At 36.8% G+C, this 57,671-nt stretch carries 62 protein-coding genes and 2 pseudogenes (1 of these 64 running past the window's edge); 29 read left to right on the top strand and 35 right to left on the bottom strand.

The annotated features are described in order from the left end of the window. Positions 1-321, bottom strand: the 5' portion of a protein-coding gene (locus ACE198_RS14810) for a competence protein ComK (protein WP_375376066.1). It extends 282 nt beyond the left edge of the window; only the first 321 of its 603 coding nucleotides appear in the window; its start codon is at positions 319-321; the stop codon falls past the left edge of the window. 160 nt (positions 322-481) lie between these two features. On the opposite strand from ACE198_RS14810, the gene ACE198_RS14805 reads away from it, so the two are divergent. Next, positions 482-718, top strand: coding sequence for an IDEAL domain-containing protein (locus ACE198_RS14805; protein WP_251456531.1), 237 nt, complete (start codon positions 482-484; stop codon positions 716-718). Positions 719-883: 165 nt separating this feature from the next. Here ACE198_RS14805 and ACE198_RS14800 read toward each other — a convergent pair whose 3' ends face one another. The 10 genes from ACE198_RS14800 to hemE all read right to left on the bottom strand — a co-directional run bounded on the left by ACE198_RS14800 (position 884) and on the right by hemE (position 11,371). Continuing rightward, positions 884-2,155, bottom strand: coding sequence for a M48 family metallopeptidase (locus ACE198_RS14800; protein WP_375376065.1), 1,272 nt, complete (start codon positions 2,153-2,155; stop codon positions 884-886). A gap of 130 nt (positions 2,156-2,285) precedes the next feature. Next, positions 2,286-2,594, bottom strand: a complete 309-nt coding sequence (locus tag ACE198_RS14795; protein WP_098572189.1) for an AzlD domain-containing protein — start codon at positions 2,592-2,594, stop codon at positions 2,286-2,288. Next, a complete protein-coding gene (locus ACE198_RS14790; protein ID WP_098572205.1) occupies positions 2,584-3,312 on the bottom strand; it encodes an AzlC family ABC transporter permease in 729 nt (242 codons plus the stop codon). The genes ACE198_RS14795 and ACE198_RS14790 overlap by 11 nt, the downstream gene beginning before the upstream one ends. 102 nt (positions 3,313-3,414) lie before the next feature. Further along, on the bottom strand, positions 3,415-4,191 hold the full coding sequence (locus ACE198_RS14785; protein ID WP_251456538.1) for an enoyl-CoA hydratase-related protein: 777 nt from the start codon (positions 4,189-4,191) through the stop codon (positions 3,415-3,417). Positions 4,192-4,244: 53 nt separating this feature from the next. Further along, positions 4,245-5,804 carry a fatty acid--CoA ligase family protein gene (locus tag ACE198_RS14780; RefSeq protein WP_375376064.1) on the bottom strand — a complete coding sequence of 520 codons (1,560 nt, stop codon included), beginning with the start codon at positions 5,802-5,804 and terminating at the stop codon, positions 4,245-4,247. A gap of 151 nt (positions 5,805-5,955) precedes the next feature. Next, on the bottom strand, positions 5,956-6,945 hold the full coding sequence (lplA, locus tag ACE198_RS14775; protein ID WP_375376063.1) for a lipoate--protein ligase: 990 nt from the start codon (positions 6,943-6,945) through the stop codon (positions 5,956-5,958). Between the two features lie 19 nt (positions 6,946-6,964). Further along, a complete protein-coding gene (locus ACE198_RS14770) occupies positions 6,965-7,699 on the bottom strand; it encodes an MBL fold metallo-hydrolase (RefSeq protein WP_251456544.1) in 735 nt (244 codons plus the stop codon). A 72-nt stretch (positions 7,700-7,771) separates the two neighbouring features. Beyond that, positions 7,772-9,196, bottom strand: coding sequence for a protoporphyrinogen oxidase (hemY, locus tag ACE198_RS14765; protein ID WP_375376062.1), 1,425 nt, complete (start codon positions 9,194-9,196; stop codon positions 7,772-7,774). A gap of 34 nt (positions 9,197-9,230) precedes the next feature. Continuing rightward, entirely contained in the window at positions 9,231-10,166 is a 936-nt protein-coding gene (gene hemH, locus ACE198_RS14760) for a ferrochelatase (protein ID WP_375376061.1), read from the bottom strand. Positions 10,167-10,324: 158 nt separating this feature from the next. After that, entirely contained in the window at positions 10,325-11,371 is a 1,047-nt protein-coding gene (hemE, locus tag ACE198_RS14755; RefSeq protein WP_375376060.1) for a uroporphyrinogen decarboxylase, read from the bottom strand. Between the two features lie 300 nt (positions 11,372-11,671). On the opposite strand from hemE, the pseudogene ACE198_RS14750 reads away from it, so the two are divergent. Together ACE198_RS14750 and ACE198_RS14745 are read left to right on the top strand one after the other, a co-directional pair. Next, a pseudogene (locus tag ACE198_RS14750) lies at positions 11,672-12,163 on the top strand (hypothetical protein); the annotation flags it as partial. A gap of 53 nt (positions 12,164-12,216) precedes the next feature. After that, positions 12,217-13,737, top strand: a complete 1,521-nt coding sequence (locus ACE198_RS14745) for a recombinase family protein (protein ID WP_375376059.1) — start codon at positions 12,217-12,219, stop codon at positions 13,735-13,737. Here the strand turns inward: ACE198_RS14745 and ACE198_RS14740 are convergent. The 4 genes from ACE198_RS14740 to ACE198_RS14725 all read right to left on the bottom strand — a co-directional run bounded on the left by ACE198_RS14740 (position 13,734) and on the right by ACE198_RS14725 (position 17,496). Beyond that, positions 13,734-13,859, bottom strand: coding sequence for a hypothetical protein (locus ACE198_RS14740; protein WP_375376058.1), 126 nt, complete (start codon positions 13,857-13,859; stop codon positions 13,734-13,736). The two genes, ACE198_RS14745 and ACE198_RS14740, sit on opposite strands and share 4 nt — an antisense overlap. Positions 13,860-14,483: 624 nt before the next feature. Beyond that, positions 14,484-15,050 carry a recombinase family protein gene (locus ACE198_RS14735; protein WP_375376057.1) on the bottom strand — a complete coding sequence of 189 codons (567 nt, stop codon included), beginning with the start codon at positions 15,048-15,050 and terminating at the stop codon, positions 14,484-14,486. Positions 15,051-15,944: 894 nt separating this feature from the next. Next, positions 15,945-16,991, bottom strand: a complete 1,047-nt coding sequence (locus ACE198_RS14730; RefSeq protein ID WP_375376056.1) for a DUF4030 domain-containing protein — start codon at positions 16,989-16,991, stop codon at positions 15,945-15,947. Beyond that, positions 16,981-17,496, bottom strand: a complete 516-nt coding sequence (locus tag ACE198_RS14725) for a sigma-70 family RNA polymerase sigma factor (RefSeq protein ID WP_375376055.1) — start codon at positions 17,494-17,496, stop codon at positions 16,981-16,983. Before ACE198_RS14725 ends, ACE198_RS14730 begins: the two co-directional genes overlap by 11 nt. Before the next feature lie 909 nt (positions 17,497-18,405). Here ACE198_RS14725 and ACE198_RS14720 point away from each other — a divergent pair. From ACE198_RS14720 to ACE198_RS14680, 9 genes are all read left to right on the top strand, one after another. Continuing rightward, on the top strand, positions 18,406-18,960 hold the full coding sequence (locus tag ACE198_RS14720; protein ID WP_375376054.1) for a recombinase family protein: 555 nt from the start codon (positions 18,406-18,408) through the stop codon (positions 18,958-18,960). Positions 18,961-18,981: 21 nt separating this feature from the next. Continuing rightward, positions 18,982-20,385: a Mu transposase C-terminal domain-containing protein gene (locus tag ACE198_RS14715; RefSeq protein WP_375376053.1), complete on the top strand. Its 1,404-nt coding sequence runs from the start codon at positions 18,982-18,984 to the stop codon at positions 20,383-20,385. Further along, on the top strand, positions 20,378-21,175 hold the full coding sequence (locus ACE198_RS14710; RefSeq protein ID WP_375376052.1) for an AAA family ATPase: 798 nt from the start codon (positions 20,378-20,380) through the stop codon (positions 21,173-21,175). Before ACE198_RS14715 ends, ACE198_RS14710 begins: the two co-directional genes overlap by 8 nt. 465 nt (positions 21,176-21,640) lie before the next feature. Continuing rightward, positions 21,641-22,645: a DUF3231 family protein gene (locus tag ACE198_RS14705; protein WP_375376051.1), complete on the top strand. Its 1,005-nt coding sequence runs from the start codon at positions 21,641-21,643 to the stop codon at positions 22,643-22,645. Between the two features lie 1,047 nt (positions 22,646-23,692). Beyond that, complete coding sequence (locus ACE198_RS14700; protein WP_375376050.1) at positions 23,693-23,974, top strand: hypothetical protein; 282 nt, start codon at positions 23,693-23,695, stop codon at positions 23,972-23,974. Further along, positions 23,971-24,393 carry a hypothetical protein gene (locus ACE198_RS14695; RefSeq protein ID WP_375376049.1) on the top strand — a complete coding sequence of 141 codons (423 nt, stop codon included), beginning with the start codon at positions 23,971-23,973 and terminating at the stop codon, positions 24,391-24,393. Before ACE198_RS14700 ends, ACE198_RS14695 begins: the two co-directional genes overlap by 4 nt. Further along, on the top strand, positions 24,386-24,631 hold the full coding sequence (locus tag ACE198_RS14690) for a hypothetical protein (RefSeq protein WP_375376048.1): 246 nt from the start codon (positions 24,386-24,388) through the stop codon (positions 24,629-24,631). The genes ACE198_RS14695 and ACE198_RS14690 overlap by 8 nt, the downstream gene beginning before the upstream one ends. Before the next feature lies 1 nt (position 24,632). Further along, entirely contained in the window at positions 24,633-24,803 is a 171-nt protein-coding gene (locus ACE198_RS14685; RefSeq protein ID WP_375376047.1) for a hypothetical protein, read from the top strand. After that, positions 24,797-25,288: a hypothetical protein gene (locus ACE198_RS14680; protein WP_375376046.1), complete on the top strand. Its 492-nt coding sequence runs from the start codon at positions 24,797-24,799 to the stop codon at positions 25,286-25,288. Before ACE198_RS14685 ends, ACE198_RS14680 begins: the two co-directional genes overlap by 7 nt. Before the next feature lie 187 nt (positions 25,289-25,475). On the opposite strand, the gene ACE198_RS14675 is transcribed toward ACE198_RS14680, so the two are convergent. Further along, the gene (locus tag ACE198_RS14675) at positions 25,476-25,706 is read right to left on the bottom strand and encodes a hypothetical protein (protein WP_375376045.1); all 231 of its coding nucleotides are present in this window, start codon (positions 25,704-25,706) and stop codon (positions 25,476-25,478) included. 71 nt (positions 25,707-25,777) lie between these two features. Between ACE198_RS14675 and ACE198_RS14670 the strand changes: the two are divergent. Then, positions 25,778-26,698: pseudogene (locus tag ACE198_RS14670) on the top strand (hypothetical protein); the annotation flags it as partial. A 37-nt stretch (positions 26,699-26,735) separates the two neighbouring features. Here ACE198_RS14670 and ACE198_RS14665 read toward each other — a convergent pair. Continuing rightward, a complete protein-coding gene (locus ACE198_RS14665) occupies positions 26,736-27,371 on the bottom strand; it encodes a phosphatase PAP2 family protein (RefSeq protein WP_251456554.1) in 636 nt (211 codons plus the stop codon). A gap of 147 nt (positions 27,372-27,518) precedes the next feature. On the opposite strand from ACE198_RS14665, the gene ACE198_RS14660 reads away from it, so the two are divergent. Beyond that, a complete protein-coding gene (locus tag ACE198_RS14660) occupies positions 27,519-28,697 on the top strand; it encodes a M20 family metallopeptidase (protein ID WP_375376044.1) in 1,179 nt (392 codons plus the stop codon). Positions 28,698-28,712: 15 nt separating this feature from the next. Here the strand turns inward: ACE198_RS14660 and ACE198_RS14655 are convergent, their stop codons facing one another. The 3 genes from ACE198_RS14655 to ACE198_RS14645 form a co-directional block, all read right to left on the bottom strand. Beyond that, positions 28,713-29,438: an EcsC family protein gene (locus tag ACE198_RS14655; RefSeq protein ID WP_098572204.1), complete on the bottom strand. Its 726-nt coding sequence runs from the start codon at positions 29,436-29,438 to the stop codon at positions 28,713-28,715. 97 nt (positions 29,439-29,535) lie between these two features. Further along, on the bottom strand, positions 29,536-30,747 hold the full coding sequence (locus ACE198_RS14650) for an ABC transporter permease (protein WP_375376043.1): 1,212 nt from the start codon (positions 30,745-30,747) through the stop codon (positions 29,536-29,538). Continuing rightward, positions 30,740-31,480 carry an ABC transporter ATP-binding protein gene (locus tag ACE198_RS14645; RefSeq protein ID WP_375376042.1) on the bottom strand — a complete coding sequence of 247 codons (741 nt, stop codon included), beginning with the start codon at positions 31,478-31,480 and terminating at the stop codon, positions 30,740-30,742. The genes ACE198_RS14650 and ACE198_RS14645 overlap by 8 nt, the downstream gene beginning before the upstream one ends. Positions 31,481-32,073: 593 nt before the next feature. On the opposite strand from ACE198_RS14645, the gene ACE198_RS14640 reads away from it, so the two are divergent. Beyond that, a complete protein-coding gene (locus tag ACE198_RS14640) occupies positions 32,074-32,493 on the top strand; it encodes an HIT family protein (RefSeq protein ID WP_375376040.1) in 420 nt (139 codons plus the stop codon). A gap of 148 nt (positions 32,494-32,641) precedes the next feature. Next, a complete protein-coding gene (locus tag ACE198_RS14635) occupies positions 32,642-33,169 on the top strand; it encodes a tryptophan transporter (RefSeq protein WP_098572175.1) in 528 nt (175 codons plus the stop codon). Positions 33,170-33,225: 56 nt separating this feature from the next. Here the strand turns inward: ACE198_RS14635 and yhzF are convergent, their stop codons facing one another. Further along, positions 33,226-33,417, bottom strand: coding sequence for a membrane protein YhzF (gene yhzF / locus ACE198_RS14630; protein WP_098572174.1), 192 nt, complete (start codon positions 33,415-33,417; stop codon positions 33,226-33,228). Between the two features lie 286 nt (positions 33,418-33,703). Here yhzF and ACE198_RS14625 point away from each other — a divergent pair, with 286 nt between their 5' ends. Next, entirely contained in the window at positions 33,704-34,285 is a 582-nt protein-coding gene (locus tag ACE198_RS14625; RefSeq protein WP_251456564.1) for an HTH-type transcriptional regulator Hpr, read from the top strand. A gap of 6 nt (positions 34,286-34,291) precedes the next feature. Here ACE198_RS14625 and ACE198_RS14620 read toward each other — a convergent pair whose 3' ends face one another. Next, the gene (locus ACE198_RS14620; protein WP_251456566.1) at positions 34,292-34,627 is read right to left on the bottom strand and encodes a DUF1878 family protein; all 336 of its coding nucleotides are present in this window, start codon (positions 34,625-34,627) and stop codon (positions 34,292-34,294) included. A gap of 236 nt (positions 34,628-34,863) precedes the next feature. On the opposite strand from ACE198_RS14620, the gene ACE198_RS14615 reads away from it, so the two are divergent. Then, entirely contained in the window at positions 34,864-35,043 is a 180-nt protein-coding gene (locus ACE198_RS14615) for a hypothetical protein (protein ID WP_251456567.1), read from the top strand. Positions 35,044-35,127: 84 nt separating this feature from the next. Here ACE198_RS14615 and ACE198_RS14610 read toward each other — a convergent pair whose 3' ends face one another. Both ACE198_RS14610 and ACE198_RS14605 read right to left on the bottom strand, forming a co-directional pair. After that, positions 35,128-35,220, bottom strand: a complete 93-nt coding sequence (locus tag ACE198_RS14610; protein WP_066251949.1) for a YjcZ family sporulation protein — start codon at positions 35,218-35,220, stop codon at positions 35,128-35,130. 37 nt (positions 35,221-35,257) lie between these two features. Further along, on the bottom strand, positions 35,258-35,341 hold the full coding sequence (locus ACE198_RS14605; RefSeq protein WP_142332969.1) for a YjcZ family sporulation protein: 84 nt from the start codon (positions 35,339-35,341) through the stop codon (positions 35,258-35,260). Positions 35,342-35,550: 209 nt separating this feature from the next. On the opposite strand from ACE198_RS14605, the gene ACE198_RS14600 reads away from it, so the two are divergent. Continuing rightward, positions 35,551-36,423, top strand: a complete 873-nt coding sequence (locus ACE198_RS14600) for a peptidylprolyl isomerase (RefSeq protein WP_251456568.1) — start codon at positions 35,551-35,553, stop codon at positions 36,421-36,423. Positions 36,424-36,465: 42 nt separating this feature from the next. On the opposite strand, the gene ACE198_RS14595 is transcribed toward ACE198_RS14600, so the two are convergent. From ACE198_RS14595 to ACE198_RS14570, 6 genes are all read right to left on the bottom strand, one after another. After that, on the bottom strand, positions 36,466-36,654 hold the full coding sequence (locus tag ACE198_RS14595) for a sporulation YhaL family protein (protein ID WP_098572168.1): 189 nt from the start codon (positions 36,652-36,654) through the stop codon (positions 36,466-36,468). A 106-nt stretch (positions 36,655-36,760) separates the two neighbouring features. Further along, positions 36,761-37,705 (bottom strand): 3'-5' exoribonuclease YhaM, encoded by a 945-nt coding sequence (gene yhaM / locus ACE198_RS14590; RefSeq protein ID WP_098572167.1) that lies wholly within the window; start codon positions 37,703-37,705, stop codon positions 36,761-36,763. A 51-nt stretch (positions 37,706-37,756) separates the two neighbouring features. Beyond that, positions 37,757-40,762 (bottom strand): AAA family ATPase, encoded by a 3,006-nt coding sequence (locus ACE198_RS14585; RefSeq protein ID WP_375376039.1) that lies wholly within the window; start codon positions 40,760-40,762, stop codon positions 37,757-37,759. A gap of 18 nt (positions 40,763-40,780) precedes the next feature. Beyond that, on the bottom strand, positions 40,781-42,001 hold the full coding sequence (locus ACE198_RS14580; protein WP_375376038.1) for a metallophosphoesterase family protein: 1,221 nt from the start codon (positions 41,999-42,001) through the stop codon (positions 40,781-40,783). A 377-nt stretch (positions 42,002-42,378) separates the two neighbouring features. Continuing rightward, on the bottom strand, positions 42,379-43,632 hold the full coding sequence (locus ACE198_RS14575) for an ABC transporter permease (protein ID WP_375376037.1): 1,254 nt from the start codon (positions 43,630-43,632) through the stop codon (positions 42,379-42,381). Next, a complete protein-coding gene (locus ACE198_RS14570) occupies positions 43,625-44,524 on the bottom strand; it encodes an ABC transporter ATP-binding protein (protein ID WP_251456572.1) in 900 nt (299 codons plus the stop codon). The genes ACE198_RS14575 and ACE198_RS14570 overlap by 8 nt, the downstream gene beginning before the upstream one ends. Before the next feature lie 124 nt (positions 44,525-44,648). On the opposite strand from ACE198_RS14570, the gene ACE198_RS14565 reads away from it, so the two are divergent. Continuing rightward, positions 44,649-44,834, top strand: a complete 186-nt coding sequence (locus tag ACE198_RS14565; RefSeq protein WP_251456573.1) for a YhzD family protein — start codon at positions 44,649-44,651, stop codon at positions 44,832-44,834. A 66-nt stretch (positions 44,835-44,900) separates the two neighbouring features. Here the strand turns inward: ACE198_RS14565 and ACE198_RS14560 are convergent, their stop codons facing one another. The 3 genes from ACE198_RS14560 to ACE198_RS14550 form a co-directional block, all read right to left on the bottom strand. Further along, the gene (locus ACE198_RS14560) at positions 44,901-45,692 is read right to left on the bottom strand and encodes an enoyl-CoA hydratase (RefSeq protein WP_251456575.1); all 792 of its coding nucleotides are present in this window, start codon (positions 45,690-45,692) and stop codon (positions 44,901-44,903) included. A 150-nt stretch (positions 45,693-45,842) separates the two neighbouring features. After that, on the bottom strand, positions 45,843-46,712 hold the full coding sequence (locus ACE198_RS14555; RefSeq protein ID WP_251456577.1) for a Cof-type HAD-IIB family hydrolase: 870 nt from the start codon (positions 46,710-46,712) through the stop codon (positions 45,843-45,845). A 122-nt stretch (positions 46,713-46,834) separates the two neighbouring features. Then, entirely contained in the window at positions 46,835-47,182 is a 348-nt protein-coding gene (locus ACE198_RS14550) for a YlbF/YmcA family competence regulator (protein ID WP_098572159.1), read from the bottom strand. A gap of 176 nt (positions 47,183-47,358) precedes the next feature. Between ACE198_RS14550 and ACE198_RS14545 the strand changes: the two genes are divergently transcribed. The 8 genes from ACE198_RS14545 to ACE198_RS14510 all read left to right on the top strand — a co-directional run bounded on the left by ACE198_RS14545 (position 47,359) and on the right by ACE198_RS14510 (position 55,030). Beyond that, complete coding sequence (locus tag ACE198_RS14545) at positions 47,359-48,741, top strand: YheC/YheD family endospore coat-associated protein (protein WP_375376036.1); 1,383 nt, start codon at positions 47,359-47,361, stop codon at positions 48,739-48,741. Position 48,742: 1 nt separating this feature from the next. Then, complete coding sequence (locus ACE198_RS14540) at positions 48,743-49,846, top strand: YheC/YheD family endospore coat-associated protein (RefSeq protein ID WP_251456581.1); 1,104 nt, start codon at positions 48,743-48,745, stop codon at positions 49,844-49,846. Beyond that, positions 49,824-51,188: a YheC/YheD family endospore coat-associated protein gene (locus tag ACE198_RS14535; protein WP_375376035.1), complete on the top strand. Its 1,365-nt coding sequence runs from the start codon at positions 49,824-49,826 to the stop codon at positions 51,186-51,188. The genes ACE198_RS14540 and ACE198_RS14535 overlap by 23 nt, the downstream gene beginning before the upstream one ends. Then, complete coding sequence (locus tag ACE198_RS14530; RefSeq protein ID WP_375376034.1) at positions 51,185-52,231, top strand: YheC/YheD family endospore coat-associated protein; 1,047 nt, start codon at positions 51,185-51,187, stop codon at positions 52,229-52,231. Before ACE198_RS14535 ends, ACE198_RS14530 begins: the two co-directional genes overlap by 4 nt. Positions 52,232-52,305: 74 nt before the next feature. Then, on the top strand, positions 52,306-52,515 hold the full coding sequence (locus tag ACE198_RS14525; protein WP_251456587.1) for a YheE family protein: 210 nt from the start codon (positions 52,306-52,308) through the stop codon (positions 52,513-52,515). Between the two features lie 82 nt (positions 52,516-52,597). After that, positions 52,598-52,789 (top strand): hypothetical protein, encoded by a 192-nt coding sequence (locus ACE198_RS14520; protein WP_098572153.1) that lies wholly within the window; start codon positions 52,598-52,600, stop codon positions 52,787-52,789. A gap of 124 nt (positions 52,790-52,913) precedes the next feature. Then, the gene (locus tag ACE198_RS14515; RefSeq protein WP_251456589.1) at positions 52,914-53,825 is read left to right on the top strand and encodes a helix-turn-helix domain-containing protein; all 912 of its coding nucleotides are present in this window, start codon (positions 52,914-52,916) and stop codon (positions 53,823-53,825) included. 104 nt (positions 53,826-53,929) lie between these two features. Further along, positions 53,930-55,030, top strand: coding sequence for an ABC transporter ATP-binding protein (locus ACE198_RS14510; protein ID WP_098572151.1), 1,101 nt, complete (start codon positions 53,930-53,932; stop codon positions 55,028-55,030). A gap of 80 nt (positions 55,031-55,110) precedes the next feature. On the opposite strand, the gene ACE198_RS14505 is transcribed toward ACE198_RS14510, so the two are convergent. Continuing rightward, positions 55,111-55,353 carry a hypothetical protein gene (locus ACE198_RS14505; RefSeq protein WP_026566045.1) on the bottom strand — a complete coding sequence of 81 codons (243 nt, stop codon included), beginning with the start codon at positions 55,351-55,353 and terminating at the stop codon, positions 55,111-55,113. 358 nt (positions 55,354-55,711) lie between these two features. On the opposite strand from ACE198_RS14505, the gene ACE198_RS14500 reads away from it, so the two are divergent. Further along, positions 55,712-55,915, top strand: a complete 204-nt coding sequence (locus ACE198_RS14500) for an alpha/beta-type small acid-soluble spore protein (RefSeq protein WP_026566044.1) — start codon at positions 55,712-55,714, stop codon at positions 55,913-55,915. Positions 55,916-55,987: 72 nt separating this feature from the next. Here the strand turns inward: ACE198_RS14500 and fumC are convergent, their stop codons facing one another. Next, positions 55,988-57,370, bottom strand: a complete 1,383-nt coding sequence (gene fumC, locus ACE198_RS14495; RefSeq protein WP_375376033.1) for a class II fumarate hydratase — start codon at positions 57,368-57,370, stop codon at positions 55,988-55,990. Positions 57,371-57,671 lie beyond the last annotated feature (301 nt).

Raw genomic sequence — 57,671 nt, 5'->3', positions numbered from 1 at the left:
TTTTAACGGCGAAACTGTAGGGAAAAAATAGATGTGGTAAGTTGGTTCAATGATAATTGAAAGTTTTCGGAAATAACCAATTAGCAGCCGTGTACCTCTTTTCCTGCTTTCGTAATCGACACCATAATAATTGCAACTTTTTTTAATCAGATCCAAGGGCTTAAGGGGTAACAAGAATTCATCTTCTACTTCAACTACACGTGAATAAATTTTACTTCCATAAACCACCGGTTCTACAAACATCGTACGTGAATTGATTTCATAATCTTCGATCTCGGTTTGCTTCAATTCATTCAACTCCCTTTTCATTTTATCCATCATTATCTTAACACTCCTTGTTTTTTATTCCCTTACTTTTCTGAACTGTTCCTAAATTATTCACAAAATTTAGGAGAAATAAATATTTAACTGAAAATTTTAAAATTAATGATATTCTTCAAAAAAAACCATATAATTTTAAAAAGCATCAGAGGTGATTTTCATGAATGAAAAATCATACACGGAATTAATGAAACTTGGTGCCATGAAACGCAATCGCTTGAAAGAGAATTTTGTCCAGGATTTATACATCGACATGCTGTTGTCCGAAATTCAGCTAACAGTCGAAAAAGAAAAATTACTGCAAAAAATCGACGCGGCCATTGATTCCCGAGACAAAAAATCATTTCTCCTGTTATCCATGCAACTAAAGGAAATTTACAAAAAGTTTGGAACGTAAAAACTTTAACTGCCGTCAGGACTGACGGCTTTTTTCGTTTCATCAAATGCTTGTCTAATGAAGGAACATACTATTTAAAAATATTTCCACTTCCTTTGAGTAATTTTATGTAACAAAAAAGGCTGTAGACATATATTGATGTCTCAGCCCTTTTTATGTTGGCACCTATTTATTCCTTTGGTTCACTTCATACTCTTCAAGCATCGATATCCGATCAAGCATGGAAGGATGAGTATACCTGAAGATTTTTACTAATAACGGCGGATTTACTTGACTTAAACCAGAACGAGTTAATTCCTGAAAAGAAGTAATCGCAGCCTCTGAATTTTTAGTCATTTCAATCGCATATTTATCGGCGCGTGTTTCCTGATAACGAGAAGTAAAATTAGTAAATGGACTGGCAGCAAACAGAAGCATCGAAAGGATCATAAAAAATAATGGAAGTGAACGAATATCTCTTACATCCGAGATTTTCAATTCGCTGCCCCATCGTTTGGTTGCCCAATTCATAATTCTATAGGTCAAATACAAACCAAGCAGTGATATCAAAAGGTACCCAGCTATTCCAAAATAAATATGTTTTTCTATATAATGGCACATTTCATGAGCCATTATGAATAAGATTTGATTATCAGATAGTTTATTTAAGGTAGTATCCCATAGGACAATCCGGGCATTAGAACCGATCCCCGTGACATAGGCATTTAAAGCATTGGTTTCTTCTGACTTATTCACTTCAAATACATGGGTAGCTGGAATTTGAGCCCTTTCGGCCAGTGTCAAGATTTTTGTTTCCAATGCTTTATCTTTTAAAGGATAAAAGTCATTATATAACGGGTCAATCACAACTGGCTGGAGAAACATCATAAATAATGTAAATGGAATAGATAAAAGCCACCCATACAGCCACCAGCGTTTTTGACTTTTCTTCATCAACCAGTATAATACCGGGACAATGATCAGCCAGGTCCCATAATTAAGCCAAAAATCTATTACCTCATCTTTCATCCAGGAAGCAAACGACTGGGTCGAAATATTATAGGTTTTTGATAAATTAAAACTAATATAGCTTAATGGAAATGTCGCCAAATAAGCGAAAACAGATAACCAAATCAAATATATAGCTGTTTGCAGCAGTTTATACTTAGTGGAGTTTTCAGCCCAATTCTTGATTGCTTTAGATAAACCGAATAATAATATTAAGAAGTAAATGAGCCATTCTAAGGGAGTAGATAAGAAAAATAATAAATTTCTTATTTTGGAGTACTCCTCACTCAACATAAGTTCCCTTCCATTCAAAAAGGTGGACGGGTCCGCCCTCGACCCTTCATATTCAAATGGAAGGCTCGAATCAGCAAAATAGAATAAATACCAATAAATAATCAATCCATATAGAATGTAGCCCACGACCGCATAGACTCCCATTTTTCTCGCCACGATTTATCCCCCTTTTTGTACAAACTCTCTATACTTAGTTTAGTTAAAAAAGGACAAATTAGAACAATTAAAATGCAAGTGTTTCGGCACTGGAGCCTAGATAATAAAAAAGCCGGTTTTAAATACCGACTTACATAAGATATGAATATATGGATAGAACAGCGATAGATCCAATGACTACTACGATGACATTAGCCCCTAATATTGCCGCAATAAAAGCAGCTACTGCCCCTATTACCCCATACCAGATATCTTCCTTCTGAATAAAAATAATCGCTGGGAAAATTAAAGCCCCTAGTGTAGCATAAGGAACATTTTTTAGAACTCCTTGAATAAAAGGAGGCAGTTCTTTCCCTTTAAATAAAACAAAAGGCATCATACGCGGTATATATGTAACCAAACCCATCCCAAGAATCATCCAAACGATTTCAGCTTTCATTTCTTACACTCCGATTCCTTTTAATTACTTCAACTGATTCGATAATGACGGCTGATAAAATGGTTGCGGTAACAATTGCCCAGCCTTGAGCCATGAGGTCTCCAATGGTAAAAATCGAATTAAATATCGCGCCTAGTACTGCTAGAAATACTACCTTTACGCTTTTTTTCATGGATGGGACTAGAAGTCCAATAAACATGGCATATAGCGCGACCCCCATGCTTTCCTGCAGGGTTTGAGGCAGGTTAGCTCCAATCAAATGACCCAGTCCAGAAAAAACTACCCAACTAGAATATGATACCGAGATAACACCAAATAAAAAGCCAGTTGCCGCCGGTCCCTCTTTTGTAGCAACCACTGAAAATGTTTCATCCGTTATCCCAAATGAATAAATTAACTTATTAATTAGATGGTCCTCTTCAACTTTTTCATTCAAGGATGTACTCATTAGGAAATGACGAATATTTACAATAAACGTTGTTAAAATAATTTCAAATATTCCTGTACCATAGGCGATCAGACTAAGTGATATGTATTGGGATGCACCTGCAAATACAATTAAACTCATTAACACCGTTTCGGATAGAGATAGTCCCGAAGTCTTAGCGAGAAGACCAAAGGTCAGTGCAATTGGAAAATAGCCAATTCCGATACTTATCCCGGCTTGAAGTCCTTTTTTAAATTCCGACGATTCTTTACTAAAAGCTAAATCCGCCAACTCTATTCCTCCCCTTGTTGCACTTACACATTTAAGAATAAATAATAGCAAATTTTCAGTCAAAATAAAATAAAAAAACATGGCGCCAAGCACCATGTTTCGTTATTTCCCTTTAAAGGCTGGCTTTCTTTTTTCAGCGAAAGCTTGCAATGCTTCGATTCGATCTTCTGTTGGGAGTGTTACTTCGTATGCTTTTCTTTCTATTTGTAATCCTGTGTTTAGATCCGTATTCATCCCATTTTTAATAGCAAACTTGGCTTGTTGCAATGCAATAGGCCCATTTGCCAGTAATTGCGAACAAAAGGCTGAACACGCTGTCATTAAATCTTTTCTCTCTACAACTTTTGTCAGCAGTCCAAAGGCATAAGCCTCATCAGCGGACAAGCGGCGTGCTGTCAAAATGAGTTCCAAGGCCTTCGCCTGACCTATTAAGCGTGGTAAACGTTGTGTCCCTCCTGCACCTGGAATGATAGCAAGACTCGTTTCCGTTAACCCCAATAGTGCTTCTCTTGCTGCAAAACGGAAATCACAAGCCAAAGCTAACTCCATTCCTCCACCAAAAGCAAATCCATTTATTGCGGCAATAGTCGGTTGGGGCAGACTATCAATTGCCGTAAAAACCTCATTAATTTTATATAGATTTCGCTTCACTTGTTCGTCAGTTAATGATTTTCGTTCCTTTAAATCAGCCCCCACGCTAAATGCCTTTTCACCGGCACCAATAAAAAGAACAGCCTGAACTTTTGGATTTATTCTAATTTCTTCAACCGTTTTCTGTAAATCAAGTAATGTCTCATAATTAAACGCATTTAAAGAATCGGCCCGATTAATTGTGACAACTGCCAAATGATTATTAAACTCCAGCAAAATTGGCTCCACCATGCTCCCCCTTATTAGGGCAGGTTAACACAACCTGTCCTCTGAAGTAAATTCTAGTTTCTGGTTTCGACTACCTGTGTCTTTAGTGCCCTTCTTAAGATTTTCCCAGTTGTATTCTTTGGAAGTTCATCAATGAATTCAATCAAAGAAGGAATTTTATATTTGGCTAAGTGCTCCTTGCAATAATCTAGTAATTGTTCTGTTGTTAGTTCAGGGTCCCTGCTGACAACAAAGGCTTTTACAGCCTCCCCGAGATCTAGGTCTGGAACGCCGAGAACAGCCACTTCGACAACATCTGGATGGTTATAAATAACCTCTTCCACTTCACGCGGATAGACATTATAGCCGCCTACTAGGATGAGATCCTTTTTTCGATCGACAATATAAAAGTACCCATCTTCATCCATTCTGGCAAGGTCCCCAGTATGAAGCCAGCCATTTCGAATAGTCGTTATGGTTTCTTCGGGCATTTTATAGTACCCTTTCATGACATTAGGACCTCTCACAACCAATTCTCCTACCTCGCCAATGGAGACTTCTTCACCAAGCTCATTAAAGACTTTATTTTCAACGTGGAGGATGGATGTCCCGATTGACCCTGGCTTTCGAGGGCGGTCAAGCGGATTAAAGCAAGTAACAGGAGAAGCCTCAGACAACCCATAGCCTTCAGAAATGACAACAGTAAACTTTTGTTCAAAATTCTTTAAAAGGGCTACGGGTAAGGAAGCCCCTCCTGAGATACATAGGCGTAAAGATTTTAAGTCTTCAGGATTTCCATCAGGATATTGAAGAAGGAAATTATACATGGTTGGGACACCTGCAAAAACAGTAGCTCTATTCTCTTTAACTAATCCAAAAATTTCCTTTGGACTGAATTTTGGAGTGATTAATAGCGTTGCTCCACTTAATAATGGTGCATTTAAGGCAACAGTCAAACAGAAAACATGGAACATAGGAAGGACAGTCACTACCTTATCATCGGAATTCATTTTCAAATATTCGCTCACATCTTTAGCATTACTATATAAATTTCTATGCGTTAACATTGCACCCTTAGGTTGACCTGTCGTACCTGATGTATAAAGAATGACAGCTGTATCATCGTCCTGGAGCTCAGGTCCCTTAAAGGTTAAGTCTCCAGCTGCAATTACCAATGAAAACGATTTCATTTTTAGAGAGCATGATAGATTCTCAATTTTCGATTCTACATTGCTATTTGGAGCTGTTTCACAAAAAATATAATGTTCTACTTTGGGAAGGGAGGTGTGAATTTTTTCAACTAATGGGATTGCCAAGTCAAGCCCGATAACTGCTTTAACGTCACCATTATTTAATATATAGCCAATCTCATCGGCAGTATAGATAGGATTTACTGGGATAACAGTTGCCCCCAATCGTAATGCACCATATAAGCTGATTACAAAGTGCGGCGAGTTCCCCAGCAATATGGCAATATGATCCCCTTTTTTCACCCCTAATTTTTCTAAACCGGATGCAAATTTAGTAATTGCACCATCTAATTCAGCATAAGTACAGATTTGGTTCATAAAATAATAGGCTGGTTTAGCAGCAAAGTTCTTCGCTGATTCTTCAAACTTTGATAAAAGATTCATATTCTCCCTCCTGTTGAATGAATGTTCATTCACAAAATTACAGCAATTTTCTAAACTTATTATATTAAAAGTACAGAACCTATACAAGTATAATACTTGAAAATTCAGATAAAAAGATAGCACAGCATTTGAAAATGCTGTGCCTCACTTCTTAATATAACAAATTTAAAAAATCTTTCTTGTCAATATTTCCAAAGTAATGGGTAGTGTCAACATCTGCAAGAGCCTTTTCAATTTCATTTTTTTCATATCGCGCGCCCGTTAACTTTGCCTCAATTTCACTTACATCCCCCACACCAAAAAAGTCGCCATAGATTTTACAATTTTCAATGACCCCCTTATTGACCTCTAAACGAACATCAATACTGCCTACAGGGAAGCGGTGCGAATGCTGTAAATTGAACTTAGGCGATCTTCCATAGTTCCAATCCCAGCTTTGGTAACGTTCTTTTGAAAGTTGGTGAATTTTTTCCCAATCTTCTTCCGTAAGAAGATATTCTGGCACTTCCTCTTGCCCCTCAAATATATTCTTTAACAGTAAGGATCTGAATTCACCAACTTCTATCTTTTCAGTAAGAAACTCAGAAATATTGGCAACCCGGCTGCGGACAGATTTAATTCCTTTGGACTCGATTTTATCCTTTTTAACTTTTAACGCTGAGACGACATTTTCTATTTCGGAATTCAGCATTAACGTCCCATGGCTAAACATTCTACCCTTGGTTGAAAATTGGGCATTTCCAGAAATTTTTCTGCCTCCGACCTCAATGTCATTTCTGCCGCTTAATTCGGCGTTTACTCCTAATTTTTTTAATGCCTTCACAACCGGTTCAGTAAATTTACGGAAATTATGAAAACTCTCCCCGTCATCCTTTGTGATAAAACTAAAGTTTAAATTACCAAGATCATGATAGACCGCACCGCCGCCGGACAGTCTCCGGACAACTTTAATGCCGTTACCTTCCACATACTCTGTATTAATTTCTTCAATGGTATTTTGGTTCTTACCGATTATGATAGAGGGTTCATTTATATAAAATAATAAATACGTTTCATTAATATCAAGATTTTTCAGCGCGTATTCCTCAATCGCCAAATTTATCCTTGGATCAGTGACTCCTTTATTATCAATAAATAACATAATAGTTGATGGCCCCTTTTTATAGTGAAATAGATTGAAATTCTTCTGCAAGCCTAATTATACCCGCAAACTGACTTGATGCTTCAGTAATTAACTGAGGTAAGGACCCATAGTGAGGCAAATGTGTTAAAACTAATTGCTTCACTTCTGCTTTATGTGCAAACTTTCCCGCGTCAATACTGTTCATGTGCCCTGCTGATTTTCCATTTTGATGTCCATAAAAGTTACATTCACAAAGTAGTAAATCAGCATTGCGACTGAACTCAATAAACTCCTCTTTATACGAACTATCACCTGTATAAACAATTGCTTTTCCATCTGCTTCTATTCTCATTGCGTAGCACGGGGCCGGGTGGTCTGTTCTAAGAAAAGAAACATGAAATGGACCTATGGTGAGAACCTCACTAGGATTATAAGAAACCCCTTTTGTTATATCTTTATAGGTTAATTTGTTAAATTCAGATTGATCCAAATCATGACCATATAGAGGCAATGTTTGAGTCTTCTTTCCTAAAAATCCTTGGATTAATCTTGCATGCTGTAAGACGCCAATATCTGCGATGTGGTCAGGATGGTAATGCGAAAGGATTACCGCATCTAGTTCCTCAGGCTGGGTAACATTTTGTATCTTAGAAAGTACCCCGCTTCCACAATCCATTAACAATTGAAAGCCATCATGTTCAAGCAGATAACCAGAACTAGCTTCATTCTGCTTCGGATATCCACCCCAATAACCAATAACCGTAAGTTTCAAAATAACGCCTCCACCTTCATAGTGTAAATTACAAGCAGAAGAAAGAAGCTGCCAGCAATGTACAGCTTCGTTTTAGAAATTTTCTTTTTTTAAATAATCTAATACATTTTGGACGGCTGCCTCGCCTTGATCAATACAATCAGGAAGTCCGACACCGCCATAAGAAGCACCTGCTAAAAATACCCCAGGCAGCTCGGCATTCATATGCTCTATGATGTCCGTTACACGTTGTTTATGTCCCACTGTATATTGAGGCATAGAATTTTTCCAGCGGGAAATAATTGAAAAATCAGGATTCGTCGTGATATCCATGATCTTTTTCAAGTCATCCAAGACAATCTTGATAATCCGGTCATCAGAGAGATCGACGATTGTTTCTTCTCCTGCTCGTCCCACATAACAACGTAAGAGTACTTTCCCTTTTGGTGCTGAATGAGCCCATTTTTTATGTGTCCACGTACAAGCAGTAATTGAATAATCGTTGTTTCTAGAAACGACGAAACCTGTTCCGTCAATATCATTTTTCACAGCTTCTTCAGGAAAAGCTAGAGCAACGGTGGCTACTGATGTAGAAGGGACTGTTTTAAAAGGATCAAAAAAGTGATAATCCGCAAACATTGACTGTGTTATCTTATGAGGAGTAGCTGCGATAATGCTATCCGCCACTAATGTTTCCCCATTATTGAGATATACATCATATTTATTACCGTGCTTAGTAATTTTATCAACTCGATGACCTTTTAAGATCGTTTTTGGATCTATTTTGGCTTCTATGGCCTCAGCAAACGATTGCAATCCAGTTTTAAAGGTTAAAAATGCACCTTTCGCTTTTTCCTTGCTAACAGGCGTTTTCGGTTGGGAAGGAGTGGATTTTTTCATACCAATGATCAGGCTTCTGTATTTCTGTTCTACTTCATAAAATTGTGGAAAAGTAGACATGAGGCTTAATTGATCAATATCTCCCGCATAAATCCCAGACAATAACGGTTCAATTAAGTTTTCAACCACTTCATCTCCAAGTCTTCTTCTGAAGAATTCACCTAAGGATTGGTCTTTTCCACTTTCTGATTTTGGTAGAATGAAATCCGCTGCAGCTCTTAATTTACCAGGAATGGAAAAAAGATCAGTTGTGAGAAAAGGTCCAACTTCGGTTGGTATTCCCATAATTGAACCACCGGGCATAGAGTGAAGTTTCTCATTAACTAAAACGTATGATTTACCTGTTGAATTATGGACTAATTGATCTTCCATTCCTACTTCCTTTGCAAGCCTGCTAATACTTAACTTCCGGGCTAAAAATGAATCCGGCCCTCTCTCAATTGTAAAACCGTCCCTTATAACAGTTTGCATTTTGCCGCCGAGACGATGTGATGCTTCGATAAGTTTCAACTCAATAGGGAGATTCTCTTCCTGAATTGCTTTTTGAAGATAAAAAGCTGAGGTAAGCCCAGCAATCCCTCCCCCGATAATGATAATTTTTTGTTTTTCTTCCGCCACGGTGGTCACCTTCCTTCAACACACATTCTAAAGCCTATTCTGCAGTCATTTTTAGGACGACGGTCGATAATGCATCAATAAATTCTTCCTTAGCATTAGGCATTTCCGGTCGATAATAATTAACACCTAATTCTTCCGTCACTTTTCTACATTCAAAATCATTATCATACAACACTTCAAGGTGTTCACATACAAACCCTACTGGTGCATATACAAATGCTTTATAATGATGGGCATGGTACAAATCTCTGGTTAAATCCTGAACATCAGGACCAAGCCATGGTTCTGGAGTTTGCCCAGCACTTTGCCATCCTACCACATAATTTTTTATTCCTGCCTGTTTTGCAATAAGGTCAGCAGTTTCTTGAAGCTGGCTTGGGTATGGATCCCCAAACTGTAGAATCTTTTCAGGCAGACTATGTGCGGAAACAATCAGAACAGATTGATCCTTCTCATCTTGAGGCATTCCTGCAAATACTTCCTTTACCTTGTCCACCCAATAATCAATAAACTTCGGTTCCTGATACCAACTGTCAATGGCTCTTATTTTAAGCTTTCCGCCTAATTTTTCTGCTTCTTCGCTGGCTCTTCCATTATAGGATTTAATACTGAAAGTAGAATAGTGAGGAGCAAGAACGATACTAATTGCTTCTTCGATTCCATCATCATGCATTTGTTTCACTGCATCTTCGATAAAGGGGGTAATGTGTTTTAACCCAAGATACATTTTGAATTCTATCTCCTGTTGAACACTATTTAAATGTTCTTCGAGCTTTTCTGCTTGCAGCAGGGTAATCTTTGCTAAAGGGGAAATCCCTCCAATAGCCTCATACCGGCTTCGAAGTTCTTCTATCATTTCTGGAGTGGGCTTCCGTCCATGCCTAATATGGGTATAGTATCCCTCTAAATCATCTAATGTATATGGGGTACCGTAAGCCATTACAAGTAAACCCATTTTCTTTTTTGTCATGTTCGCACCTCATTTATAAATCTGTTCGCTAGTTCCCATTCAAATGTTTGGGCTGGGTCACTAAAAGCTGTGATGCCCCTAATGACCCATTAGATCGGCCCATCTTATTGTGCCAAAAAATTGAACTCCTTACCAATTTTAAACCTTAAAATGGGATATTATCGATTTAATTTTGATGCTGAATACTCATGGACAAATGAAGTTAATCTTTTTAATGTTTCTGGATTAACAGAAGGGAATACCCCATGACCTAAATTAAAAATATAGCCATCGCGTTCCATTCCTTGGTCTAAAATCGCCTTTGCTCTTTCTTCAATAACATCCCATGGGGCTAACAAAATAGCTGGATCCAGGTTTCCTTGAACCGTTTTATCGATTCCCATTTCTCTTGCTTGGTGAATTGGTAAACGCCAATCTAAGCCTACCACATCAAGCGGAAGGTCATTCCATTCTAATGCAAGATGACTCGCACCCACACCGAACATAATTAAAGGAACATTTTCCTCTTTTAATGATGTAAAGATCCGGTTCATGATAGGTTTAATAAAGTAACGATAATCCTCCACATTTAATGCTCCTACCCATGAATCAAAAATCTGAATTGCCCTTGCACCGGCTTTGATTTGCGACTTTACGTATGTAATGATCATATCGCCAAGTTTGTCCATTAATGCAAACCATGCCTTCGGCTCCGTGTACATAAACGCCTTGGTCTTATTATAGTTTTTAGAAGGTCCGCCTTCGATCATATAACTTGCCAGTGTAAAAGGTGCACCGGAAAAACCGATTAGCGGCACGGATAACTGCTCTTGTGTTAATAATTTAATGGTGTCCAATACATAGGGAACGTCTTCCTCAGGATTAATTTCACCCAGTTTTTCCACATCCTCTAAAGAACGAATGGGATTGTCAATAACAGGTCCAATCCCTCCCTTTATTTCTACCTCCATGCCAATCGCAGGAAGGGGTGTCATAATATCTTTATAAAGTATCGCCGCATCAACGTTATATTGTTCAACAGGTAAGCGAGTTACATACGCACATAACTCAGGCTGGTGGGTGATTTCAAAAAGGGAGTACTTTTCTTTAATCGCTCTATACTCCGGCTGCGATCTGCCTGCCTGACGCATATACCAAACAGGAACATGATCAATCTTCTCTCCCCTTGCTGCTTTTAAAAATGTTTCATTAATTGTTCTTGCCATTACTATAGTCCACCTTTCAAAACACATGTCTGTTGTCCATTTTAATATATATAGCTTGAATTTAAAACTTACTGATTCTTAATAAACTGTATTTACTATATCTATTAATCCTATTTGTGTATAGCTAACGATATTAACTGTCAAAAAAGTGTCGTTTTTACGTTTTAAAATTTGTTAAATTCGACAGAATGCTTCGCAATATTTTTTCACTTTTTCCTCTCACCACTCAGGGCGATTTTCATATCCTGTATTACATCCAACAGGGCTATAGCCCCCTGGATGAAGAAAGGAGGGAATAGTATGATTGTCGAGCTTACTGCTCTTCATTGGATCTATGTGACGTTTATTGTCCTTATTATCGGATTTATGGTCATGAGAAGGGACACGTCGATTGTATGTATTGTAGGTATTTTCCTCATTGCTATTACCGCAACAGGTTCGTTAAGTCATTCAATCAGCAGCATTTTTAACAGTTTCAGTTATGCCATTACAGAATTATTATCTACCATTCTTGTTATTTCAATAATTGTTGCGATGAGCAACACATTAACCGTAACTGGAATAAATGATGTTATGATTTCACCTTTTCGAAAGTTAATCCGTAACCCAACTCTAGCGTATTGGACGATTGGGATATTAATGATGGTGATCTCCTGGTTTTTCTGGCCGTCCCCTGCTGTTGCACTTCTAGGTGCTGTTCTTCTTCCGGTTGCGATTCGGGCAGGACTTCCAGCACTTGGTGTTGCCATGGCAATGAACTTGTTTGGTCATGGAATCGCTTTATCCGGAGAAAAAGTGTGTTATTATAAGGTACATAAATATCTTATTAATTGGAGTGAAACACATTGTATAAACCATTCTCACAGGCTGACTATAAGCCTTCTGATAAGCCTAAAGCATTGTATTTAAGAAAGTCTAAGAAAAGTAGAGGAAAGACTGAAGTTGAAACAATAGAAAGCCATTTAAAGAGTTTGACTGGCTTCTGCGAGGAACAAGGCTGGAATGATTATGTTATCTATAATGATTATGTGGCAAAGTCTACAAACCTAAACAGAGTAGAATATAAAAAGATGCTACAAGCTTGTTTAGATGGAAAGCACGATTTAATCATTGTTGTAGAAGAGTCAAGATTATATCGTACAGTATATGAACAAACGAATGTATATGAGGAATTGAAAGGCACTGACATAGCTATCCTTTCAATACGTGAGGGCTATATCTTCCCTAACGATAGAAATCAGTTTTTAACTAATATTATTCGTGGGGCTATGAATCAGCAAGAACTTGAAAACTTTGCATATAGAATGAATGTGAAGGTTTTAGCTAGTGCTAAGGAAGGTGTATATGTCAATAAGACACCATTTGGCTACTTTAAAGACAAGGACAAGCTAGTACCTCACCCTATTGAAAGTAAGACGTTTAGGTTTATTGTGGAAAAGGTGCTAGAAGGCTATGTAATAGCTGATATCATTGGACAACTTAACCAACTAGGATATACTACAAAGTCTAATAAGAAATGGAAAGACGTAGGCACAATTACAAGGATGTTGAATAATCGTGTGTATCTAGGTGAAAGTCACTATTACAGTAAGATGTTCGATGAGGATGTAATTGCTAGAGATACACACCAGCCATTATTGACGATAGAGGAATTTCAAGAAGTACGTAACATGATTCAGTCACGCAGTAGGAATCCACAAGGAATACGATACACTAAAATTAATACGGTACTGGATAGATTAGTTGTTTGTGGTGTATGTGGAAATAGGCTACCCCTTCATAAATCATGGACCAATAAAGAAGGAGTAACATCTTATCAGGTAGGAAAGTGTCAGAAGGTTATAGGTGAATACAATGAAAAGAAATGCCCTAATAAATCAATCTCTTTAAATGAGTTACTACCTCACTTCTATACTGCTATTGAAAGCTACAAGGATGCGTTAAGAGAGGAAATAAACAGTGTGGAGATAGATACAACCAACGACAAGAAAATAAGTGTCATGAATCAATTAAAGGACATTAAAAACCGTATAGCTGGAATACAATCAGAAATACAAACCGCTAAAAGCTATCTAATCAAAAAAGTCTTATCTGAAGCTGATTATGTAGGATTAGTACCGCCACTGGAAAAGGATTTAAAGGAATTGAATGTGGCATTAGAGGATAGCGAAAGGCTACTGGCTAGTTTATCTGAATACGATAGAAGTACAGTTATTCAGAACGCTATTGACTTGCTAAATAACATCGAGAATGAAAGCATTGAAAATCAGAATAGGATATACAGGCTACTATTTGAAAGCCTTGAATTAGTAAATACAGTAGATGAATTTGAGATAAGGCTAAAAGAAAAAGACGTTTCCATTTAGGAAGCGTCCTTCTTTATTTCTGTATTAGATTGAGATAATTTCACGATAGCTTCCGCTACTTGTTTATAGTTAGGATTAGTGGCTTTGATTATGGTTATTTTAGGTGTACGTTTATTTTTCATAATCCCACCCCTTGTAACCATCATTTATATTCATGGAAGTGTTATTTGGTACATTGTCCAAAGTTGGAGTTTTTTTAGTCATTTTCATGCTGATTCATCCCTCTCACTTCAATACCGTGAAAGGAATCTAAATCAGACACAGTTAAGTTATCTGACAATTAGACAGTATATTTATTCTAAAAAAAAATTGTTGCCACCCTTTTTGCCGTGTTTACCCCTACCGACTACCCCGTGGTACGGTCTGCCTGAAGCTGATGCTGGTTTTTGTTTATTAATAATCAATCTGATGTATGTGTTGGGAATAGCATTTTATCCGAATTTATCAAGGTTTTAATGACTGGTTTAAGCCTGTTTGATTGGATGTATTAAACACTGGTATGGAATGATTATATTTATGCAATATAAAAGCGTACCAGCTATAACACCAGTACGCTTAAATGCTTTATTAAATTACCTGTTAGGATTCGATATCTAGGAAGGATATAAATTCTTGCATCTGATAATCTTCAGTAACCATATCCCATCATCCTCTATTTCCACTACTTCACTTCATAGCCAGTACCAGTGAATACCTTCACCTTATCGCCTTCAGTTAGTTGGTATCTATCCATGTACTTAATCATCCTATTCACCTAATTCCTTCACTTTTGCGTATATGGTACTACGAGGTACGCTAGTCATTTTAGCGATATCATTTACAGATAGTCCGTTATTCTCTCTATCCTGATACAGTTTTATAGCCTTCCTAACGTCCTTCTCGTCCTTCCCTTTACGTCCTAGATGCTTTCCCTGTGCCTTAGCCCTTGCACGTCCTTCAGCCGTTCTATCGTTTATCAAGTCACGTTCAAATTCAGCTATAGCCCCTAGCATGGTAAACATTAGCTTTCCAGCTGGTGTAGTGAAGTCTATCTGTTCCTTAATGAATACTAATCCTATTCCACGGGCTTCCAGTTCCCTTGCAATCTTATGTAAATCAAAGGTACTTCTAGCCAGTCTATCCAGCTTATAGATAACCAGCTTATCGCCTTCCCTTAGATAATCCAGTGCTTTAGCTAGTTCTTTTCTATCTGACTTAGCCCCTGATTCCTTTTCCTGATAGATTCTTTCACATCCGTATTCCTGAAGCTTCTCTATCTGAAGTTCTAAATCTTGTCCTACTGATGATACCCGTGCATATCCGATAACAGTCATTGTGATGATTCCCCTTTGTCTAAAAGTCTAAATAACTTCTGTACATTATATTCTAGACTAACTTCTAGACTGTTTCAAGGGGTAATATCGGTGTATTTTGTTACTTTTCATTTGTTTTGTCGCCTTTTTGTCACAGGAAAGGACGCATGAAGGGGAGTACAAAAATTATGCTGTAATTAAAAAGCCGATTCCCTCAATTTTTAAGGAACCGGCTGATTTAAATTTTATTCTACAATCTGGCAGTTAAAGGAATAACTAAGATATGTATCATATCTTAAAATCACTGAATTGTACTTACACTAACGCACCCGTTTAAGAACATTTCTTCACAATCTTTCTTGTTATTTCCCCCAAAACTGCGCAAACCGAACCCCCGAATCAAACAATGAACTCATTACAAAAATTATTAACATAATAAAAACACAAACGCTTACAATAGCTGTCCCAATTTTTGTTTTACGATAATCCTCTCTATTCTGTTGTTTTGTCTTTCTATAAATGCTTTGAACCTTATGTTTCTTATGGTTATTATATTGACTGTCTTTCACATTGACTTCTCTCCCTTAGAAAAACACTAAATGATTTATTCACCTCTTGAATCGTTCTTGGATAAAATTATTAAAATTGATTTATTTAGTAAATACAATCCTCTAAAAAGACTACCGACAATAATTCCAAAGGCAATAACCCCACCTACCTGCGGGGGACCTATTATAAGTAATAACAACCCTAAAATTGCACTTAAAAGAATAGATATAAACAAATACATAATTATCCTCTGCTTTCACCACATTTATATTGGTTAATATTTCTGCTTCACTTACACAAACTCCAAAGTGGCATATCAATTCTTTACTCTTGAAACGGTTAGGTCAAGCTAGGCAGCATTTCTCTTCAATTTATCTTCTTATTGTCTTTACTATTTACAACAACTTCATAAGATTCATTATCTAATATTGGCGATATTTCCTCAGATTTTAGAAATTCAACAATCATTGATTCAATTTTAGTTCCAAGTGCTTTAGCAGTTGGATCAGAACTTAAGATAGAGGTACTTATTATAAAGCTCAAAGGTTTACTTTTATAACCTACCCCTGTAACTTTAAACTCTTTTTTTGACATAAGCCCTTCAGCAATCGTAGGTATAATTTGACCTCCTTTATCGGATTTCCTTATTTCCACTGTTACTCTAGTTACATTAATTTTATAACCTGTATATTTATTTCCGTCCGCAACTTCTAATGCCATTTTCTTCACATCATTTTGAACGGAATTATAATATTTCTTGGAGCCGACTATATTAATAAAAATCATTTTCTCCGTTGGATCAGTTTGTACCCTATCAAATTTAAAGTTTAGTTGTTTTAATTCTTTAGTGACCTCATTATCGATGATATTTTTTTCTTTATTTTCGACCTCATTAAGGACATAATCCTCTTTTCGCACTTTTTTGACTTCTACGGAATAGGCATCATAGCCTTTTGACTTTAAAATCTCACTTACAGTATGTTTAACTTCATCTTTGACCTCACTATAATACTTGTCTGTTCCTTCTAATGTTACATAGAATATTTTGTGTGGCGAGTAACTGGTTCCTATTCCACTAATTTTGTACCCTTTTTCCTCTAATTCATCATAAATTAGGCTACTTATTGGTTTTGATTGAAAAATTGAATTTAAAAATGGAATGGTTGAAATCACTTTTGCCATTGCAGGAGAAACAAAAGCAGAACTTATAAACAAACCAAATAATAATACAGAAACACTGCTTAAAAACATTATTTTTTTTCCAAGACTCCATTTGTTTCTATCACTCTTGCTTTCAGGAATAAGTTGCCTTTCATAATCTTTTTTTGCATTCTCCATTCCTAATATAACCCTATTATTTAATTCAATTGGGATCTCTATTTTATCAATCTCTTGTCTTAACTTATTGTCCATACATATCTGACCTCCTAGTTTTTTTGCGAAGGTTTTGTAATGCTCGATATAAAACTGATTTCACCGTACTTAATGGTGAATTTAAAATCTCTGAAATCTCACTAAAAGTATATCCTTGATAGTATTTTAGCAATAGAACAGTTTTTTCATCTTCATTTAGTGCTTCCAACAAATCTTGTAGGGTTAGTGACAAAGGTATATCTTTCGCACTTTTAGAAATAAATTCAACAGCATCTTTGTTTAAATGAATCACTTTCTTCTTTTTCCTTAATAAATCAATTGCACAATTAATCGTAATTTTAATGATCCAAGTTTTAAATAGCTTCAAGTCATTCAAGGTATTAAATTTTAGGTAGGACTGGTAAGCTGTTTCCTGAACAATGTCTAGTGCATCATCTTTATTTTTCACGTAAACATACGCCATCCTGTAAATATCTTGTTCGTATTGCCGGAATAGCCCTAAAAAAGCTTTATCGTTATCCCCTGGACTTCTGTGATTAGACACAATTATGCTGTTCACCCTCTTTTGTTTTTTGCCCTTACCTATTAGACGAAAAACCTCCTATTTTAGCCGAAGTTTTTTTCAAAAAATTATTTAAAAGAAGAAAGTAGTTCTACTTATAAGACAAAATCTTATCAAAAATTGCAGCAATTTACATATAAGTGACTTTATTGGCAATAAAATAGAATCTCCGATTGGAAGATTCTTTTAAACTCCTTATTGAAAAAATGACAGTTAGTTGAAGAAAGGGGCTAAAATTATCATTATCACTGAACAAAAAATCAGAGAAATACCAACTTTTTTCGAGAGTTTTACCTTACCTGATCCTTTGTAAAATCCAGAAAATTGGAGTTTATTTCTATACAATACAAATAGTAAAATCAGGATTGATAATCCAACTAACCAAGCACCATTGGTATTATCTACATTTATTCCAAATCTCGCATATATTAACTTTACGAAAGCCCCTATTAAACCACCAAGAATGAGAAGTATTACAATAATTCGAATAAATTCCAAGATTACTCTCAATTGACTCCATTCCCTTCCGAAATACAAAAATGAATTCCCAAAAACAAAATTCATACACTAATCTTATTATACTAACTTACCATAAAAATCCATATCCTTATTCAACAAACCTGCCATTTAATCTAAGTGAAAATATTCACAATATCTTCACCATTACCAATTTACTTTCAACAATCTGTCCCAATAGCTGAATTTAAATTGCACTAGAGATGTTCCAAAACTCGTCCTTTTCTGAACACGATCATTCTAGTTCAAAAAAGCTGATTTTATATATTCTTTTATGTAACAAAACCCTGTTCATTATTCAATGTTCAATAACCTATTAATTTTCATCTTATGTTACAATAAAATTAGATAAAAAATTTGAAAGAGTGATAATTGGTGTTAATTGGATATGCACGTGTGTCGACAGGATTACAAAATTTGGATTTACAAACAGATGCGTTAACGCAACATGGTTGTACGAAAATTTTTCACGATAAAATAAGTGGGACAAAAAAACAACGTCCTGGTTTAGAGGAAGCAATTCAGTATGCACGTGAAGGAGATACAATTGTCGTTTGGCGATTGGATCGACTAGGACGCAATATGCAAGACTTGATTCAAATTGTGAACAACTTAAATCAACGTGGTATTGGCTTTCGTAGTCTGCAAGAAAACCTCACAATGGACAAAAGTAATGCAACAGGGCAATTGATGTTTCACTTATTCGCTGCGTTTGCGGAATTTGAACGTAATCTGATAGAGGAACGCTCGGCAGCGGGAAGAGCAGCTGCAAAAGTGCGCGGGCGTCTAGGTGGGCGTCCGGAGAAGTATGGACCAAAAGATATTGAAATGATGAAAGCTTTGATTGAAAGTGGTACACCGATTAAAGATGTTGCAGAAAGATGGGGAGTGTCTCGAACAACTATTTATCGCTATTTAGAAGGAAATTAACGATCAGAAAGGAGAATCGTGATGGCACACGGGCTAGGCAACTTAAACGAAAAAGAGAGACAGCAGGCTTGGTTACGTTATAAGATTTTAAAACCTTATATCGAGGATGGTGTTCCACTTCGTTCTATTTCAGAGGACTGCAAGGTTTCTTTGCGTACTTTACAACGATGGTATGCTCGGTACAAGAAAGATGGACTCGTTGGACTTGCTCGAAAGCCTGTAATGCGAAAACAAACAACTTCCGAAGAAATTGTTAAACAGGTGGAACAGCTGTTTTTACGTCATCCCCATGCAAGCATAAGCTTTATTTACCGAGAACTCCATGTAATTGCAGAGAAACAAAGCCAAACTATTCCCAGTTATTCCACTGTTTATCGTATAGTTCGTAAGATTCCCGAGCGCCTAAAATATCTTTCTTCACAAGGGACAAAAAAATATCGAGAAAAATATGATTCTTTATTGAGTATTTCAACGGATTACCCTAATGAAATCTGGCAAGCTGATCACACCCAACTAGATATAAGGGTAAAAAATTCTTCAGACAATTTGATTCGTCCTTGGTTAACTCTTGTAGTCGATGATTGTACAAGGATGGTTGCAGGTTATCTGATAAGTGAATTTCCTCCCAACAGTCTTCATACCTCCCTTGCATTTCATCAAGCTATTAATCGAAAAACCGAATTGAACTGGCCGATTTATGGAATTCCAGATCGCTTTTATGTAGATCATGGGTCCGATTTTACTTCCCTACATCTCGAACAGGTTTCTGCAGCAATCAAATGCCCGCTCCACTTCTCCGAAGTAGGGTTTCCAAGAGGTCGTGGAAAAATTGAACGGCTTTTCCGGACGTTTGATCAACTATTTTTTCAACACATGCCGGGTCATAAAACAGCTTCGAAAAAATCTAAACACCTATTCTTAGACGAATTGAAAATTCTTTTTCATTCTTTTCTCCTTAATACTTATCACGAACGAATTCACAGCTCGCTTAAACAGTCACCATTGAATGTTTGGAGGAAAGCTGACATCATTCCGCGCTTACCTGATAACCCCGAAGATCTTGATTTTTTACTTTTACTACTTGCAAAGCCTCGCATTGTTAGACAAGATGGCATTCATTTTAAAGGTAAACGCTATTTTTCTCCTGTATTACAGCCTTATATAGGAGAATCTGTTACCATTCGTTATCATCCCGACGAACTTACTACCATCCGTATTTTCTTTCAAGAGAGAGCTTTATGTTCAGCTATTTGCTTTGACGAGATGGAAAGCTCGGAACGAGAGGAACAAATAATAATTGCTCGAAATGCACAACGACAAAAAGATCAACAATTGCTAAAAGAATTGAAACAACCTGACAAAGCTCAAATTCCAAAGAATGGAGAGCAACCCATGCGTACATTAAAGAGGTATGAAAATGAATAATTTCATTGAAACTAAAGAACATCGCCGTTTTGTTGAATTTTGTGAAGCATGCAGGAAATATCGATATATTGGTATTTGTCACGGTGTTCCAGGTGTAGGGAAAACAATGTCAGCCAAAACAATAGCTTCTTGGTACGATGTAGAACCACTATTGGATTCGATCCGAGAAGAAATAAAAATTGAAACTGAAATTAATAAAAGTCAACTTCGTACGATTTATTACAACGCTCCCACCTTTGGAACAAGCCGAATAAAAAAGGACATCTATAATATTGGACTTCGGCTAAAATATTTAGAAGAAAAAATCATGATTCAATCAGGAGATGAGTCTTTTCAATTAAAAACAAGATTGAAAGAGATGGTTGACCTTATCATAATAGACGAAGTGGATCGCTTAAAATTGCCGGGGATTGAGGTGTTACGGGAACTATTCGACTATACGGAGATTGGGATGGTGATGATTGGTATGCCGGGAATTCAACGAAAGTTGTCTCGATATCCGCAACTTTATTCTCGAATTGGTTTTTCTCATGAGTACAAGACCCTAGGGGAAGATGAATTACAATTTATTTTAGAAAACCGATTGAGAGAGATTAGTAATTATAAGGGGATGGATCATTTTGAAAATTATGAGGCAATACGAGAGTTAATTCGTGTTACACGTGGGAACTTTCGAATACTAGATCGAATGCTTGCTCAAATTGAACGAATCATGAAAATTAATCATCTATCCAGTATTAATAAAGAGGTTATTGATACAGCAAAGAGTATTCTAGTAATTGGCAAGTAACAGATCTTACATCTGTCACTTGCCATTTTTATTGAAAAAACATACGACAAAACAAATGAAAAGTAACAGTATTTTCAGCTAATAATTCCAATGTCTTAAGGTTGTAAGTTTTAGACAGAATTTAATTCTGTAAAGAATTTGATGCTATCGAATAAATGCCAGTATATGCCCTTTTCCGTCAAGCAAAACACCTTTACACCAACACTTATGATTCAACTTGATAAAAATTTCATGCCCCACGGTAGGCTTCTTTTGGTATAAATGCACTTACATTTACTTCCTGATGGTAAATAAAAAAGATAGCTGGTATCAGCTATCCTTTGTAATGGCTTATTTAATAAAAGCCCCCATTTGTTTAAGATTAAATTTTAACTTTACATTTAATCTTAAAACTGGTCATCTTTTTATAAATCAGAGATTCATATCTCTTGATAAATTGGTAAATAATATCCAAGAGGTGACAGAATGGAAAAGGATAAATTAAAACTCACATCTTCCGAAATAGGAACTTTGTGGGGAGAGTATGTAAATGGAACTGCCGTCGATATTGTAAATAGATATATGGTTACTATTATTGAAGACGAGTCAATAAAAGCCATTTTTGAGGATGCTATCAAGACTTTCGAAAAGCAAAAGCAACAAATGGTTGCTTTTTTGGAGAATGAGAAATTTCCTATTCCCATTGGATTTACGGAATCCGACCTTTTTAAAGGTAAACCGAGATTGTTCACTGATATTTTTTGCTTAAATTATTTACACATTATGACTTTACACGGTTTGCTAGGACACTCCACTTCATTGGGCGTTTCTGTCAGAGAGGACTTAAGGTTTTTTTACGACTCGTGCGATAACGATGGGAAAAGGATGTATCATCAAACAATTGATTTATTGCTTGAAAAAGGAAGTTTTCAGAGAGACCCTTTATTTTATCCAGCTAAAAACCCTGAATATGTTTCCAGCCAAGATTTCACAGATGGATTTTTCGGAAAGGGTAGAACTTTAGCAGCTACAGAAATCATAAGCATTTCTTTCAACCTTAAAAAAAGTATTATGGCAAAAACTCTTTCAATCGCATTCAGTCAAGTCGCACAAACAAAAGAAGTAAGAAAATTTTTTGAGGATGCCGAAAAAACGGCTGATGGACAAATAAAATCATTTACAAAAATAATGCAAACGGATAATTTGCCAGTTCCGAAATCTTGGGAAACAGAAGTGACAACTTCAACAGACTCTCCTTTTTCTGATAAGTTAATGTTGTATCATACTGGTTTCTTATTCCAAGCTGCACAAGCGTATCATGGGGCAGGTTTAGCATCCGCAATGCGAATAGACCTTGTAGCCACTTACGAAAGCACCATTCTACAAAATCTTTTGCTTACTAAAAAGTGGTTTAATATTATGGTGCAAAATAAATGGTTAGAACAACCCCCACTCGCCCCTAACAGAAAAGAAACAGCAAAAGAAAAATAACTAAAAGTGCCCTTCCCAATCGGTCGGGCATTTTAATTTTAGAAAAATCATTCTTCCACTAAACACAAAAAAAATCCCACTAGCTGAAATTAATCAACCAGTGGGAATCGTATTTGTTAAACTCCACATCTACATTCTTCATCTTTGTGACTATTAATGTAAACGGTGGTTCTAACTAAATGCCATCAGTGAAGGAAATGATAGTAACCTAAGAAACTGATATATAAACTTTACTAATCTTATACGCTTCGCTAAGAGTATCATTCACTTCATTTATGATACAAATTTATCTAACACTAATATCTTTATCTATCACTGTTATAGTGATTTTAACAGATATGTATTTTTTAGTTATTTATTTATCTGTTTAGGTTCTGTACGAGTTTACGAGTACAGGTTCTAAACAGATTATCTTTTGAACTTGTTACGCTAATTACTTTAATACTAAACGAAGTATCTAAGATACTAATGAGTATTAGCGTTATTTACTACTACACCTATATAGACACTTGAACCCCCATTTGTTCTACGAACAGTATGCGAACACAATGTAAAGTTTTTGAAAACAGTTATGAAAACAAGTCATATCAAGGTTTCTAAGCCTTCATTTTTCTAAACTTTTTCCTTCAATCTGTAGTACTAATTTTAGGATTTTAGCCTATTTCCCATGAACTTCTTCCTAGTTCGGAATTTGGTACATCATACAGTGGTCAAGGTGAAGCTAAGGTACAAGCAATCGTTCACGGAATGTACATATTTTATTTGTAGTATTTTCACCCCTTCAACCGCCTTATACAGTAGAAGCGGTTAATACGTTAATCGTTTCTACACATCTTAGGACAATGTGAATCTTCTCTTTTGTGCCAATGTAACTGTTATTGCTGGTGGTGGTTTAATTCTCCTTCCTACCATCAGCTTTAACACTTACAGATATTCCTTCAAAAATTAATGTTAAAGATACTAGTTACCCCCAACAATCGAAATGACGACAGTTACCTGAAAAGGTAGCTGCTTTTTTTCGTACCCAAAAATAAGGACGTGAACCTATTGAACTACGATAACAATCAGATTATCCAGTATCTTGATTCCGCTACAATAAGTGCTTTATTCCGTGTCTATGGAATCAAATATGATGCTATTGGGATGCGGTTAAGATGCACCCGTCAGAATATCGTCTACAAGATGAAAACTGATAGCTGGAAAGATTACGAACGGCAGATGGTACTAGAACTGTTAAGACAACATGGTTTAGAAACCGTTGAACTGATACTCATAAACAGGATGGTAAACACATCTAAGAATCTAAAACAAGGACGTGAAATGAAGTGAATGAGATAAACACAATATGTCAGGAACTGATAGATTACTCGAAAGAATGGTATCAGGATGAAATCACTAAAGACGAATTGAATCTGAAGCTAGATTTACTTATCAGCCGTATTGAAAGGATAGAAATCAACTACCGTCAGCCTTTAGATATGGCATCAGATAAGGCTAAGGACACTTTTAATAGCCTATTAGCTAAGACAAGATACAAAGCTATCATCAGCTTAAATACGCTTAAAGCCACATCTAAGAAGCAATCCTATAAAGCTAAGGTAAATTTCATATTGAAGAATAAGATGTTTTACGGTAACTTACACCGCACTATGCGAAACAACATTCAAGGTTATTTACATCGGAATCAGCTTCAATACTGGAATCCGAATTTATCTATCTTTAAGTTAGGGGGAATGGAAAATGAGTAATAACATTAATCAGGATAGGCTTCATTATCTTCAGAACTACTTCGATAACCAGCTGGTAAAGGTGGAAGTACCCGTGTACAAGTCAGAAACAACTAAGGGAACTGTACACTACTACTTCAATGATTCACGCTATGGATACCAGTTTAATCACGGTATAGCGTGGGTAGAGAGAGAAGATTTATACAGGTTTAGGAATCAACCACAGTTTATCATTCACGATAAGGAAGGGGAAAAGTAAAATGTCAGTTAAGAATCAGGTGGAATCATTCATAGATGAATACAATCAGAAGCTACAGGAACTACAGGGAAGGCTTCAGGATGCTTCAGAACGGGCTGAATACCTACAGTTAGAGATACGCCCCTCCTTCAGGAAAAAGAAATCCCTGAAAGTCAAACCAATGAAGTGTTAAATGGCACTACGGGACGAACATCTAAACTACAAAAGCAATTACAAAGATACACCGATGAACTACAGACTAAAAAGGAATCAGAAATTATCCTTCTAAATGCTATCAAGCAATATCAGTATCAAGCTGGTGAGAAATTGGTGGATTTAGAGAGGTTGTATAAACAAGAAAAGTATCTTCAAGAATCGAAGCATTACTCAAAAATGATGTATTACAAACGAGAGTACGTAAATGCCATGATTGAAGAAGGTAAGGCTATAAAGGAATTAAATCAGCTGGATACTAAGGTACAAGAACTCTTGGTACAGGCTGGACGGAAGAATAATATTTACACTGATTCTAGCGTGAAATCCACTCCTACTAACAGTGGGAACGGGAACTACCTAGCATTATCCCATCAGGAAGTAAGTCGCTTTGTATCAGGCAATTACACATCCACGGACTACGATTATTTACGTAAGCACAGTAGCCTAAAGGATTTACGATAATGATGTACGGACTAGCCCTATTCATCAGCCTATTTCTAATCGTTAGGTATGAAGCTAATAAACCGTTAAGGAATCCATTTTCTAACTGAATACGTGTCTGTGAGAAGCCCTACAAGGAAATTAAATTGGATAGGATGCACTATCTATCACTAACTTCTTTGTAGGGCTGATTTTTGTTTATTAATAATCAATACTCTCCCCATACCACCGCATTAGTACATACATCATTCATTACCTTCATTACTTCCTTAGCTTCAATCCTAGCATCCTTAGAGTAACCAGCACTGGCTTCTATCACTTCTACAAGTAGCTTATCCCCTGTTAGCTTCCCGTCCTTATAAAGCACTTCCCGTGCCTTCTGATTATCTCTATCCTTCATGATTCCTCTCATACGAAAATGATGTATAGATTTATACACTGACATTCCCCCTTCTTAATCCATTTTAGCCATCATAAATAAAGAATTAAAATACTTTATATTAATAGGTTTTATCAGGTGACTTTGTCATTCAAGCTGCTCCTAAGTTAACCTCTGATGCAGCCGGTATACCCATTCAAGATGTCATTAATGCAAGCATTCCATTAGTGTTTATTATGGGGCTTGTTACAACTGTTACGGCCTTCTATTTCTTACGAAGGGATATGAAGCGCGGTATACTCACTACTTCAACCTCAGTCAGCGTGGATTCTCCTGCTGAAGGATCCACTGATCAATCTTCACTTTTATCACTTGCCCAAAAACGTTTCTTTGCTTTTTTAGTGCCATTATTGTTTGCTGCGGATGTTGCTGCTATGTCAATCCTTGATTTAGCCGGTGGGGATGCCACCGCATTAATCGGCGGTACCTCCATTCTCATTCTTTTGTTAATTACTCTAACCAGCCATAAAAATAAAGGTTTAGAAAAAACAACTCAATATCTAATCGAAGGATTCCAATTTGGATTTAAGGTTTTCGGACCTGTTATTCCAATCGCTGCGTTTTTCTACCTAGGTGATGCCGGATTTGGAAAAATTATTGGCGACTTTTTACCAAAGGCTTCGCAAGGTATTGTAAATGACTTAGGCGTATCCCTCGCTAATATCGTACCGTTAAGTAAGGAAGTTGGGGCGATTACCCTAACAACTGTGGGTGCAATCACTGGTTTGGATGGTTCCGGCTTTTCAGGAATTTCTCTTGCCGGCTCGGTAGCAAGCCTATTTGCAGTTGCCATCGGCAAAGGCGCAGCCACATTGACAGCCCTTGGGCAGATTGCTGCCATCTGGGTTGGCGGAGGTACGCTTGTACCATGGGCGTTAATCCCAGCAGCTGCCATCTGTAATGTGGACCCATTTGAACTGGCAAGACGAAACCTTCTGCCAGTTGTGATTGGTCTTGTTGTAACGACAATTGCGGCGATGTTCCTCATTTAATCCATGTAAAGAGGCTGATCTCTGACCAGCCTCTTTGTTATTTTATCCTTTTTTTAAAGTAGTTGTATAATAGAATCCAGATAACTACCCAGAGATAACCTAAAGCATAGCCGCCCAATACGTCCGATGGATAATGAACTTGTAAAATAATTCGGCTTGCACCAATCAATAAAAGTAAGATGGCAGTAATAACTGCAATGATTACTTTCCCTGCTTTGGATCTTGCTTCTTCCATTAATAGATACGCAATCATAAAATATACAATCATTCCAACCATAGCATGACCGCTAGGGTAACTATAACTTTTTACACTGACAAGATGTTCAAGGTCTGGTCTGGGACGCTCAAAAAAATCTTTAAATAACTTACTAACTTCATTTCCAATCGCCGTTGATAAGGCCAATGCAGCAGCACCGACATAATTTCTCTTTTTTATTAATAGCCAGGCAAGCGCTAGTATTGCTACAATTCCTATCCCTATTTTATCACCCATTGCCGTTATTTTAATAAAAAATGGAATGGCAAGTTCAGGCACATGTGCAGCTAGCCCGGCAACTTTTATATCAATCCAAAAATTACTGTTCATTGCAACCTTCATGCACGTAAATACTGCCCATAAAAATGCAAAAATAATAAATAAATAGGAAACACTTCTCTTGTTCTTTCGTTCCATCCTCCAAACCCTTTCTTCTTTCTCAGCTAATAAAAATTCTAGTAAAAGTATAATTAAAAAGAATATAAAAATCTACTTTATAATATAAAAGTGTTAAAATAGTTAGAAAATACTTTCTTCATTTCTGAAATGTTTGGGGGATTAGATATGTTAAACAAACTGTTTACTGCACTTGAAGGTTCCTATGACGAAATGGTTGCTATCCGCCGTTATTTACATCAGCATCCGGAATTATCTTTTCAGGAGTATAACACCGCAAAGTATATTCAATCATTTTATGAAGAACTCCAAATTGAAGTCAAAGGTAATGTTGGCGGAAATGGAGTGGTTGCGAAGGTTTATGGAAAAAAGCCCGGCAAAACGGTGGCATTACGAGCAGATTTTGATGCTCTTCCTATTCAGGACGAGAAGAATGTTCCCTATAAATCCGTAGTACCTGGAGTAATGCACGCTTGTGGCCATGATGGCCATACTGCGACACTTCTAGTCCTCGCAAAAACATTAAACGACTTTAAAGAGGAATTAGAAGGCACGTATGTCTTTATCCATCAGCATGCAGAGGAGTATGCCCCAGGTGGTGCGATTTCAATGATTGAAGATGGCTGCTTAGAGGGTGTAGATGTGATTTTTGGGACTCATTTATGGGCTAGTGAACCTACCGGTACGATACAATATCGGACCGGACCGATCATGGCGGCGGCAGATCGATTTGAAATTGATATTCAAGGTAAAGGCGGGCACGGTGCCCAGCCACATAAAACCCAGGACGCCATCGTTATAGCATCCCAGCTTGTCTTAAATCTCCAGCAGATTGTCAGTCGAAGGGTAAATCCGATTGATTCTGCTGTTGTCACTGTCGGCTCATTCACAGCTCAAAATGCATTTAACATTATTGCGGACAAAGCTCAACTCATCGGCACTGTTCGTACCTTTAATGATGACGTCCGCCAATTTATTGAAGATGAAATGGACAGAATTATCTCAGGTACATGTGCTATGACGGGAAGTTCTTTTCATTTTAATTATGAGCGGGGTTATCCAGCAGTAGTCAATCATGCAAATGAAACAGCATTTTTGGCGTCATGTGCAGAACAAGTATCTGAAGTCTTAAACATTGAAGAAACTGAGCCGCAAATGGGCGGAGAAGATTTTGCTTATTATTTGCAATATGTGCCTGGTACTTTCTTCTTTACCGGTGCGAAACCTACCAGTTCTGATATTGGCTACCCGCATCACCATCCTAAATTTGATATTGATGAAAAAGCAATGTTGATTGCTGCGAAAACATTAGGAGCAGCCGCTATAAACATCCATGGAAACAAATAAGAAAATCCCCTGCCCTCAAATTGGGTCAGGGGATTTTTGCAGTAACCTTAATCGATAGGCGTTCATGGCTGTTTCTCCTAGATGCTTGAGAAGGTTGTTATTGGCATAAGCACCGACAAACGCACCAATTCCTGGAACAAGCTGAAGCATTTTTGCAAGGTCGATATAGTCCCGGTACTCCTGCTGGAATTTGCGCCAATCCATTTCCACGAGGGTCTCTTTGCGTTTTTCCCAATTTTCAATTTCTGCTAATGTATTCTTACGAATATCTTCACTCGAAAACGCTAGTTGAAAAACATGAAGGATAAATAGTCTCTCGGCATACTCCTTTGTATTAAAACCATAGATGGAGGCTGCTTCAAATAGAAATTTCATCTTAATCGAAAGGAGAAGAGGAAAGTCAGCCAGCCCAAGCAAAATTCCACCTGCCCCTGTCCCTGCTCCTTCAATCATCGCTGTCTTTTGAAAAGCAGCAATCTTTTTGATGGCCAATTCATCTCTTTCTGCTAAATTTAACCCTAACGCCTGGTCCTTATTCGTTGTCATCTGTGATCCAAATAATGTGGCTTTGACCATGGCTTTGATACTTTCTGTCATTACCTCATGAACTTTATCAGGTATTAATTCATTAATTTTTCCTTGAGCTTTTTTCGATATACGGTTCATCATCCCTGAGCGTCTAGTTAATTTTCGCTTCCATTCTTCGATCTCTTCATACACCTTAACCTCATACTCGTTCATATGCCACCCCTCCACAATAATTTTATGCATATATACGAAATTTCCGCCCATTAGTTTCAAGAAAAATCCCCTTTCATGGAAAAGGGGATTTTAGAGTTTATGCATTTAATCGTTTTTTTGCGTAAATATAAACAAACATATAGGTAAATACAAGGCCTGCAAGTATATTCAGCATTGAATTTAATACCTCTCCTTTTACCAGAATAAGCAGAGTATAGACTACCGATTGGATCGTTAAGATAGTCATTAATAAAGAGGAAAAAGATGCTGTTTTAAATCTTTTTTCCACAGGATATAAATCCACCCAAAGTTTGTTTTGATGATGGTTCCAAAGCGGCAGGAGTTGAAACCCTGTTAAATATAAGAATAAAATTCCGAGCAAGATTTGGCCCATACCAAAAGAAATAAAATAAATCGCAAGAGCGCCAATGATAGTTAAACGCAGAAAAAGACCTAGATAATCAGATGAACGTAAAAAAGCTCTCGAAAACAAATAAAGGTATGTATTTTTTTGGGAAAATGCCATACGGTTAAGAAATAAATCCAGCCATTTTCTCCTTTTAACTGTATCCCTTAATTTAGGCACATCAGTAAACATATTAGCAAGTCGATAAAATGAAGCCATTCTTTTTTCTTCTTGATTAATTAGTCTATCCCATTTTAGCCCCATGTTCTTTGTCTGAACATAAAAAGTACGATAATAAAGTGCACAAACCACCGCAATGACTAACAACATATACAGACTAGCTTGTTTAAATAATAAAAAAGTAAAAGTTGCATTTATAAAATAGCGAACAATCATGTCCCACCGATGGACTGCTGCCTGGACAAAATAATCAATCCGCCAGCTTGCTGCTAAATTCCATGCTTTTAAAACGAGCAGAATTACAAAAAAGGGAAAAAATGAACGAAAACCATTACTGCTTATGTGTGCATACATTGGCATTAGTACAGCTAAAACCATGAGCAGCAAGTATCCCTGGAAAACAAGGCTGGCAATTCCAGAACGAAGGAAATACCCTTTTAATTTATCCTCAAGTGGTAGGATAAATATCTGATCTGCCTCAAGTAGAAAATTGTAAACAGGGCTGTAGGTAAGTATAAATCCAATTACAACTGCAATCACTATTTCAACAGGAAAGCCAGCAGGCAGATTTTCAATCCACTGTTGGTAATAAAATGAAGCTGTCCCAATTAAGAACAATAAGACAACAACAAGATGTCCATTAAAAATATAGCGCAAATACCTTCCTAAATCCTTAACACGACCGCTAGCTCGTTCCTTCCAAAGCTTTTTATCATCAAACATAATTTTCTTCCTTTGTTAATTGAATATACAGATCATCTAAAGAAGCAGCAGGCATCGAGAACTGCTCCCTCAACTCTTCTAATGTCCCTTTCGCTCGAATTTGCCCTTCATGCAAGATTACAAATCGATCACAATATTTCTCAGCCGTCGCAAGAATGTGAGTAGACATTAAGATGCCTGCACCGTTATCTTTCATTTTTTTCATCAAATCAAGCAATGATTGAATCCCTAATGGATCAAGACCAACAAAAGGTTCATCAACAATGTATAAGGATGGCTGAATTAAAAAGGCACACATAATCATTACTTTTTGTTTCATACCTTTAGAAAAATGGGCAGGAAACCACTTTAAACGTTTTTCCATTCGGAATTCTTTCAGTAAAGGATTAACACGCTCTTTATAGGTGGATTCGTCTAGGCCGTATGCCATCGCGGTAAGCCTTAAATGTTCTTCTAGTGTCAATTCTTCATACAAGACCGGGGTTTCCGGAACAAACGTAAACAATTTACGATAGGCTTCTTTATCTTCTGTAAAGGTTTGTCCTTTTATTTTTACTTCACCCTTGTGCGGCTCCATCAGGCCAATTATGTGTTTTATTGTGGTACTCTTGCCTGCCCCATTTAAACCAATGAGACCTACCAGTTCTTTTTCATTTACTTCAAAAGAAATATCTTTTAGGACAGGGTTTCTGGTATATCCCCCAACCAGATTTTCAATCAATAATAAAGACATTTGCAACGTCCTTCCTAAGCACGATTATTTTTTTATTTTAACAAATTGTGGTTGATAAAAATAGTTTTCAAATTTTTATCATTTTTTTTGTATATTACTTCTTACATTGGTTATCATAATATTCGAAGGGGAAAACAACTTACTTCAATGAAGCGATTCATTAAAACTTGAGATGAGGTGTCTGTCAAAGACAATTAACATTTCAAATAAGTGAGCTTCCAATTCGTTTCAGATAAGGGGATGGTTGTTTTGTACAACGTGCACAGTAACCATTTTGAGTTCTAGTAACACCAAGTAACTGTTTATCTTAAAAAAATAAACATTAAATGAGGTGTTTACCGCAGATCGCTACCTGTTTTTATAAGTTGGGAAAACATATAAAAACACCATAGGGGATGGTCAGCTTGAACAATAATGTTTCTTTATAAAAACACTCTACAAAAAATGAGGTGTTTATCAAAGAACACTCCTAATGAACGTACCTTTTGAAGCAATTCCCCTTCGAGAGGGCAGGATTCCATGCGGATCCTGCCTTTTTCTTTTTTTCGTTTGTATGGTAAAATAATACAAACAATATTGAAGGGACAGTGTATATGAGCGATTGTATTTTTTGTAAAATTGTTAATGGAGAAATTCCTTCTGCCAAGGTTTTCGAGAATGAACATGTTTTAGCTTTTCTAGATATTACCCAAGTAACAAAGGGACATACTTTGGTTATTCCAAAGGTACATAAGGAAAACATATTTGAATTAACACCAGAAATTGCAAGAAACATTTTTGAAGTGGTTCCTGCCATTGCTAATGCCTTAAAAAGAGAATTTAATCCAATTGGGTTAAATACTGTAAATAATAATGGTGAACATGCAGGACAATCTGTTTTTCATTATCATATGCATTTAATTCCGCGCTATGGCAAAGGAGATGGATTTGGAGCAGTATGGAAAAGTAATCAAAGTGAATATTCTTTTGACTTATTACAAGAAATGGCCGGGAATATTAGTAAACAAGTATAAACTTAGATATAAGGTTTAAATAATCTGAAAATTATATCTTTATTATTAATAAATTATTATGTTATAATGAAAGCAGGTTTTTCGCTGTAGGCAATGAGTGCACTGCAGGAGAAACAAATAGATTAGTATAGCAGAGGAGAGAAGAGAAATGAATACGAAGAACATTGTAGTTTTAGCACTATTAGCTGGGATTGGGGTAGTTTTGCATACGGTAATGCCTAGTTTTCTTGGAATTAAACCTGACATGATGCTTGCAATGATGTTTTTAGGAATTATCCTTATTCCTGAGTTAAAGAGTGTTATGCTTTTGGCCATTGTAACTGGAGTATTGTCAGCGTTAACTACAGGTTTTCCTGGCGGACAAATTCCAAATATCATTGATAAACCCATTACTGCTTTAGTTTTCCTTGGTTTATTTTTAGCTTTAAAAAAATACCGAAATTCGATTGTTAGTGTTGGCGTTTTAACTGCCATTGGAACTCTTGTTTCAGGGACAATCTTTTTAACAGCAGCATTCTTTCTAGTGGGCTTACCAGCGTCATTCACTGCACTATTTGCTGCAGGAGTTCTGCCGGCTATCGCACTAAATACCGTTATTATGATTATTTTGTATCCTGTAGCCCTGTCCATAGTGAAGCGAACTAAATTAACAACACCTTCCGTCATTCAAAAATAATCGACGGGATCCTTATTAAGAAAAGAACCCAGCGGGGTTCTTTTCTTAATATACCTCTATATAAGTTTAGAGATTAATACAGCAATTAATAGAAAAATCCCTCCACCTCCACATAATGCAGCAACTTTTTTTCTTAAAATTTGTTTAGGTGGATAAACACCTGGTCTTGTTAGTTCGATTAAATATTTAATAGCACCCAATAAAAGGATAGCACTAAAGATAAAAAAAATAATGGCAGCAATTTTCATCTTCCTTGTCCCCCTATTTTGTTTCAAAAGTTCGACTAAACGTTGTAACTATTTATCTGTTTACCCGTCCATTCGTATGAGCAGGACTAAATGTAATTAGGGAGATCCACAAGTTTTTTTAAATTCAATTGTCTAAATGTTGTTATTATTTAGTAGAATCAATTTCACTTTTTAAAAAATTTCAATAGATTATTATTCTAATTTTTTAAAAATTTGTGAATTTTTTCTTTATTAATTTTTATTTTATTGGCATAATGAAAATAGAGAAATATAAAAGTAGGTGAAAATGGGGATGACTGAGAAACAATATTCAATGAAGGAAGCGATGATTTTTACTCAAAGAGTTGCTCAACTAAGTAAAGCCTTGTGGAAAGCGATTGAGAAAGACTGGCAGCAATGGATTAAGCCTTTTGATTTAAATATTAACGAACATCACATTTTATGGATTGCCTATCACTTAAACGGTGCTTCCATTTCGGATGTGGCTAAGTTTGGGGTCATGCACGTTTCAACAGCATTTAATTTTTCGAAAAAGTTAGAAGAACGAGGTTTGCTACAGTTTTCCAAAAAGGAAAATGATAAACGCAATACGTATATTCAACTTACTGAAGCTGGAGAAAATATCTTACACCAACTAATGGAAACATATGAGCCAAATGGCAATGCTGTTTTTTCTGGTGCTTTGCCCCTTCGTGAATTATATGGAAAGTTTCCAGAGATTGTTGAAATGATGGCAATCGTCCGTAATATTTATGGTGAAGATTTTATGGAAATCTTCGAGCGGTCTTTTCATAATATTGAAAGCCGCTTCGTTGAAGAAGATGGAAAGCTAAAAAAATTACAAAATCCTAAGCAAGAGTTGGTTTAATCAGTCTTATAAGTATTTTTCCAACTCTTGAAAAAGGGACAGGCAAATCTGTTGTTTTAAACAGGCATGGATAACGTCTTTTATCTTTAGGGTTGACGGTAATGATAATGATAATTCATGAAAAAGCGGATGGAAGTTTACGTACCCTTCCGCTTTTTGTTCTTCTAATTTTAAGTTCATTTTCTCACATAAAGAAAAAAATTGTCCTGCTTCCTGTTCTGTTATTCCGTTTTCAATTATAAGTTTATATAATTCGAGCTTTGGATTGTTGAGTAACTTTAATAGTAGCTTTTGATGATATTCAAGAAGGTTTATTTTGTCCATCAATTCATTTTCAGTCATCCATTAGGCCTCTTTTCAGAACTTTTACATTATATATATTTATTATTAACCTTTTAAAAGATGGGGTAAACCATTTTTACTTAAAACACGGAATATTTTTTGGATTTCCTTCAAAATAAATTAGGTTCCCGATACCCTTTAGAAGCCTAAACTCTTCCATTCTTTATGACTATCTTTTTTTTGTAATTTTTGATATTGTATTAAACATAACACGAACATCAGGGAGGGAATCATTGATGATCTCCATTTTTATTGTCTTCGCTATTTTCATCTTGTTTTATGTAAATAAAATGACCAATTCACTTTGTATGCAAAAGGAAATTCCTGAAGAAAACCAACATAAGGTATTTCGTACCATTAATATCCTCATTACGATTCTTCTGATATCATCATACATAGAAATTTTATATGCATAATCCAATTAGAACGCCAAGCGAAAAAGGATATTAACACATAGAAGCGATGAGAGTATTTCTCATCGCTTTTAGTTTGTAACTTTATTAATAAACCCAAGAAGCTCCGATGATGATTAATAAGATGAATAGAACTACCACTAAAGCAAATCCTCCACCGTAACCTGCTCCACCAGACATATATTTACCTCCATTCATTAATGACTAATTGTGTTTTTTAAAACCAAGAAGCTCCAACAATAATTAATAGTATGAAAAGTACTACAATTAGAGCAAAGCCCGCTCCATATCCATGGCTCATCGTAATACCTCCTTTTTCATTTTCTAGGATATACTATTCAACGAGTGGTCATTTCGTTTAGGCACTTCCCATTTTTTTTTGAAAAGTTCCATTTACCCTTTTGTGGAAAATTTCAAAAAATAAACATAGTTATTATTTTTGCAGTAGTTACCATTTATGTTATAGTAGAGTTTGTGGACAAGAATATACTGTTTAGGAGAGATTTCATCATGAAAAAATTGATATTAGCCCTTACATTAGCAGGCGGAGTACTTGCATTAAGTGCATGTAACCAAAGTGGTTCTGATACAGTGGCAGAGAGCAAAGTGGGTAACGTTACACAAGAAGAACTCTATAATACAATGAAGGATAAATATGGTGATCAGGCCCTTCAGCAACTAGTATATGAAAAAGTTCTTTCTAAGAAATACAAGGTAACAGATAAGGAATTAAATGCAAAAATTGATCAATTGAAAACAGATCTAGGTGCAAATTTTGAAACTACCCTTGCACAATATGGCTATAAAAGCGAAGATGATTTGAAGAAAACAATGAAGTTAGGCATGATGCAGGAAAAAGCTGCTCTAAAAGGCGTTAAGGTAACTGAAAAGGAATTAAAGGATTACTATGATACGTACCAGCCAGAGATTAAAGCTCGTCACATTCTGGTTGCCGATGAAAAAACAGCAAAAGAAGTAAAGAGCAAGCTTGATAAGGGAGAAAAATTTGAAGATGTTGCAAAAAAATATTCAACAGATGAAGGTTCTAAGGCAAACGGCGGTGATTTAGGCTGGTTTGGTACTGGGAAGATGGATCCTGACTTTGAAAAAGCAGCATATGCTCTAAAAGTAAATGAAATTAGCGGTCCAGTTAAGTCACAATTTGGCTATCATATCATCCAAGTAACTGACAAAAAAGAGAAGAAACCATTTGCTGAAATGAAGAGCGAAATCGAGACTCAAGTAAAAACTTCAAAATTAACTACAGAAGAAATTAATAAAGCGATGCAGCGTGAACTTAAAGCTGCAGATGTTAAAGTTAGCGACAAGGACTTAAAGGATGCGCTTAATCCTCAAACTGGAACAGAGGCTGCTGCACAATAAACAGAAAAAAGCGGAAACGCCAATAAAGGCGCTTCCGCTCTTTTATTCTCCTGTTGCTCCAATTTCTTCTCGTTTTTCTTTCTCTCGTTCAAGGCGCTTCATATAGATTTCGCCTTCCAATTCAATGTTTTCCATCTCTAATTGCCGCTCTTCTCTCCCCGTTTTTATCGCCATTAGTGCACTTATTACAATACCAACCACAACTGCATATACCCAAATAGGAATAGTCAATTTATCTTGCTCCTTTCATAGTGGTTGTCCACTTTTACTAAATCATATTCAGATAATAGGAAATTATGAGCTGTTACAAAAAAAATAACCTCGAGTTGAGGTTATTTTACTTATGAAACACCGGTTTATAAAAGGAACGATTCTCCAACGCAAAAATTCTTTCTGTAAATTCACCTGGCTTCACTCTTTCCAAGGCACGGTCCAGCATATTCATTTTCGCATCAAGATTATCAATATAATGGAGGATTTCTGCTTCTTTAATCATCGGTGGTTTTGGACTTCCCCATTCTGCTTTTCCATGATGACTCAGTACAAGGTGTTGAAGAATTAGTACTTCTTCACCAGAAATACCTAGTTCTTCCGCCGCTTTACCGATTTCGTTAACCATAATCGTAATATGCCCAAGTAAATTTCCTTCTATGGTATATACCGTTGAAATCGGACCTGAGAGTTCTAATACTTTCCCCATATCGTGCAATATAACCCCTGCATAGAGCAAGTCTTTATCAAGACTCGGATAAAGGCTGGCAATTGATTTAGCCAAATCAAGCATACTAACTACATGAAAGGCAAGTCCTGATACAAACTCATGATGATTTTTTGTTGCGGCAGGAAACTCTAAAAAAGCCTTCTGATGCTTTTTAATTAAATGGCGTGTTATTCTTTGGATATTGGGATTTTTCATATCAAAAATGTACTGTGTGAGTTTGCCAGCCATTTCTTCTTGGCTTATTGGGGCTGTCTCCAAAAAGTCATCCAACTTTACGCCGTCAGATGGACCTGTTCGTCGGATTTGACGAATTTTCAATTGACTTTTCCCCCGATAATTTTGTAGTTCTCCCATTATTTTTACAATACTTTGTGGTGCATAACTCTTTCCATCCTCTTCATTGACGTCCCAAAGCTTCGCTTCAATTTCCCCGCTTTTATCCTGAAGAATCAGTGTTAAAAAAGGTTTGCCGTTGCTTGCAATCCCTTTTGTTGTATTTTTTATTAGTAGAAATAATTCTACTTGCTCTCCAATTTCATGCTTTAATATTCCTTTACCCATCTTTTTCACGTCCTTCCTACTAGTAAGAGTATAACATATCCTAATATTACTCTATGAAATTATCTGAACAGCACCTTTTTCTAAAAAAAGAACATTTTCCCTTTGAAAATAGGTCAGCAAATGCTTATGGCAAGTAAAAAATAATAGTTGATTTCTTTTCATCCCTTTAAGAAGTTCTAACACCTTTTCCGTTCTTTTCGCATCGAAATTAACAAAACTATCATCGATAATAATTGGAAACTGATATTTTTCATATACTGTGACGGCAAAGGCAAGCCGAATGGCAACGTATAATTGTTCGGTTGTTGCTTGACTTAGTTCATTTGCTTCAAATATGGTATGATCCTTTCGCTCAACTAAGAAGCCTGAACCAGAACTTTGTAAATGGATTCTTTGGTAGTTTCCATCTGTGAGAAACAACAGATATTCTTCCGCTTTTGAAATCATTCTTGGTAAATGTATGTTCTTATACTTTTCAATCGTATTGGAGAGGATCTGTTGCGCTACACAGTAGACTGACCACTCTTTTGCTGCCTCTTCTAATTCAAATTTTTTCTGCTTATAGTGATGGAGGATATCTGAATACACACCGCCTTCTTCTAATATTTGTATCTCGTATTTAATGGAAGCCTGCTCTTCTTGAAGTTCCTTTAGTTTAGCTTCCCAATTATGAACCTGCTGATTACATTCAGCCACTAATTCTGTGCTTTGACGCATTTGGAGAAAAGTTTCTCTCTCTACATCTGAGAGTATTGAGTATTGGAGTTGACTCTGCAGTGATTTGAGTTTTTCTAACAGTTGACCATGTTTTTCTGCTTTTGCACCAAGTTCGTAAAATTGTTGCTCTGTATCTACTTTTGCTGATGAGATAAGGTTATTAAATTCTGTTTGGAGATGATTAACTGCCTGTACTTTTTGCCTTAAATCGGCTTCGAAGTCGCTAAGTTTCACATTTCTCTCTTGACTCATGATTTGCTTAGCATGCTCTTCCTTTAATTTATTGCGAAGCAAATAGGCTCCGTTATACAGGTCCAGCCCCTTATCATTTAGATAGAGATTTGAAAAATGGTTCAAACCATTTTCTATTTTTTCCTGTTGCTGCTCTATTTGTTGAAGTCTTAAATGATATTGTTTTTTCTCTCTACTAATCACCTTAAACTGTTCAATTAGTTTGTAAGCTTCTAGTAAAAAGGCCTCCGCAATATACTCAGGTATTCTTAGTGAACGACTAATGGAAGCAAGCTTTTCATTTGTTTGGGCTGACTCCAACTCCCATTGTTCAAATTTGGCAATGATCTTTTCATATTGAGAATGTTGATGTTTCAACTTGATTTTTACGATCTGAAGCTCTGCTCTCCTCTGATTATCCAAGGCTAATTGCTCTTCTAGCTTTGAGATTTCAATATATTGGGCTGATTGCAGTTTTCGCTCTAACTGTTCTTTCTTTTCTATTAACTCATTTAATGTTTGATTTAGCTCTGCCCCTTTCGGCAGGTTCTTCTTTTTTGTCATCAGGATGAGTAGTAATATACAACCGAGAATCCCGATCGTAAATAAAAACCACTGCTTTGTAGCCACCCCATAAACTGTTATGGCAATTAAAATAACCTCAAAAAGTACATACTGAAGATTCTTTTGCTTCCCTTCTCTTTCAGCTTCGGCTTTATCACGTTCATTAAACTGTTGATAAAAGTCTATTTTGTCACCTAAGTTTCTTATTTCCTTTTCTATGCTCTCTTTATCATTTCTCGACTTTACCTTCTCTTCTAGTGCCAGCCGTTCCTGTTTTGTAAGAACCTGTCTCTCTAAAGACCGGACCTCTTTTTCGATTTCCTCTAATCTGCCTTTTTCTTCCTGATACTGATTTTCTAACTCTTCCTTCACTTCTTTTAGCTTTTGGATTTTCTGTGATACCACTTCAACTTGGTTTTTCATATAAATATTTGTATTTAGAGCTAAGATCTCTTCTTCATCAATATGTAAATGAAGTTTTTCCCTAGTAATCGACAACTCTTCTTCAAAGGCTATAAGTTTTGTTTCATATTGAAGTCTTTCCTGCTTTAATTGGTCGTAGAGAGGAACTTGATCTAGTAAAGCTAAGATAGCAGGCTCCTGTTTAAGAAACGATTGATTGGGTTGACTCCTCTCCGCTTCCTCTCTCAAATTTTCAATTCTTTCGGAAATACTATTAATCTCAGCCTTATAGGGGTGGATGAGTTCATTTATCTTTTCGATTCTCTCAATCCCACGTACAGGGAATTCAACATCTCCTAATTCATTCAGCTCTTTCTTTGTCAGCCTTTCATCTTTGACAATGGATTCGATTCTTTTCCATTCGTTAAGTTTTTCTATTTTCTCTTTAATTTCCTGCAACGATTGGTTTACTGCCTTCATTTCCTTTTCGAGCATTTCTTTCTTTTCTACTAAGTTTGTATAATTTCTATTTTTGGATTCTGCTGCTTTCAATTCTTTATTTATTTCATGTAGTGCCTGTAACCTTTCATTCAATAAGGGTTTCTTCCCTGATGGCTTAAATCGTGCATCGAGCTCCTTCTGCAGAACAGTTTCTGTTTTTGATAACCTTTCTGTCCCTAATGTCCCCGCGGAAAACAAGAATTTACCAATCTCTTCACTTTTCATCTGATGAATATTTTGTAACCCCTGCAAATTAAATGAAAAAATAGATTGAAATAGGCTTTTATCAAAGTTTGCTATTAATTCCTTAAGAAGTTCTTCACCGCCCATCCTGCCATTGTCCATATAGACCTTTACATCACCTGCAGCCTTTCCCTTTACGCGTTCGATTACAGCACCGCCATGCTTTTCATGGAAAATTCGGATTTTACCACCATATTTAGTACTGTATTTTGGCTCGTAACGGAGTTCGGTTGTTTGCTGTTTTGTAGGGAAGCCAAAAATAATTGCATGGATAAAGGCCATAATTGTGGACTTCCCAGCTTCATTTTCTCCATAGAAAACTTGAAAATCATGAAGGTCGGTAATTTCTACATTCTCTAATTGGCCAAACCCATAGATATGCATTTCGAGAATTTTCAACTATCCTCATTCCTTTCTCTATGATTGATAGAGTAACTCGAGCAGCAATTTCTCTGCTTTATTGATTAGCTCTTTTTGATCGGCAGTTGATAACTGACTGATATACTTTCTCCCTAATTGATGCTCCAATAAGGGTGCTAAGGCTTGATCTATATCCGTGTAGTTTTCAATTGTTTCAAACAGTTCAGCATAAAAGTTTGCGTCTCTTTTCAACTGTTCCTTATCTATTTGCTGCCCTTCTATAACAGTTAAGTCAACAATCCATACAAAGGAGTCCTCTTCTTTTTCATTCTCTAATAGGAGTTCTAACAGCTCACCATTCAAGCTTCTTTGTTCACGCTCATCTGCTAGTACAATATTTTTCAAGGAAAGTGATAATAACGTTCCTTTTTGTTCCCTCCGAAAACTATTGATGGTTGTTTGGCATAATTGTAATACATCAAGGAAGTTTTCAGCTGCAGAAGCATCTACTACTGTTTCTTCCCAAATAATATCGGCCGTTTCTATAAAATTTATCTTCTTATCAAGATCAGTCAATGTTACATGATAAATACCTTTCATACCTGTTTCTTTCTTATTCCTGCCTTGAATATTACCTGGATAAATAATCGGCGGAGATTCTGATAGGACAGCACGTTTATGAATATGACCTAAAGCCCAGTAATCAAATTCTTTCTTATGTAAATCACTAACTGAGAAAGGCGCATAGTTATCATGTTCAGCCCCTCCGCTTTCATTTCCATGAAGTATCCCAATATGAAAATCGGCGCCATCTTTCTTCCGATAATCATCTATTTTTCTATCATAGACATGCCTTGTTGGATAACTGAAACCATACAGATGGACGATCGCACCATTCTTTGTCTGTAAAACTTTTGATTCAACCTCACTATTAAACACATGAACATTTGCGGGCATATTAAGATGTACCCATGATCCATTTAAATGGTCGTGATTGCCGTGGATGACATAAACTTGAATCCCGTTTTCTGCCAACTTAAGCATCTCTGTCCGAAACCGAGACTGTGCCCGAAGGCTGCGATCTTCACCGTCGAATAAATCGCCTGCTAGAATCACAAAGTCGACCTGATGAAGAATTGCAGCCTCCGTAACCTTTTTTAAAGCCGCAAAGGTGCTCTCTTTAACTCGGGTAAAGATGTCTTGTGGCAAGTACTTTAATCCGACCATCGGGCTGTCCAAGTGCAGGTCCGCTGCATGAATGAATGATATTCTTTTCATAAGACATTCCTTTCCACTTCTTTTCTTCATTGTAGCACCGCAGAAATACGAATGCACGTTCTTGTCAGTTATTTATTGAAAAAAAAAGCATTTACCGCTTGGTAAATACTAAGATTGTCGAGGAGGGGGTATAGTTAATTGATTGTTTCTGCTAATGGACCTGTTGATTTCCGTTCCGGGCACTCGCTTTCCGCGGGGAGGTCCTGGAGCCTCCTCGGCGCTTTGGCGCCTGCGGGGTCTCCGTGACCTCTCTATCCCGCAGGAGTCGGTGCCCTCCACTCCAATCAACAGGGGGCAAATCAACAGACAAATATAAAAACGATAAAAAAAGGGGTGCCCCTAAAAATTATACTTTTGGGACACCGTCTTTTCCTGCCTTATTCGTTCTTTGTCAGCTGTAATGCTTTTTTTATATCTTTAAAGGAATTGGATTGTCCATACATTAAAACACCACCCCGATATACTCGAGCGCCAAATATAGCTAAGAAAACAATCGTTGCGACTAAGATAGCAATTCCTGCAATTGCTTCCCAGACTGGAATGGTCAACATTCCTACCCGCAGAAACATAATCATTGGTGTAAAGAACGGGATGAAAGAGGTCACCGTTATGAACGGAGCATCCGGCTTTCCTAAGCCAAACATAGCAATCATAAACCCAGCGACAACAAGCATAGTCATTGGTGTAATCATTTGTTGAACATCTTCAATTCTGCTGACAAGTGAGCCGAGAAATGCGGCAAGTGTGGCATAAAGAAAATAGCCAAGAATAAAGAAAACAACCGCGTAAATAATCGTTCCCAAAGGGATATTATCAAAACCATAAACACCGAAAAATCCTTCTTTTAAGGTTTCCATATTTTGTTTTAGAGAGAAATAACCTACGGACAGAAATACAGCGAGCTGTGTCAGACTTAATAAACCGATTCCAATTATTTTTGCAAACATCTGTTTAATTGGAGAAACACTTGAAATTAAAATTTCCATCACTCTAGACGACTTTTCTGTTGCTACTTCCATCGCAATCATATTAGCGTACATTATTACTGAAAAATAGATGATAAAGAGCAAGACATAAACCAGACCGCGTGCCTGATTCAGTTCCTCTTCCGTTTTTGCATTCTTCTCAAGAGCAATTTTCTTAAAAGACACTGGTTCATAGAGCTTTTCGAGCTGAACAGGAGTCAATTGAATTTGTGAAGCCGCCAGCATGGTTTTTACTTGCTGAAGACTCGTTTGAAGATCAGTAAACAGGGATGAATCAGCAATACTCTTGGCCTTATAAGTAGCTATCGGAAGTCTTTCATCATTTAAACCAAGAAGAACAATTCCTTGGTAAGTTCCTTTTTCAACTGCTTTTTCTGCCTCTGCTTCACTGCCCTGGAAAATTGTCAAGTTAATATCTTTATTAATTGCCCTAACTTGTTTATTGAATGGATCAAAAAGTTGACCTGTTTCATCAAGCACAGCCACATTTTCTTTCCCATCATTTTTATCGAAGATAGCAATGATATTAGTTAGGTTGGTTAAGACCAAGACAATAACGATTGTTAAAAGGGTTGTGATGATGAAGGATTTTGTTTTTATTTTATTAATATAGGTGTGGAACAAAATAATCCAAAAACTATTCATATGAATCACCTACTTTTTCTATAAAAATATCATTTAATGATGGTTCTTCCAGGGCAAACTTCCGGATAAACCCTTGGCTGACAATTTCCTTAAGTATTTTTTCAGCTATGTACTCTCCTTCAATTTGCAGGTGAATTCCTTCCATAGTTGGTTTTGACCTTACGACTCCAGGATAATTTTTCAAGAAATCTAATGGAAAATCGGCATGGATCACAAGGTTCTTTTTCCCAAAGGAACGCTTGATTTCTTTTAATGAACCATGGACGACTGGGCTTCCTTTGTGCAAGATACAAAGATGTTCACACATTTCCTCGACATGTTCCATTCTATGGCTTGAGAAAACGATAGTCGCCCCATCCTCTTTCAGAGATAGCACAGCCTCCTTTAGCATTTCCACATTTACTGGGTCAAGACCGCTAAATGGCTCATCCAATATTAGTAATTTAGGTTTATGTACGACGGCAGCAATGAATTGTATTTTCTGTTGATTACCTTTGGAAAGCTCCTCAACTTTTTTATTTTCATATTCAGGAATTTTGAATCGTTCAAGCCATGATTTTAATTCCGAAAGTGCCTGAGATTTTTGCATTCCTCTTAATCTGGCTAAATAGACGATTTGGTCACGAACCTTTAATTTCGGATACAAACCTCTTTCTTCAGGAAGATAGCCAACCAAATGACTGGTGGAATAGTCAATCGGTTTCCCGTCCCAAGTAATCTTACCACCGCTAGTGTCCAGTAATCCTAAGATCATTCGGAAGGTCGTTGTTTTCCCTGCACCATTAGCCCCTAAAAAGCCAAACATTTCTTTTTCAGGAATCACTAAAGACAAGTCATTCACAGCTGTAAAATTCCCGAATCGTTTCCTGACATGTTCAAGTTTCAGAACCATTTCACACACTCCTCTCCCTCTTACATACGAATTTAACAAATTTTGGTTTCATTTATTTTTTGCGCAATTTTAGTAATTATGTGAAAATAGATTAATAACATGATTCTTTTAAGGGGTTGTTGATATGAAAACGTATAAATTAACTGCTTTTGAAAGCAATGGGGAAAAAATTTTAGATGAATCCTTCCAGGCTGAACATGATGATGAGGCAAAAGAATTAGGCCAAAAATTGTTAGCAGAAAAAAACTTATTAGAACGTACACATCGATGCTCCTCACCAAGCGGTAAGCTATTACTCTTTCATTCTTAATAATGAAAGCGCTATAAACAGGAAAAGGATATCAAAAAAAAGCAAAGAAGCCGCGGGCTTCTTTGTTTATTTACCAATAAATCTGGGTGGTCTTTTTTCGATAAATGCCCTTATTCCTTCTTGGTGATCAATGGTTTCTCGCATTTTTTGCTGTGAATGTTTTTCTAATTCTAAGATTTTTAATAAGTAAGGACGATTCATATCAGCTAAAATCTTTTTCGTTTTAATCATCGCCTGAACGGGTCTCCGTAACCAATCTGAAATTCTAGCATCTAATGTCTCCTGAAGATTGACTGCCGCTACTTCTTCAATTAATCCTAACTTTAACGCTTCATCAGCATCCATCATTTTCCCGTCCCAGATTAGTTGTTTCGCTTTCGTCTCTCCTAACTTTTTCTCTAAGAAGAAATGAGCACCGCCATCTGGAATCAGACCAATCCCTATAAAATTCATTGCTAGCTTACTATTTTTATCAGCAATAATATGGTCAGTTGCTAGCGCAAGGCTAAACCCCAAGCCGGCAGCTGGACCTGTAACAGCACTTATAGTAAGTTTAGGCATGCTATAAAGAGTAACAATTAGTTCACTAATACTGTCCATTACAGGATAGAAATCACTTTCGCTCGAGTTTGAAAACATGGTTTTAATATCGCCCCCTGCTGAAAAGCCTCTTCCTTTTCCCGTTAGAACGACAATATCAATTTCATCCGACTCGCTAATTTCCTTCAGTTTACATACTAACCCCCTAATCATTTCTGTATCCATGGCATTTAATGACTCAGGTCTGTTCATTTCTATTGTCGCCATACGCCCTGTAACTTTTACATTCACCTTATTTGTTATAAAGTTTAACGACACGAGAAAACCCTCCCTCCAATTCAATCAATTCCATTATAAATGGAATTGAGGACATAAATATAGGTAAGTTTTTTAAAAATAGTGAATTTTCTATCCCATTAATTCAAAAAAAGACATCAACGGCCATTCACCGTTGATATCTTTTTTGGGCTATTTTTTAATAATATTCATCCTTCTTAAAAACTCAATTGGCTGTTGTTTTCTAAAGTGTTCTTTTACCATATAGGCAACACCTTGTTCGTTCTGTGACCGTGTCACCCAATCTGATGCTTTCTTCACTTCAAAATCCGCATTCCACATCGATACACCAAGGCCTGCAGCTTCAAGCAATGGAATATCATCAATCCCATCTCCAATATAGACGATTTCTTTTCTTTGAATCCCTAATTGGCTTGCAAGGTATGATAAACCCGATAATTTTGAAACACCGGTTGGGACAATATCCAAACGTAAAGCATCTAGTTGAATTAATTCAATCTCAGTATACATTTTTTGAAGTGCTTTTTTCGCATCCTGAAGGTCACTTTCTTCTTCAAAATAAACTTCTATCTTCGGAGGGCTCACTGGCTGGTCATGTAGATACTCTGTTAGTGACGACACGAATTGCTGCGAATAAAAAACAGGATCCCCTGAGGTAAAAACAGTTTTTGCCAACAAATTATTATTCAATTTTAATTTATTCGCTAATGAAAATTGTTCGTGGACAAGACGAATTTGACACGGCAGCGCCTCTAAAAAGCTGACTGTATCATAGGTAATTTGTTCACCAATCCTTTTCACATAGATTGGTTTGTCCTCAGAACTTGCAATAAATGCACCTTGATGGGTAATGAGAGGTGATTTTATTTTTAATGCTTTGGCTACTTTTCTTGTGGAAGGAAAGCTCCGCGATGTGACAAGCGTGACATAAATACCCTTTTGCTGAACATAATCAATAGCCTCTTTTGTGGATTTATGGATTTTTCCATTTGTTTGAAGAAGTGTGCCATCAATATTTAAAGCAAGCAAGCGATAAATCATTCCGTTGCCCCCTGTTCTTGGTGAAATAGCCTTTATAACACTTTTATGATTTTTTAGGCATTTGTAGAACAGAGCTAAAAAAGAAAAAGCCTTCGGTTAATACCGTAGGCTCGTATTTCAATTTACATTTTTCCGTATAGGTCTTCAAGAGGCTTCATAATTACTTTGTTTAACTCGCCAATAACCATGCTCATCCGTTGTTCTGCTTGCATTAACCTAGCAATTTTTTCATTTTGCTGTACTAGTCCTACAGTTGATTGTGCTTGCGCAATTTCTTGTTCAGAGATATTCTGCCCCATCATCTGTTTCTGTTGCAAGTCTAATTGGATTTTGCGAAACTGATCAAACATTTGTTTTGCAGCTGGGTCTGCGTTCACTTCTTTATAAGCTTGCTGTAGTTGTGTGTATTCATCACTTTGACGAATAGCTGTTTCTAACGCATAGGCGGAATCATATAGATTAACTGCCATTGGTATCCACTCCTTTTTATTCACGCTTTTCAATCCGAATCAACTATAACAAACTATTCACCAAAATGCGAGAATGTTAAAATCACCATCTCGAATAGTGTTACATACATTACTATATCAACTAATGCCCATAAGGAAAAAATGGTTCCAATATAGATAGAAATCGGGGAATGTCTATGCCTTTTCCATTAACTCAGGTTACCATAAAAGCAAGAACACCTAAAAATAAGAATGACAGCATAGTAAAAATATCCACCCACTTGTTTACTAGTTTGGGATTAAATAAGAAACTTCAATTAAATATTAAGTTAGGGAAAAAGTCGATCCAAACTGCAATCCAACCAGTAGACCTGGACCCTAAAAATTTGATCCTTATTCCTGAAAATATTCTCAAGAATTTTTGCCTGCCCACCCAGAGTTATAAATTTCAAGCCATCTATCGGGATGAACTTCTAACACTCGAACTCGGACCTGTGATTGGACTAGTAACAGATTTCCCCTCCACTAAACAAGAAGAACCACATTTTCGTACTATTCATGCTTTTTGCGAGGAACTACATCATGGAATTACTGAAATAGGCGGCTTTTTTTATGTTTTTTCATATGAGGAATTTTTAAATCAAGGTTATTATCTTATCAATGGAAAATGGAGATCGTTTGAGCATCCAATACCGGATGTGATTTACAATCGTATCCATTCCCGTAAACTTGAACAATCTGTCCCATTTAAACAATTTCGTAAAAGACTTGAAACCATGATGATTCCTTTGTTTAATGAACGTTTCCTATCAAAATGGGAAGTATATAATCAAATATTTCAAGAAAAACACCTCCTGCACTTCTTACCTAAAACAAAAATTTACACAAAAGAGCATCTGTATGAACTTACCGACGAATGTGAAACAGTTTTTATAAAGCCGGTTCATGGCAGCCAAGGAAGAAATATTATCAAGTTAAAAAAAGAAGATAATAACCGCTGCACTTTACAAACCTCGATTGCAACACTTAACGACAACTCTAGCCATCAATACTCCTTAGACGAAATACACAACCTAATCAAGCCTATTCTCCATAATCGTTTTTATATTATTCAACAAGGTATTGAATTATTGGCGTATGACTCATGTTCCATGGACTTTCGGGTACTATGTCACAAAAATCTGAACAACCATTGGCAAGTTACCTCAATTGTGGCAAGGATAGCTGCAAAAGATGAGTTCGTTTCAAATATTGCCAGAGGTGGAAAGATGCTTAGACCCTTAGAGGTTCTGCGAACTTGTCTTGGACCCAAGAACGCTTTAGAGGTGCTTACACATATGAAAGAATTAGCAGTGGAAACAGCGTCGACTATTAGTAACTCACAAACAGGAATAACAGGTGAACTTGGCATCGATATTGGCATAGACCAAAACGGAAAGCCGTGGATTATTGAGGTAAACTCTAAACCCTCGAAAAACTTTGAAGATGGATTAGGAAAAATTAGACCATCTGCGAAAGCACTTATTCAATTTTGTACACTGCTTGCATTCGATACGACTTTTATAAAGGAGGACTCGTGATTTGATTGCCTTTGGAATAATGACCATACGTTTTGACAGTGAGCAGTCCTATATCAACGACATAGCAAACCTTGCAGAACCCTGTGGGATAGAATGCTATCGCTTCTCCCCCGCCAATATAAATCCACTTACATTAAAAGTAAAAGGAAAAAAATTCATTTCACAAACAAAATCCTGGGTAGATAAGGAGTTTCCTATTCCAACTATTATCTATGATCGTTGTTTTTACGGGGATGATGACTACTCCAAGCAGTGCATTCCGATTGTATCTTGGCTCAAGAACAGACCAGATATAACCTTTTTAGGATATGGACTTCCTAATAAACTGGAACTCTATGAGGTATTAAAAAGTACAGTTTTATCAGCTTATTTGCCCCCAACTCAGGCAGTTTCTAGTACTAACATCGTGTTAAATGAATTAATATCCAAGAAAAGAATAATTTTAAAGCCAATTAATGGCTCTCAAGGAAATGGTATTTACTATTTGAAAAAAAACAACAAATCCTTTCATGTTAAAACAGAAAAAAACAAGAATATTATCTCAAGAATATTCCCAAATGAAACCAAACTTAATAAATGGCTGCAACCACTAATTAACAAACGTCCCTACCTAATGCAGCCGTATTTAGAATTATCAAATGATGACCTGAAGCCATTTGACATTAGGATCCTCTTACAGAAAGGGATCGAGGGAAAATGGGGAGAAATGGGCAGAGGGGTTCGAGTCGGAAGTACCGGGGGAATCCTTTCCAATTTAAGTGCTGGTGGTTCAATTGTTCCTTATTTGGATTGGGCAGCCTCTTTTTTACCTGCAAAAAAGGAATACATCCATCAGGAATTAGAGTACATTCTTTCTAATCTTCCACCTATACTTGAAAATGCTTTTTTACCATTATTTGAAATCGGCATCGATATCGGAATTGCAAAAGATGAATCTATTTGGATTCTGGATATCAATTCGAAGCCCGGTAGAAAGGTCATCCTTCATACACAACCAAACGTAAAGGAGACATTAACCCTTGCCCCTTTGCTTTATGGGAAGCAGATAAGTCAAATGGATTTAAAAGAAAGGAAGAGCTATTATGAGAAAACATTATCTCATTGAAATTGCTCAAAATGATCAATTAGTAGTTTTCTGTCCTCCTGCAATACTAAGAGAAAAAGAGTTATCACGAATTGCCTTTGGTTCAAGATCAATAGAAGTTGATTTTATCCCACATCCTGATCAAGATGATCGGATTTCAATCAGCCGGGAAATTCAAAAAGCACTTCAATTTCCAAGTTTCAACATTCCACTTCATGTTTTCTTATCTAACCAAAGTCTAATTATCGGTCCACTTATAGGTATTTTTACAGCAGGATTTACTTCCCTGCCATTTGAACCGATTGGCGATCGAACCCAGTTTTTCTCAAAACTACTATCGGTTAATAAAATGGTGGGCGCCTTACCATTTGTGTTTGGAGAACAGCATATTAATTGGGATCTTGGATGCATTGAAGGTTATTTTTATCATAATAACGGTTGGGAAACGGTTGATATTCCCTTTCCGAATGTTATTTATGATCGACTTCCAAATCGAAGAAGTGAAAATAACCCAAGATTAATAAAAGTGAAAGAGCGATTGCAAAAAGAGTACCTTATCCCTTGGTATAATCCTGGATTTTTCAACAAACTCGAAATTCATGAAAGACTTATTCAAGATGAAACCGTGTCTAATCTCCTTCCAGATACATTACCATTTACATCCTTCTCATCTATCGAAACGATGCTTTCAACCTATGGTCATGTTTTTATTAAACCTAAGAATGGCAGTCTCGGCTTAGGGGTTCACCAAATTATTTACGACAAACACACCGATGATTATTATTGTCGATACCAAGATAAAAGCAATGTAAACCGTCTGAGAAAATTCTCGAGTTTAGAAAGCTTGATGGGAAACGTATTTGCAAATCAATCTCTTGAAAAAATGCTAGTACAACAAGGGATTAATTTAATCCGCACCGAATCCCGCTCTATTGATTTTAGAGTCCACACCAATAAAGATGATATGGGAAATTGGCATGTATCTGCGATTGCAGCGAAGATAGCAGGACCTGGCAGCGTAACCACCCATTCAAGAAGCGGTGGAGATATTAAGACAATGGAAGAGATTTTTTCCAACGAGGAAAGTTCACTATATACAAAGAAACTTTCCAACGCCGCATTGCTTTTAAGCGGCTCAATCGATCGGCATGTAGAAGGAATAATTGGTGAGATTGGATTTGATTTAGGTATCGATCGAAATGGAGAAGTTTGGCTCTTCGAAGCAAATTCCAAGCCTGGAAGAACCATCTTTACTCATCCTGAATTAGAGGAATTTGATTTGCTAACACGAAAATTATCAATGGCATTTGCCGTCTTTCTTACCGAACAATCCTTACTACATCCAGTGGAGTTAATCCAATGAGGACCAATTATCCAGGCCCTCTGGTTGGAATTATGACATCAAGAAAAGCGGATGGTTCTATCGCCGGTAATGGCCCGCTTTTTATTGCATTACAAAAAAAGCTTATTTCACACAAAGGAATAAGCTTTGTTTTTATACCAGAGGATGCAGGTATAAACCATATAACAGGCTATACCTTTTTACCTGAACAAAATCACTGGATAAAAGAAAAATTTCGCTACCCCGACATTGTATATAACCGGATCCCCTTCCGAAAGGCAGAACAAAACGAAGAATGTCAACAATTTTTTTCTATTTTAAAGGAGAAGAATATCCCATATTTCAATCCATGTTTTATTGATAAATTTGAGCTCTATGAGGTGTTTAAAAAACATCCATCCCTGAAAACGTTCCTGCCAGAAACCATCCCTATCCGCGGAAAAATGGACTTATTCATATTTCAAAAGAAGCATAAGAGCATTTATTTAAAACCTTCCCAATCCTCCAAAGGAAAAGGAATTTTCCGCTTAAAGCTAACTAGTGCTACTGGACTTCAATTAGACGGGATACACCAGCATGAACTTTTTAAATCCTTTGATCATTTTTGGGATAAACACGGTGTGGCATTGTTGGCAAAAAATTACTTAGCACAAGAGGAAATAAAATCAGCCAAGTACAAGGGGAATCGCTTCGATTTTCGTATCCTCGCCCACGGAGCAGACAGTGGTTACACTGTAACAGGAGTTGGAATTCGGCAATCACAGACACAGGATATTACAACCCATATTCCAGCCGGAGGCAGACTCCTGCCCTATGAAAATTTACAAACTAAGGAGCATGATCGTTTTATTGAAGCAATTGTTCCTGAAATCGGAACGGCACTGTCCGATCGATTTGGCTATTTCGGAGAGTTTTCAATTGATGCGGGAGTAAGTATGACTGGCCAGTACTATATTTACGAGGTAAATTCCAAACCAATGAGATTTGATGAAGAGGAAATTGAGGAAAAGAAAATCGAACAACTTTGCCGCATTTTCCTCCAACTCTCCAATTATAAAAACTGACAGAAAATTCATATTTAAATATTCTCCCAAACCAGTTAAGCTATAGGTAAGAATATTAAAGGGAGGATTTCGCGATGATCTTGCACTTTCAATTAAAACCATTATTTGAAAACAAAAATATACCCGGCTGGAATTTTTCCTTTTATCATAAAAAGCAGCGGGTGACGGGAATTTATCACCAAACAGGGAAAATAGAATGGACTACAAATGTGCCTGAACAGGATGAGATTGAGGCATTATCAAGCCAAATCCATGAACTAATGCTTTACCATGTATATGAATAATCGATATTTTGAATGACCATCGTGCATGAAAACTTGTCTTTTCCGCAAAACTAAATATAGTTTTGGGAAAGGAATGATAAGGATGGACAAAGGAAAAAGCATGGGTACGGATGCAGGATCTGCATATGAGGGCAGAGATAAAGTGTTTATGGATGTTGACCGAATGATTAACGAAGGAATGTCCGGCGGGTCAGTGCATTCCCGCCAGGAGTCAACTAATATCGAAGAAGCCCGTGACCTTCAAGAAGAACAACCGCCCTATGAATGCGATTGATACCAACAACCATAATAAAGGCTAGCCGAATTAACCTTGGCTAGCCTTTATTATTTATTAGGTTAAGTAACTACTGATATAATGTTAGATGTCACTAAAAAACTTTAAAATGGGGAAATCAAAAATGCTAAGAAAATTATTGTCTATTTATGAAAATTCCATTTTGTTTCCCGATCAACCAATTACTCATTCAGAACAGTTGTATGTATTTTTCAGCGAGATGGAAAAAGAATGGATTGGCATTCCAAAATCTGAGGTAACTGAAAAGGAATTAACCCTCCTTCAGACGATTTATCAATTAGTTGAGAATCCATCAAGTGTCCAAAGTTCTGTTACCCAAGGATGGGATGCGTATTTATTAGAGGATGGTCCTCCCCCTTCTTATCATGCTGAGACAAACCTTAGGTTCATTCAATTTCAGATTAACGGAGATGATACGAATCAATTTGAGATTGAGTCCGCATTAAAGGGATTCTTTACTGAAGGAGTTATAATCATCTGGGAGAACAAAAGACGAGGAATTATTATTGAAGAGGCCACAATAGTCTCACTTACGGAAGAAGAATTGATTTCTATGTCAGAAACTTTAGAAAGTGACTTTTATGTCAAAATCGCTTTTTTTGTTGGAAAGTTTAATTCTTTTCACGACCAACTTCGGTCAAAGTTCCTGCTTGAGAAAGAATTTTTTTCCTTTGGCCTGATCAATCTTGTCTCCCTTATGAATATTTTTACATATGAACGGGTTCTTCCTGCATATGTGGCATATCACTTGCCGATGGATTTGAAACCAAAGATCCATCAAGGAATATTCGAAGTTTTTAATGATGAGCCTGAGATGTATTCGACCATTAAAGTTTTTCTTGAAAATAATTTAAATGCCAGTTTAACGGCAAAAAAGTTATACATCCACCGAAATACACTCCAGTATCGAATTGATAAATTTATTGATAAGTCTGGAATCCAATTAAAGGATTTTTACGGGGCCTTTACAGTCTTTTTAGCTTGTCTTCTATTTGAACAAAGTCAAAAAAGGTAACAAAGTGCCCAAAAAAGCGTTTTCATTCTTTGTGCAGTCTGTCCATACCTATTTTCTTCTGCTGCTTGTAAACTATTACTAACAAGATAAAGGGAGGAATTACAATGGCTGAGTTAAAATTAGATCATATTTATAAAATTTATGATAATAAAGTAACAGCTGTACAAGACTTCAATTTACATATTGAAGATAAGGAATTTATCGTGTTTGTTGGACCATCAGGGTGCGGGAAATCTACTACACTTCGAATGATTGCTGGTCTTGAAGATATTTCTAAAGGTGATTTCTACATTGATGGTAAAAGAGTAAACGATGTAGCTCCAAAAGATCGTGATATCGCGATGGTTTTCCAAAACTATGCCCTTTATCCACATATGACTGTTTATGATAACATGGCGTTTGGCTTAAAACTTCGCAAATTTCCAAAAGATGAAATTGATCGCCGTGTAAAAGACGCAGCAAAAATTCTTGGTTTAGAAGCTTACTTAACTCGTAAACCTAAGGCACTTTCAGGTGGACAACGCCAGCGTGTAGCATTAGGCCGTGCGATTGTACGTGATGCAAAAGTATTCTTAATGGATGAACCATTATCAAACCTTGATGCAAAGCTTCGTGTTCAAATGCGTGCAGAAATTGCTAAACTTCACCGCCGCTTAGATACTACTACAATCTATGTAACACATGACCAGACTGAAGCGATGACAATGGCAACACGTCTTGTCGTTATGAAAGATGGAATCATTCAGCAAGTTGGTTCACCTAAAGAAGTTTATGAAAAGCCAGAAAATGTTTTTGTTGGCGGCTTTATCGGATCCCCTGCGATGAATTTCTTTACCGGAAAACTAGAGGATGGAAAATTCGTCATTGGAAATTCTTCGCTTGCTGTTCCAGAAGGAAAAATGAAATATCTGCGCGAGCAAGGATATGTTGGAAAATCAATCATCCTAGGTACACGACCAGAAGATATTCATGATGAGCCAGTTTTCATTGATGCATCGGCTGGATCAAAAATTAAAGCTCAAGTAGATGTTGCCGAGTTAACTGGGGCAGAATTAATGATCTATTCCAGCATTGGCGGCCAAGATTTCGTAGCCCGCGTTGACTCTCGTGGAGATATTCATCCTGGCGATTCATTAGAACTAGCATTTGATATGAATAAGGCACATTTCTTTGATGAAGAAACAGAATCAAGAATCCGCCCGTAATATATAAAGTGGAAGCCCCGCTGGGCGCTTCATCTGGATTCAGAGAATATGGACAAGTAAGCCTCGCTTGGTAGCGAGGCTTATTCTTTTATAAAAAATACTTCCTCTAGATGACAAGCAGGACATCGATACACATGGGGGCACTTATGACCTGAATTTGTATCAGGATATCCATCTTCCATCTTCATTAGGTCTATCTCCATATATGGACTATAATCATCATAAAAATCCATTAGACGACCACTTTCCATCATAGGTTCACCGCAATTTGTACATAATAAATAGGCCTCACGAAAACCATTACATACTGGGCATTCAGACATTCCATTCACCCTTTTGTTTATTTGATAACCTTAGTTTGTGTTAACTTACATGCCCTATGTAACGGAATAAATTACCAATTAATTTCCCGAATAAGTCTTTCTGTTTTAATCATAATAAGTATTACAAAGCAAGCAACCATTCAACAACACGATGGATGAAACCAAGAAGGGTATTAGCCGGTGCAAGTCCGACTCATCCAGCCAAAACAAAAGTTTTATGAATGTATCTCCAATTTGTAGAAAGTTTATCAAAGTATTATTGATAACATGGGTTAGGCCTAGGCGGCGATGGTTTAATCTCCATTATGGTTCAACTCCATACTGACCCCAAATTTATTAAGAGGAGTGTTATTCAACTATGGCAAGTAACAACAACTCTAATCAACTTCTAGTACCAGGTGTCGAGCAAGCTCTTAGTCAAATGAAGTATGAAATTGCTTCAGAATTTGGTGTAAATCTTGGTGCAGACACTACTTCACGTGCCAACGGATCTGTTGGTGGAGAAATTACAAAACGTCTAGTAGCAATGGCTGAGTCTCAACTTGGCGGATTCCAACGCTAATATTTAGTAATCTGAGTAAATACAAATAAATATTATGGCTAAGCCCCTTCCACTTGGAAGGGGCTTTCAATTTTATATCATATTTTCTGGTTTAACCCATTGGGAAAACTGTTCTTCCGTAAGATGACCTAATTTTATTGCTGCTTCCTTTAAGGAACCATTTTCTTTGAAAGCTAATTTGGCAATTTCCGCTGCCTTTTCATAGCCAATATGAGGGTTTAATGCTGTAACAAGCATCAATGAGCGATTCAAATGTTCTTTAAGAATCTCTTCATTAGCCTGAAGACCTACAGCACAATTTTTATTAAAGGATCTTATACCATCTGAAAGAAGTCTAACCGATTGGATAAAATTATTAATAATAATTGGTTTAAAGACATTTAACTCGAAATTCCCTTGACTCGCTGCAAAAGCAATAGCGGCATCATTTCCAAAAACCTGACACGTTATCATTGTCAAGGCCTCACTTTGGGTTGGGTTGACCTTACCTGGCATAATGGAACTTCCGGGCTCATTCGCAGGAATGCTAAGTTCACCAATCCCACTGCGTGGTCCGCTTGCAAGCCAGCGGACATCATTAGCAATTTTCATTAAATCAGCAGCCAAAGCTTTAAGTGCACCATGTACATGCACAATCTCATCGTGACTGGTTAAAGCATGAAATTTATTTTCTGAGGACCGAAATGGATATCCTGTAAATATAGAAATTTGCTCAGCCACCATGTCACCAAATAATGGGGGTGCGTTGATTCCTGTTCCAACTGCCGTTCCTCCAATCGCCAAATCAAGCAGATATTGGCTTGCCTCTTTTATCATCTTTTCACATTTCTCTAGCATCCACCTCCACCCGCTAATCTCTTGTCCCAGTGTCAGTGGTGTTGCATCCTGTAAATGTGTTCTTCCGATTTTAATGATTTTAGAGAAATCCTTTTCCTTTTGGAGGAGTGTATGTTTAAGTTCTGATATTGCCGGAAGAAGTTCTTCTACGATTTTTTGATATGCAGCAATATGCATGGCTGTTGGGAAGGTATCGTTAGAGCTTTGCGACATATTGACATCATCATTTGGATGGATTTTTTCATGCCCAACACCTAGGTCCTTTAAATATTCATTTGCCCTGTTGGCTATCACTTCATTTACATTCATGTTGGATTGAGTCCCACTACCCGTCTGCCAGACCACTAATGGGAAATGTTCATCCATATCTCCTGCAAGAATAGAATCACATACTTTTTGAATCGCCTTCATTTTATTTTCACTTAGTTTTCCTAATTGGAAATTTACTTTGGCTGCTGCTTTTTTAATAAAAACCAAGCCATATATTAATTCCAACGGCATCTTTTCTGAGCCAATTTTAAAATTCTCCTTGCTCCGTTGTGTTTGCGCACCCCAATATTTCTCAAGAGGCACACGAACCTCACCGAGCGTATCCTTTTCAATTCGATAATTCTCCACTTATCAACACACCTCACAAATTCATATACTTCAATATATATACCCATTCCTATCTATTTTATTAAAGTAAGTAGGGCTGTAATCAAAAAACTGCAGACAATAGTCTGCAGTTCAGACTGTCGACAAATCCGAAGGATTTCGGGTTTTAAATTGACAGTCTTTTTTGTTTGGCTACATTAAACTAGTCTGTTGATTTCCGTTCCAGGCGGCTTCGCTTTCCGCGGGCGGTTCGGGGAGCCTCCTCGGCGCTTTCAGCGCCTGCGGGGTCTCCCCTGTCCCGTACTCCCGCAGGAGTCTTCGC

This window comes from Neobacillus sp. KR4-4 (assembly GCF_042136325.1).
In the GTDB taxonomy this organism is placed as follows: Bacteria; Bacillota; Bacilli; order Bacillales; family Cytobacillaceae; genus Neobacillus.
Note: the sequence above shows the minus strand (reverse complement) of the source record. Positions and strands in the feature narration are given on the sequence as shown.

Excerpts from the sequence above, each read along its gene's own strand:
- ACE198_RS14615 (WP_251456567.1), top strand. The coding sequence starts at position 34,864 with ATGATCTCCATTTTTATTGTCTTCGCTATTTTCATCTTGTTTTATGTA.
- ACE198_RS14500 (WP_026566044.1), top strand. The coding sequence starts at position 55,712 with ATGGCAAGTAACAACAACTCTAATCAACTTCTAGTACCAGGTGTCGAG.
- ACE198_RS14575 (WP_375376037.1), bottom strand. The coding sequence starts at position 43,632 with ATGAATAGTTTTTGGATTATTTTGTTCCACACCTATATTAATAAAATA.
- ACE198_RS14715 (WP_375376053.1), top strand. The coding sequence starts at position 18,982 with ATGGCACACGGGCTAGGCAACTTAAACGAAAAAGAGAGACAGCAGGCT.
- ACE198_RS14625 (WP_251456564.1), top strand. The coding sequence starts at position 33,704 with ATGGGGATGACTGAGAAACAATATTCAATGAAGGAAGCGATGATTTTT.
- ACE198_RS14580 (WP_375376038.1), bottom strand. The coding sequence starts at position 42,001 with ATGAAAAGAATATCATTCATTCATGCAGCGGACCTGCACTTGGACAGC.
- ACE198_RS14640 (WP_375376040.1), top strand. The coding sequence starts at position 32,074 with ATGAGCGATTGTATTTTTTGTAAAATTGTTAATGGAGAAATTCCTTCT.
- ACE198_RS14600 (WP_251456568.1), top strand. The coding sequence starts at position 35,551 with ATGAAAAAATTGATATTAGCCCTTACATTAGCAGGCGGAGTACTTGCA.
- ACE198_RS14525 (WP_251456587.1), top strand. The coding sequence starts at position 52,306 with ATGATCTTGCACTTTCAATTAAAACCATTATTTGAAAACAAAAATATA.
- hemE (WP_375376060.1), bottom strand. The coding sequence starts at position 11,371 with ATGGCAAGAACAATTAATGAAACATTTTTAAAAGCAGCAAGGGGAGAG.
- ACE198_RS14645 (WP_375376042.1), bottom strand. The coding sequence starts at position 31,480 with ATGTCTTTATTATTGATTGAAAATCTGGTTGGGGGATATACCAGAAAC.
- ACE198_RS14655 (WP_098572204.1), bottom strand. The coding sequence starts at position 29,438 with ATGAACGAGTATGAGGTTAAGGTGTATGAAGAGATCGAAGAATGGAAG.
- hemH (WP_375376061.1), bottom strand. The coding sequence starts at position 10,166 with ATGACAAAAAAGAAAATGGGTTTACTTGTAATGGCTTACGGTACCCCA.
- ACE198_RS14610 (WP_066251949.1), bottom strand. The coding sequence starts at position 35,220 with ATGTCTGGTGGAGCAGGTTACGGTGGAGGATTTGCTTTAGTGGTAGTT.
- ACE198_RS14735 (WP_375376057.1), bottom strand. The coding sequence starts at position 15,050 with ATGACTGTTATCGGATATGCACGGGTATCATCAGTAGGACAAGATTTA.
- ACE198_RS14740 (WP_375376058.1), bottom strand. The coding sequence starts at position 13,859 with ATGAAAAATAAACGTACACCTAAAATAACCATAATCAAAGCCACTAAT.
- ACE198_RS14570 (WP_251456572.1), bottom strand. The coding sequence starts at position 44,524 with ATGGTTCTGAAACTTGAACATGTCAGGAAACGATTCGGGAATTTTACA.
- ACE198_RS14730 (WP_375376056.1), bottom strand. The coding sequence starts at position 16,991 with ATGGACAATAAGTTAAGACAAGAGATTGATAAAATAGAGATCCCAATT.
- yhaM (WP_098572167.1), bottom strand. The coding sequence starts at position 37,705 with ATGGGTAAAGGAATATTAAAGCATGAAATTGGAGAGCAAGTAGAATTA.
- ACE198_RS14620 (WP_251456566.1), bottom strand. The coding sequence starts at position 34,627 with ATGACTGAAAATGAATTGATGGACAAAATAAACCTTCTTGAATATCAT.
- ACE198_RS14520 (WP_098572153.1), top strand. The coding sequence starts at position 52,598 with ATGGACAAAGGAAAAAGCATGGGTACGGATGCAGGATCTGCATATGAG.
- lplA (WP_375376063.1), bottom strand. The coding sequence starts at position 6,945 with ATGTTATTTATTGATAATAAAGGAGTCACTGATCCAAGGATAAATTTG.
- ACE198_RS14805 (WP_251456531.1), top strand. The coding sequence starts at position 482 with ATGAATGAAAAATCATACACGGAATTAATGAAACTTGGTGCCATGAAA.
- yhzF (WP_098572174.1), bottom strand. The coding sequence starts at position 33,417 with ATGAAAATTGCTGCCATTATTTTTTTTATCTTTAGTGCTATCCTTTTA.
- ACE198_RS14550 (WP_098572159.1), bottom strand. The coding sequence starts at position 47,182 with ATGGCAGTTAATCTATATGATTCCGCCTATGCGTTAGAAACAGCTATT.
- ACE198_RS14780 (WP_375376064.1), bottom strand. The coding sequence starts at position 5,804 with ATGAATCTTTTATCAAAGTTTGAAGAATCAGCGAAGAACTTTGCTGCT.
- ACE198_RS14685 (WP_375376047.1), top strand. The coding sequence starts at position 24,633 with ATGTCAGTTAAGAATCAGGTGGAATCATTCATAGATGAATACAATCAG.
- ACE198_RS14535 (WP_375376035.1), top strand. The coding sequence starts at position 49,824 with ATGAGAAAACATTATCTCATTGAAATTGCTCAAAATGATCAATTAGTA.
- ACE198_RS14505 (WP_026566045.1), bottom strand. The coding sequence starts at position 55,353 with ATGTCTGAATGCCCAGTATGTAATGGTTTTCGTGAGGCCTATTTATTA.
- ACE198_RS14555 (WP_251456577.1), bottom strand. The coding sequence starts at position 46,712 with ATGATTTATCGCTTGCTTGCTTTAAATATTGATGGCACACTTCTTCAA.
- ACE198_RS14515 (WP_251456589.1), top strand. The coding sequence starts at position 52,914 with ATGCTAAGAAAATTATTGTCTATTTATGAAAATTCCATTTTGTTTCCC.
- ACE198_RS14665 (WP_251456554.1), bottom strand. The coding sequence starts at position 27,371 with ATGGAACGAAAGAACAAGAGAAGTGTTTCCTATTTATTTATTATTTTT.
- ACE198_RS14510 (WP_098572151.1), top strand. The coding sequence starts at position 53,930 with ATGGCTGAGTTAAAATTAGATCATATTTATAAAATTTATGATAATAAA.
- ACE198_RS14635 (WP_098572175.1), top strand. The coding sequence starts at position 32,642 with ATGAATACGAAGAACATTGTAGTTTTAGCACTATTAGCTGGGATTGGG.
- ACE198_RS14565 (WP_251456573.1), top strand. The coding sequence starts at position 44,649 with ATGAAAACGTATAAATTAACTGCTTTTGAAAGCAATGGGGAAAAAATT.
- ACE198_RS14710 (WP_375376052.1), top strand. The coding sequence starts at position 20,378 with ATGAATAATTTCATTGAAACTAAAGAACATCGCCGTTTTGTTGAATTT.
- ACE198_RS14690 (WP_375376048.1), top strand. The coding sequence starts at position 24,386 with ATGAGTAATAACATTAATCAGGATAGGCTTCATTATCTTCAGAACTAC.
- ACE198_RS14530 (WP_375376034.1), top strand. The coding sequence starts at position 51,185 with ATGAGGACCAATTATCCAGGCCCTCTGGTTGGAATTATGACATCAAGA.
- ACE198_RS14705 (WP_375376051.1), top strand. The coding sequence starts at position 21,641 with ATGGAAAAGGATAAATTAAAACTCACATCTTCCGAAATAGGAACTTTG.
- ACE198_RS14660 (WP_375376044.1), top strand. The coding sequence starts at position 27,519 with ATGTTAAACAAACTGTTTACTGCACTTGAAGGTTCCTATGACGAAATG.
- ACE198_RS14605 (WP_142332969.1), bottom strand. The coding sequence starts at position 35,341 with ATGAGCCATGGATATGGAGCGGGCTTTGCTCTAATTGTAGTACTTTTC.
- ACE198_RS14650 (WP_375376043.1), bottom strand. The coding sequence starts at position 30,747 with ATGTTTGATGATAAAAAGCTTTGGAAGGAACGAGCTAGCGGTCGTGTT.
- ACE198_RS14795 (WP_098572189.1), bottom strand. The coding sequence starts at position 2,594 with ATGAAAGCTGAAATCGTTTGGATGATTCTTGGGATGGGTTTGGTTACA.
- ACE198_RS14545 (WP_375376036.1), top strand. The coding sequence starts at position 47,359 with ATGCCTTTTCCATTAACTCAGGTTACCATAAAAGCAAGAACACCTAAA.